The following is a 42,105-nucleotide window of genomic DNA, read 5'->3' as shown; positions in this document are numbered from 1 at the left end:
GTGTTCGCCCGGCGCATCGTGGGCTGGCGGGTCAGCAGCTCGATGCGCACGGACTTCGTGCTCGATGCTTTGGAGCAAGCGCTGTACGACCGTCAGCCCGAGCGTGACGGCAGCTTGATTTGTCACTCCGATCGCGGCTCGCAATACGTCAGCATCCGGTACACGGAACGACTGGGCGAGGCTGGCATTGAGCCATCAGTGGGCAGTAAAGGCGATTCCTACGACAACGCCCTGGCCGAAACGATCAACGGCCTCTACAAGGCCGAGCTGATCCATCGCCGGGCACCGTGGAAGACCAAGGAGGCGGTGGAGTTCGCCACGCTCGAATGGGTGTCCTGGTTCAACCACCAACGCCTGCTCGAACCCATCGGCTACATCCCGCCTGCAGAAGCTGAGGCAAACTATTACTGGCAACTCGCCAGTCAGACCGCCACGATGGCGGCATGACTTAAACCAACCGGCCTCCATGAAAGCCGGGGCGATTCATACTGAGGTGACCATGAAGTTCAACGAAATTCGAAGACAACAGTTCTTGGCAGAAGATCTTGCTAAAGAGCGTGAAGAAGATTTAACAGACCGAATCGCCGATTTCAAGCAGGAAATCGGCAGCATGACCTTGCGCGAAGGAGCTCGCGTAAGCTATGCCTGGAAGGTCGCCAGCGAATCACTCCAACTGCTTATTCTTCGCTATACCGCAGGTCTTCCTATCGCGGATCTGTCGCAGGAGATTTCATCCGTTATCGCAGCGTTCGATGTCTTCGTCCCGCTCGAAAACCCGCGGCCCAACGAAGCCCACTCGCTAACCATCACACAACTCGAGGCCTATGTCTACGTGATGTGGTTGCTGGCGCTGTGCAGATTGCTGGGCCATGCGGAATTGGTTTCCGCAGTGATGCGCTGGCTCGACAAGAACGCTGAGTTCAACAGAGGCCGCGATGGCCTTTTTGAGGCTGTGGTGGAGAAGCTGACGGGTCGCAAGGAGCCCGTGGAGCGCGTATTGCTGCATCCCGCCGCCTATCGCCCACTCGCCAAGGCGACAGCGCCTGACGCCCAGGACCGCCCCACACTGGTGAAGGAATTCCTCGACGGCTGGTACAAGAACATGAAGGACTGCTACTGGCACAACACCCACACCGACAAGGAGGGGTCGTCCTACTTTGGTTACTGGGCCTTCGAGGCGGCATTGGTCACCGTGCTTTGGGACATCGACGACACCAGCTATCGAGACCATCTGGTCTATCCCAAAGACTTGGCCGACTGGGCCAGAGAACACCGAGCCCGGTCATCGCCCAACGATCCATCGAATACGCCTGCCGGCGCAGCCTCGTCGGAGCGGCAATCCTATGTTCCCGGTGGCGATCCGTGCCCACAGGCCGGCTGGTGGTTCACAGTGGCGCAATCGGACAGCCGCCGCTACTTCGAGAAGGGCGAGATCATGCCGATCATCAAGGGCAGCAGGTTTGGTGACACGTACTGGCAGCGGGCTAACGAACAAGATGCTCCAAAACACCCTGGCGGGCAATAGAGACACAGCCAACCGCACTCCCGCCAGCAGCCGGCTAAATCAGTGAAGATTGAACGCGGTCAAATATGTTGCCGCGCGCCACCACCTCATTGGCGGCTGAGATCCGCGCGCGAGAAGCGCAGCTCGCGCTCAACCTTGCCCGCAGTCAGAGCCTCGACCACCAGTTCGTCGCCGCTCGTCCTAAACCTGGTCTGCGAGCCGTCGGCGGCCTCGCCAAACCACCGCGCTCCCGCAATGTTGTCGTCCCAGGTGAGCACTGCGTCACCGCGAAGCTTGCAACGGTAACTCAACTGGCGGCCGTCCGTCGGCCGCTCGTACTTCACCTGCGCGAACCCGTCGACCATCGCGCCCCGCATGCTCGCCGCGTCACGCTGGTATAGCACCGAAAGCGCGGCGCGACAGATCTGCACCGCTTCGAAGTTGCCGACTGCCAGCGTGGGCGACGTCTCAGTTGGTGGAGGCGGCCTTGGCTGCGTCCTGGAGCAGGCCGCCACTGCTGTCGGCTTGCTCGAGCTGTCCTTTAGCGCGCCAAAAGCGATGTCGATGCCTTGCTTTTCCATAAGTTCCATCAACTGGGGGCTGCAGTAGGTCGCTTGCCAGTTGGCGGGGCTGAGTGAAGCGTCGACCACGTTCGAGACTTCAGATGCGAGGATGAACACCGTCGAATACGTGAGGGGGGAATCGTCGGTCTGCTCAGATTCGCCGCGGCGAGCGAGCGAGGAATGCTTGCTCATGAGGGTTGAGGCGTAGGCCTCCAAGCGGCCAGCATTGGAATGCGCCACATGGCCGGTAGGCTCGCGGGGCTCGCCACAGCCTGAGAGGATCCCGCAGATTGCGAGCGAAAGCCCAATGACGCGTCCGATCCTCAACTGCATGATCCGATCTCCCTCTTGTTCGTAGTGCGATCACGCGCTTGAATGCCAGCTTGGCGCGTGGGCGACGCGCATTCTCTCGCATCCAGCGCAAGCACGTCGATGCCGCAACGCAAAACAGGGCATCCCGAAGCGGGATGCCCTGTGAAGAGTAATGGTCGGGGAAGCACGATTCGAACGTGCGACATCGGCGTCCCAAACGCCGCGCTCTGCCAGGCTGAGCTATACCCCGAAAACAAAATTGGTGCGGATGGTCCGACTTGAACGGACGGCCTCTGCTTCGGAGGCCAGCGCTCTAATCCAACTGAGCTACACCCGCGGAACATTTTCGAATACGACGCCTTGAAGGCGCGAAATGGTGGGTGATGACGGACTCAAACCGCCGACCCTCTCCGTGTAAAAGAGACGCTCTATCGCTGAGCTAATCACCCGTGATTTTATTGATCTCGAACAGCGCAAGCTGTTAGGGAAGGTCTGATCAAGAGCACGTTTCTTGCGTGAGGGACTGAACCCTGCGAAGGAGCACGAGCGATGAGCCAGATCAGTTTTGCGGATGCGGAGCAAGCGGGCAAGAGGAAGAAGACCAGGCGCGAAATCTTCCTTGCCGAAATGGAACTGGTGGTGCCGTGGAAGGCGCTGCTCAAAGTCATCGAGCCCCACTATCCAGTGGCAGGCCGAGGCCGTCGTCCCTACCCGCTGCAAGCCATGCTGCGCGTGCACCTGATGCAGAACTGGTTCGCCCTGAGCGACCCGGCGATGGAAGAAGCCTTGTACGAGATCGCCTCGCTGCGCACGTTCGCCGGACTCGGTCTGGAGGCGATCCCCGACGAGACGACCATCCTGAACTTCCGCCACCTGCTGGAAGCCAGCGATCTGGCCGAAGACATCTTCAAGCAGGTCAACGCCCACCTGGCCAGGAAGGGGCTGCTCCTGAAGCGCGGCTCCATCGTGGACGCCACGATCATCGCGGCGCCCAGTTCGACCAAGAACAGTACGGGCGAGCGTGACCCCGAGATGCACCAGACCAAGAAGGGCAACCAATGGCATTTCGGCATGAAGGCGCATATCGCGGTGGATGCCGAGTCGGGACTGGTGCATACCGTGACGGCGACGGCCGCCAACGAAGCGGACGTGGAACAGGTGGCTGACTTGCTGCACGGCAAGGAAGAGCAGGTGTGGGCCGACTCGGGCTACCGAGGAGCACAGAGCCGAGTCAAGCGCAGCGTGCAGTGGCACATTGCGGGCCGGCCCAGCGACATGGCGAAGATGCCGGAGGGGCGAGCCAAGGCCAAGGCGCGCAAGCAGGAATACCAGAAGGCCAGCATCCGGGCGAAGGTGGAGCACCCGTTCCGGGTGATCAAGCGGCAGTTCGGTCTCGCGAAGGTGAGGTTCAAGGGACTGGCCAAGAACACGGCGCATGTGATCACGCTGTTTGCGCTGTCCAACCTGTGGATGGCGCGCAAGAAATTGATGGCGATGATGGGACAGGTGCGTCTGCAAACAGCGTGAGTGCGCTGGATCAGGGGCAGACCTCGCCGATTCGGGGCATCTGGCGGGGCGATCCATTTCCGTGCACGCCATTGACCTTCATCGCGCGCCGATTGATGACCTGTTCAGACCTTCCCAAGACCTTCGCGTGGGTCAAGCGCCAGGTCGACGAGCCCATCGCCAAGCAGATTGCCGCGCTCGGCATCAAGGGCCTGTACCAGCGCCGCGAATGCAAGCGCCAGTACCCCGAAGGCGAAGCCGCCGCGCACGTGGTCGGTTTCACCAACGTGTAAGTCAGCGGGCAGGAAGGCCTCGGGCTCGGGTTCAACAATGACCTGACCGGCAAGGCCGGCTCGCGCGGCGTCATCAAGGACCGCCTGGGCCGCGTGGTCGAGGGCGTGGGCAACACGTGCCGCCGCTGGACGGCAAGGACATCCAGTTGCGCGTGGACAGCAAGGTGCAGTTCTTCGCGTACCAGAAACTGCGCGACGCCGTGACGGCGCGCAAGGCCAAGGCCAAGGCTAAGGCCTGCAGCGTGGTGGTGCTCGACAGCATCACGGGTGAAGTGCTGGCGCTGGCCGATTGCCCGAGCTACGTGCCCGACAAGCGCCAGAACCTCACAGCGATGGGCTCGATCGCATGTTCCGCTGCGCCAAGGCTTTGCTTTTCCGTTCTGCCGAGCCTGTGTTCCTGCCCGATCTGGGAGACGACTTCGTGGACAGCACAGCAGACTATCTCCAGGCGACGGCTGGCCTGGAAGTGGATCGCGATGCATTCAAGCTGCTGCTCCACAGCCTGCTCTATACGCCGCAATTCTTGAGCGAAATCACTCGCGGCAGGTTGATGAGCGGCAGCGCGTGAGTCGATGAGGGACTTCTTCTTTTGTCTGGAGGACTCCCCGAAACCTCGGAGGTCCAGTCGGCCGTCCGCAGGTTGACCAAGCTGCAGATCGTGGAGCCTACTGACGCAACGGAAACTATGAGCTGGTCGATCAGGGGCTGCAGATCGCGGCCAATGAGTTGTTCAAGTGAACTGCTGATCGCGATTCATGACGTTCGACCCGACCCTGCCGGGCGGTGCGACCCATCGATCAGCACATTTTTCCGAGGCGTGCCAACGCCCGCCTTTGCCGCTGATGATGGACTCATCGCAATCTCGACTTGGTTCGTACCACCGGCGGGCGTCGAGCCGGTGATCGCCACCAGATGAGAGAAGCGAAGGGCCGGATGGCGCATGGCGTATTCACCGTCACCAACGGCCTCGTCATCCAGACCGATATCCACATCAAGCGTGTCGACGTGCGCCATGACGTTGTCGACAGGACTACCAACTGCGAGCAGGCCTTTGGCGAATGTATGGCGACTGCCTGACGACCGCTATGGAACAGGCGGGCAGCGCGAATCCACCGCGCTCGTGGTCAGCACCGTCAATTCAACGCATTCGACGCCGCGCGGTCCTTCTGCGTGTAGCGATCGTCGCGCCACCCCGGTCGAGTTCCTTGGAGCGTCGAACGCGGCGGCGAGCTTGGCGGGGGTGGGGTTGGCGCCGGCTATCTCGAGGTCCTCGACCAGGAGCTTGGCGTCGAGGGAGCCTTCCATGGCCGCGTAGCTGAGCGGCGGTTGCGGTCCATGCCTTTGCGGGCGGTGTGGAACTCGTTGACCATCGGGACGCCGACTTTGGTCGGGCGAGGCCCGCCCGAGGTGGCGACGCCGCGGCGTTCGCACGAGAATTTGGAGAAGAACTGCTGCGCGTTGACGTTTGAAACCGCGATGAGCTGGGAGGTGCTGGCCCTTGGCACGCCTGCTGCGCTTTGCCACCATCGCGGTCGAGCCGCGCGGCGGCGCCGCCACTCTCCAGCTTAGGCGGGAGTCCGGCGGCACGGCTGTGCCGCTCGGGCAGGCCGAGTTCGACAGAGTCCTTGTAAAGGGCAGCAAAGCACTGCGAGATGCGGCGAAGCGAGCCGCGCAGTCCGGCGTACCGAAGGCTAAACGCCCGCTGTCGAAAGGCCGGCCGACCATGAAAGATGCAGGCGCACGCAGAAGCGCATGCCCCTCGCACGCGTTTGCTGTGTCGCGCCTCGCCGATGCGAAGATGCTCGATGTCGCGCAAAAGGTGCTCGCCCGATAAGGAGGCGTGCGAAGGCTTCAGCCGGTTGAGAGCCGAGCTGTTCTGTCCTCGCAACTAGCAGTCCACAACCATCGAGCCGTTCATACAGGCCGTGGACTCCTGGATCCGCCGTACGACGAACAGCGGATCAAGATCTACCGGGCACTGTTAAGCCCTATCGAACATCCGGAGAGGTCTTGGACTACGCCGTGAAACGAGTCCAAGTGTTTATCCGCATCCCCTGCTGATGATGATTGCAGTCGCGCCAATACAGCTGGTGCAACGAGCCCTGAACATCCGGAGGCGGACCTCGAGAGATTGCCTCGGCGCGAAAACTCCGGCCTCGCTTCGGTTTCTCACGGCGAGACCGTCGGTCACTTGCTCTTTGTTCGTTCGCGCTGCGGAAGACCAGGCAGCGTCGCATCGACGACTCACGGAGCAATAGCGTCTCTTTGGCACGCTGTAGCCGTGCAGGGCACCCCCGAAATTGAGTATTTCATGCTGCCAGTGGGGCTGCTTTCTTGGCCCCGTCGCATCGGTGTTCGACCTTCAGTGAAGAAATTTCTAGATCGAGCGAAACGCCACTTGCACAATTTCGGACAATAAAATTACACTTAGAAACAAGAAGATTGAGCCGGGTTTGCGCCGAAAGACATCTTCCGCTGACCCGGATGGCTGCTTTCGCCGCCTCGATCGCATCGTCGATTCGATCGGCATCGAGCGCTGCCGGCCCCTTCGTCAGACGAACGATCCCGGCAGCATCTTGAGCGAGGCCAACTCCAAGAGAACCGAAAGCCCAGTCAATGCACAACAGCCAACAACATCGATCTTTTCTCCTTGGTTCCGCTGCTGCGAAAGCAGCCGCGCTCAGCATCACTGCGGTGCTGGGCCTGAGCGGCTGCGCGTCGTTCAACGTGGAGACCGCCCGACTGTCGACGTCCGAGATCCGCGCGACACTGGAGCAAGACAAGGCCGCGCTTCAGCGGGACGTCGAGCCGCTGGCAGGCCCGTTGACATTGGACGGCGCCATCGCCCGCGCCATCAAGTACAACGCCGACCGCCGCTACCGGGCCATGGAAGAAGCGGTTGCCATCGGCACCTTCGAGGTCGGCAAGTTCGACATGCTGCCCAAGCTGATCGCCTCGGCGGGCTACCGCGAGCGCAACAACGACCTCATCACCCGCAGCGTCGATTCCGTCACAGGATTGCCGTCGCTGGCCAATCCGTACATTTCATCCAGCCGCGAGGCGGCCACGGCCGACATCGGCCTGTCATGGAGCCTGCTCGACTTCGGCCAGAGCTACTACGCCGCGCGCCAGAATGCCGACCGCGTGCTCATCGCCGGCGAACGCCGCCGCAAGGCGCTGCACACCTTGGTACTCGACGTGCGCACCGCCTATTGGCGCGTGGCCGCCGCGCAGAAGCTGATGCCTCTGCTGCGCACAACCATCTCCGATTCGGAGCAAGCACTCAAGGACGCCCGCAAGGCCGAAGACGACCGTATCCGCTCGCCGCTGGAGCCGCTACGCTACCAACGCCAGTTGCTGGAGAACCTGCGCCTGCTGGAAACTATCGAGCAGGAACTGTCAACGGCCCGTGTCGAACTGGCGACCCTCACCGCGCTGCCGCTGACCACGTCCTACACCGTGGTGGAACCAGCGAATGACGCGAACACCGTCTGGCTGCAACAGCCTCTGGAAAAGCTGGAAGAGGTGGCGTTGCAGCGCAACCCCGATCTGCGCGAAGGCATGTACAACGCTCGAATCGCCCAGCAGGAAACGCGGCGCGCGCTGCTCAAGCTGTTCCCCGGCCTGTCTTTCAACTATGGTTTCAAGCACAGCAACGACGATTTCCTGATCCATCAGAACTGGAACGAGGTCGGTGCACAGATTTCGTTCAACCTGATGGGCCTGTTGTCGGCGCCCGCGCAGATGCGCCTGGCCGACACCGGTGTCGCGCTGGCAGACCAGCGTCGCATGGCCATGCAGATGGCCGTGCTCACGCAACTGCACATCGCACGCCTGCAATACGCCAATACCGCCCGCCAGTACGAGCGCTCAGACGCGATCGCCCAGGTCGACGGCCGCATCGCGCAGCATGTCGCCAACCAGGCCGATGCGCAGAAGCAGTCGGTGCTGGACCGGATTTCACAGCAGAGCACCTCGGTCCTGTCGCAGTTGCGCCGTTACCAAGCGTTGTCGAACGCGCAGGCGGCGGCTTCGCGGCTGCAAGCCACGCTGGGCATGGAGCCGTCGGTGGACGCTTCATCCACCATCCCACTGGCCGCCCTGACCGACGCGGTCGCCCAATCCCTGCAAACGTGGAACAAGGGCGAGTTGCCGCTTGCTGGAGAAGTCCGATGAGGCCAGCCGTGCTCAGGGTGCGCCGGTACGGCGCGCTGGCGTGCGCGCTGTCAGCCCTGGCTCCGGGGGTGCCCGCGGCGACGTCGCAACCCGCGTCAAGCTCCGCGCTGGAGACACGCGAGGTGCGCGCCCAACTGGCGCCGCGCCGCTACACGACGCTGGCGGCGGAAATCGGCGCCAAGATCAATCGCCTGCCGCTGCCCGAGGGCGCGGCGTTCAAGCAGGGGCAGATGCTCGTGCAGTTCGACTGCGTGCTGCAGCAGGCCCAGCTCGCGAAGGCCGAGGCCGCGCTCATGGCAGCCAATACCGCATGGCACGGCAACCAAAAACTCTCCGACCTGAATTCGGTGGGCAAGGTCGAACTCGACGTCTCGAAAGCCGAAGCGCTCAAGGCGCAGGCCGAGGTCTCGGCCCATCGCGCGCTGATCGGCAAATGCGTGATTGCTGCTCCATTCTCCGGGCGCATCGCCGAGCAGAAGGCGCGCGAGCAGCAGTACGTTCAGCCGGGACAACCGCTCCTCGAAATCCTCGACGACAGCCAGTTGGAGTTGGAATTCATCGTTCCGTCGCGCTGGCTCGCCTGGGTGCGCGCTGGCACAGCGTTCGAAGTCAACATCGACGAAACCGGCAAGACCTACCCGGCCAAGGTGCAACGCATCGCAGCGCGCGTCGATCCGGTGAGTCAATCGGTCAAGCTGAGCGCGGTCATTGATGGCCGCTTCAGCGAATTGGCCGCCGGCATGAGCGGCAAGGTCCTGATGGCACCGCCGTCGCCGCGCTGACCTCTTTTTCATCCGTCCAACGCAACAGCCGCGCCTCTTCAGGGAAGCCTGCCATGAACCCGTCGATTTCTCCCCTGCGCCTGCGCGCCGGCACCATCGGCAGCCGCCGTCCGCTGCGCGCGGCATCGCAGCTGCTTGCGCTGGAGCAGCGCTTCATGTTCGACGGCGCGGTGGCCGATGCCGCCCATGCCGCGCAAGCCGCCCACGACAGCGCGCCACCGCCCGTGCCACCGGCGGTGGAAGTGCGCGCCGCCGAGCCGGCAAAGGACCAGGGCAAGAAGGAGGTGGTGCTGGTCGACACCTCGCTGGCCAATTACAAGAGCCTGGAAGCGGGTGTGCGCGACGGCGTAGGCATCGTCGAGTTCGACGGCAGCCGCGACGGCTTGGCACAGATCGCGCAATGGGCGGCCAAGCAGAGCGGATTGGACGCCATGCACATCCTGTCGCACGGTTCGGCGGGCACGCTCGATCTCGGCACAACGCAACTGACCGAGTCCTCCCTGTCATTGGCCGCCACGCAGGCCGAGCTGGCCGGACTCGGCCGTGCGTTGGCGGCCGACGGCGATCTGCTGTTGTACGGCTGCGACGTGGCCGCGGGCAGCGGCGGCGCAAAGCTGTTGGACGGCATCGCCAAGGCCACGGGCGCCGACGTCGCCGCCTCGACCGACCTGACCGGCGCCGCCCGGCTCGGCGGCAATTGGACGCTGGAAGCCCACGACGGCATCATCGATGCGCGCGAGCTGGCATTGACGCAATACGACGGCGTACTCGCCACCCTCGGCTTCATCTACGGCGTGGACGCCGACGATCTGACACCCAGCACCAGCATCGTCAAACCCATCGGTAGCCAGGCGATCACCTTCTCCAGCGGAGAGATCTACGATTACAACGACGGCCTGGGCATCTATCCGCTGGCTGCCGACCACAACTCGGTGACGCTAACCCTCACCGTCACCTCCGGCTACAGCTTCGACCTGAACTCGTTCATGGCGCAAGGCAACAACAACACGCTGAGCATCTCGGGCACGTTTGCCGATGGCACTCCATTCAGCTTCGGCGTGAACGGTATCAACGTCAACGGCACGCTGGGCACGGTCAGCAGCTTCTCCACGCCGCTGAACGACGTCAAAAGCGTGGTGATCACCTCCACCGACTACGCCACCTTCCAGAATTTCGTCATCAATGACGTCAAGGCCCTTCCACCGGTGGCCAAGGTCAACGCCGCCCAACTGTCGAGCGACAGCGGCGCCAGCGGCACCGACTTCATCACCAACACCGCAGCGCAAACCATCAGCGGCACGCTGTCGGCGAACCTGGGTGTTGGCGAAAAAGTGCAGGTATCCTATGACAACGGCGGCTCGTGGAGCGACGCCACCAGCTACCTGGTGGGCACCAGCACGTGGAGCACCAACACGACGCTTGCCGGCAGCAGCACTTTCCTCGCGCGCGTCACCAACGTCGACGCCGCCAGCACCGCCTACTCGCACACCTACACGCTGGACACGACGGCGCCGACCACCAGCTTCAGCAGCATCGCGCTGTCGGCCGACACGGGCGCCAGCAGCACCGACTTCATCACCAAGACCGCGTCCCAGACCATCAGTGCCACGCTCAGCGGCGCACTGGCCGGCACCGACGTTGTCTGGGGCTCGACCGACGGCGGCAGCAGCTGGACCGACATCACCAGCAAGGTAAGCGGCACCACGCTGAGCTGGAACGGCACGACGCTGGGCGCCGGCAGCAGTTCCATCATGCTCAAGGTCACCGATGCCGCAGGCAACGACAGCTCCCCCGGCTCCCAGATCTATACCCTCGACACCACCGCGCCCACCAAGAGCGGGACCACGGTTGCGTTGTCCAACGACAGCGGCTCCTCGTCGACCGACTTCGTCACTAACGCGGCGTCGCAAACCATCAGCGGCACACTGTCGGCCAACTTGGCCAGCGGCGAAATCGTCTACGTGTCGCTCGACAATGGCAGCACCTGGACTGCAGCCACCGCCGCCGTCGGCCAGAACACCTGGTCGCTGGCTGGTCAAACGCTGACCGGCAGCAGCACGCTCCGGGTCAAGGTCAGCGACACCGCCGGCAACGACGGCGCCGTGCTGTTGCAGGCGTATGAGCTTGACACCACGGCGCCGACCATCAGCTACGGCGGCCTGGCACTGTCGGCCGACACCGGCAGCAGCAGTACGGACTTCATCACCAAGACCGCGGCGCAGACCGTCAGCGCCACGCTGAGCTCGGCGTTGGCCGCCAGCGACATCGTGTACGGCTCGCTGGACAACGGCGTCAGCTGGACCGACATCACCAGCAAGGTGAGCGGCACCGCGCTAAGCTGGAACGGCGTCACACTGGCCGGCAGCAACGCGCTGCAGTTAAAGGTGGTCGATGCCGCCGGCAACCAGGGCAGCGTGCGCAGCCAAGCGTACGTGCTCGATACCAGCGCCCCGGCCACGCCCGGCACACCAGATCTGGCCTCCGCCAGCGACACCGGCGCGTTCAACAACGACAATATCACCACCGACTCCACGCCGACGCTGAGCGGCACGGCCGAGAACGGCAGCACGGTCACGCTGTACGACGGCGTCACAATGCTCGGCACTGTCACTGCCGGCGCAAGCGGCTGGACCTTCACCACCGGCGCGCTGATCCAGGGCAGCCATACCATCACGGCCGTGTCCACCGACACCGCCGGCAATGTCTCGGCCGCCTCCGTCGGGCTGACCATCACCATCGACACCACCGCGCCCACCGTCGGTTCGGTTGCGGTGCCGGCCGACGGCACCTACTACAGCGGTGGCGCGCTGAACTTCACGGTCAACTTCAGCGAGGCCGTCATCGTCGACACCTTCGGCGGCACGCCGCGCATCGCCCTCGTGGTCGGTGCCACCACCCGCTACGCCGACTATGTGTCCGGCTCGGGCACCAGCGCGTTGCTTTTCCGCTACACCGTACCGAGCGGCGACATCGATCCCAACGGCATCACCATCGGCGCGCTGTCGGCCAACGGCGGCAGCCTGCAGGACGGAGCCGGCAACAATGCCGCCACCACCCTCAACAGCGTCGGCAGCACGGCCGGCGTCAATGTCGACGGTACGAACCCCAGCATCACCAGCGTCAGCGCGAGCTCGGCCGACGGCGCCTACGGCAGCGGCCAAACCATCACCATCACGGTCGATTTCTCTACCGCGGTCAACGTCGACACCACCGGCGGCACGCCGACACTGGCACTCGGCGGCGGCGGCAGCGCGACCTACACCAGCGGCTCGGGCACCAGCACGCTCACCTTCACATACACCGTTGGCGCCGGCGAGAACAGCGCCGACCTCGACTACAGCGCGTCCAGCGCGCTGTCGCTCAACGGCGCCACCATCATCGACGCTGGTGGCGCCCACCAACCCGCCGCGGTCACGCTGGCCACACCGGGCACGGCCGGCTCGCTCGGAGCCAACAAGGACATCGTGATCGACACCGCCGCGCCGACCAACTCCGTGGCCGGCGCCGCCTTCTCGGCCGACACCGGCACGTCCGGCAGCGACTTCATCACCAGGACGGCGGTCCAGACCATCAGCGGCACGCTGGCGTCCAACCTGGCCGCTGGCGAGCACGTCTACGTCTCGCTCGACAACGGCGCAAGCTGGGCCCTGGCCGCCGTCACGACCGGCTCCAACACCTGGTCGCTGGCCGGCCAGACGCTGACAGGCAGCGGTACGCTCAAGGTGCGCGTCAGCGACGACGCGGGCAACAACGGCACCGTCTATTCGCAGGGCTATGTGCTCGACACCACGGCGCCGACCATCTCCTTCAGCGGCGTTGCGTTGTCAGCAGACACCGGCAGCTCCAGCACCGACTTCGTCACCAGCACCGCCGCCCAGACGATCACTGCCACGCTCAGCGCAGCGCCAGCCGCCGGCGACATCGTCTACGGCTCGCTGGACAACGGCGCCACCTGGACCGACATCACCAGCAAGGTGAGCGGCACTACACTGAGCTGGAACGGCGTCACGCTGGCCGGCAGCGACACCCTGAAGCTGCGCGTTAGCGATGCTGCCGGCAACAACGGTGCGACCACGGCGCAGGCCTATGTGCTCGACACCACGGCGCCGACTACCAGCGTGGCCAGTGCCGCCTTCTCCAGCGACACCGGCGCCTCCAGTTCGGATTTCATCACCAGGACCGCGGCGCAGACTGTCAGCGGCACCCTTTCCGCCAACCTGGCGGCCGGTGAAACGGTGCTGGTCTCGCTCGACAACGGTGCCACCTGGGTCGCTGCCAGCATCGCCGTCGGTACCGACACCTGGGCGCTAGCCGGCCAGACGCTCACCGCCAGCGATACCCTGCAGGTCAAGGTCGTCGATGTTGCCGGCAACGACGGCGTCGTGCTCTCGCAAGGCTATGTATACGACACGGCGGCCACGGTGCCGAGCGTCGCTCCGCTGTCGACCATGAGCACCTCGCCCGTGCTCACCGGCAGCGCCACGCTGGCGGCCGGCGAGACCCTGACCATCACCGTGGGCGGTGCCACCTATGATGTCACGCCGGTGGCCGGCGCCTGGAGCCTCGACCTGGCGGTTGCGGTGCCAGTCAGGGGCACGCTGACGCTGGCATTGAACCAGCGCTACGAGGTGGTGGCGAGCGTCACCGATCTCGCGGGCAACGTCGCGGGCGACACGACGTCCGGCGAACTGGTGCTGGGCACGGTGCCCACCACCACGGTCACCGGTGCAGTGTTCTCCGCCGACCATGGCGCCAGCGGGTCGGACTTCGTGACCAACGCCGCCGGCCAGACGGTCAGCGGCGCCCTCTCCGCCGCGCTCGCCGCCAGCGAGTCGGTCGAGGTGTCGCTCGATGGTGGCAACACTTGGCGCACCGCCGTCGCCGGCGTCGGCGCGACGCACTGGTCGATCGATGTCACGCTGGCCGGCAGCGGCACCCTGGCGGTGCGTGTCTCCAATGCGCTCGGCGGCGGCACACCCTACCGGCAGGCCTATGTGCTCGACACGACGGCACCCGCCGGCGCGGTCGAAGGCGTCGTGCGGCCCGGTGGCGGCGGCGGCGACGTGCAGGGCAGCCTGTCGGCACCGCTCGGCGAAGGCGATACCCTGTTCGCCTCGCGCGACGGCGGACAGAGTTGGTTCGCCGTGGCGGTGGCCGCCGACCGCACGTCGTGGTCGCTCGCGGGGGCCGGCGACGGCGCCTTGCAATTGCGGGTGTCCGACCTGGCGGGCAACACCGGGGCACTGCGCGAGGTGCCGGCCGCGACGTTGCCGACACCGACCCCGATGCCAACGCCTGTGGTTGTGACGCCCGCCTTCCAGACGCCACCGCCGCCGACGCCGCAACCCTGGCTGCCGACGCAGACCGCGGACATCCCCCCGATGGTCGTGCCTGTGTTCGCGCAAGACACCAGCGCGTTCGGTGGATGGCAGTCGTCCGCGTTGCAGCCCGATGCCGTGCTGCGCGGCGGACTCGCCGAGTTGCTGTCCGTCATGCCAGGGCCCGGAGTGGCCGCGTTCCTGGGTGCCGTCGATCACGCCGGCCGTGACGGCATGCCGTTGTCGGCCGGCGTGGCGATCCAGGACCTCTTCGTGCGCGCCGGCGAACCCATCTCCTTGCAACTCCCCGGCGACACCTTTGCCCAGGGCGAGGAAAAAACGAAGCTCGAACTGCGTGCGTTCATGGTGGACGGCAAGATCTTGCCCGGATGGCTCAAGTTTGATGCGCGCACCGCGCGTTTCGAAGGCACGCCGCCGATTGCCTTCGAAGGCACGTTGACCTTCAAGGTGGTGGCGCGCGACGCACACGGTCGCGAAGCGGTGCAGGTCTTCAAGATCACCGTGACCAAGGACGCAAGCGTCAAGGGTGCGAACGCCGGATGGCAGCTTGACCTTGCGCAAACGGCCGGCCGCGCCAGCTTGAGTGACCAGCTGCGCGCCGCGCGCGGCGGCGCCGCCGATCGTTTAGCGACGCTGTCGCAGAGCGCGGCGGCGGCGAGACTGCGAGCATGAGCCCTGGCGCGCCCGCCAATCCCCTGCTCACGCTAATCGAACTGTCCCGGCGCGCGCGTGCCGCGGCCAGTGACAACGAACTCGCCTTCATGGCGGTCAACGACACCCGTGAGCTGGCACCGTACCGCCAGGCCGCGCTGTGGTTCGGTGTCGGTGGCGTCCACACGCTGTCCGGTGTGGTGGCCATCGAAGCCAATGCACCGTATGCGCAGTGGATCGACAACGCGTGCCGCGCGCTGGCTGCGCAACACGACTCCAGCGGCGCGCTGGCGGTCAATTCCGCGCAACTGCCGCGCGAGGTTGGTGCCGCGTGGAGCGAATGGCTGCCCGCCTTCGCCACATGGGTGCCGCTGCGTGGCCTGCACCGGCGCGGCGACACGCAACCCGACGCAGCAGCAGCAGACCCGGCGGGTCTGCTGCTCGCGGGCGACACTGCGCTGTCGCCTGAAGAGTTGGCGGTGCTCGAAGAATGGATGGACACCTGGCAACACGCCTGGCGCGTCTCGCACCGGCGTTCCGCATGGACCGTTGCCGCGCTGCCGGCACGGCTGCGCGGCTGGTGGAACGCCAGGCCGCAAGGCAAGCGGTGGCGCCGACGGCTCGGCGTGGGACTCGCGCTGCTGGTCGTACTGTGCCTGCCGGTTCGCCTCACGGTGCTGGCGCCCGGCGAGCTGGTGCCGGCCAACCCGGCCACCATCCGCGCTCCGCTGGACGGCGTGATCGCGGACTTTTCGGTCCGTCCCAACCAAATGGTGGCCGCCGGCGCGCCGCTGTTTTCCTTTGATCAGGCGCCGATCGACAGCCGTTTGAGCGTGGCCCGTGAAGCGCTGAGCACCGCCGAGGCTGAATACCGGCAGGCAGCGCAGTTGGTACTCAACGACCCGCGCGCCAAGCCGCAACTCGCGACGCTGCTCGGCAAGATCACTGAGAAGAAGGCCCAGTTGGGCTTTCTCGAAGGCCAGGCCCAGCGCTCGCGCGTGATGGCAACGCAGGCAGGCATAGTGCTGTTCGACGATCCGTCCGAGTGGATCGGCCGTCCCGTGCAGACGGGCGAACGCATCATGCAGGTGGCCTCTCCCACCGATGTCGAGATCGAAGCCTGGGTCCCCATCGGGGATGCCATCCCGCTGGCCGAGAACGCGCCGCTGCACTTGTACCTGGCGGCGTCCCCACTATCGCCGGTGTCAGGCACGCTGCGCTACATGAGCCACCGCGCCACGGCCCGCCCCGACGGCAGCTACGCCTACCGGGTGCGCGCCAGGCTCAGCGCCCCCGTGGACAACCGCATCGGTCTTAAAGGAACGGCGAAGCTGGCCGGTGAGCGGGTCCCGCTGATCTACTGGATGCTGCGGCGCCCGCTGGCCAGCATTCGCCAGTTCTTGGCCTTGTAGAGAGCATGCCGGCGAGCTTTCCCACCCTGCGTCAAGAGCTGGCCATACGCGCCGGTCCGCGGCTGGCCGATGGCCAGCCCAGTTGGACGCTGCACGACCCCGTACGCAACTTGTTCTTCCAGCTGGACTGGCCCAGTTTCGAAATGCTCAGCCGCTGGGACTTGCACGATCCGCAGGCGATGCTCGGCGAGATCAACCGCGACACTGCCTTGCAGCTCGACGTCGATGCGTTCGAGCGGCTTGTGGCGTTCTTGCAAGAGCAGCAATTGCTGCTGCCGGGCAAGGCGTCGGCAGCCGCAATGGCCGCAATGCGCGAAAGGCAGCGCGGCAGCTGGCACCAATGGCTGCTGCACAACTACCTGTTCTTTCGGATTCCGCTGCTGCGACCGGACCGCTGGCTGAGCTGGCTGCAACCACGGCTGGCGTTTTTGTTCAGTCCCACGTTCCGCCGCCTGACCGTCGCCGCCGGCGTGCTGGGGCTTGTGGGTGTCTACCGGGAATGGGACCGCTTCTCGGCCACGCTGATGGACACGCTGAGCTGGAACGCTGCGGTGCTGTACGCCTGCGCCATCGTGTTCGCCAAGACATGTCATGAGATGGGGCATGCGCTCACGGCCAAGCGCTACGGCTGCCGGGTGCCGACCATGGGCCTGGCGTTCCTGGTGATGTGGCCAGTGGCCTACACCGACACCAACGAAGTGTGGAAGCTGGCGCGGCGCGGGCAGCGGCTGGCAGTCGCCAGCGCTGGCATCGTCACCGAACTGTGCATCGCTGTATGGGCGACGCTGGCCTGGACGTGGCTCCCGGAAGGCGGTCCCAAGCAGGTCGCATTCCTGCTTTCGACCACCACCTGGATCACCACGCTCACCATCAACGCAAGCCCCTTCATGCGCTTCGACGGCTACTACATGCTGTCGGACTTTCTCGGGCTGCCCAACCTGCATGCGCGTGCCTTCGGGCTGGCCCGCTGGGACTTGCGCGAACGGCTGTTCGCGCTGGGAGAGTCGGCACCCGAAGCATTTCCACGTCGCCGGCATATTGGCCTGATCCTTTTTGCCTGGGCGGTCTGGATCTACCGGCTCGTGCTGTTCCTCGGCATCGCAGCGCTGGTCTACCACTTCTTCATCAAGGCGGTCGGAATTGTCTTGTTTGCCGTGGAGATGGTCTGGTTTGTCGCGTTGCCCGTGTGGCGCGAGCTGCAGGCGTGGCGCGCGCGCCGCACCGCTTTGCGCCACAGCCGCCGCGTCCGACGCAGCGCCATGCTGGCGGTGCTGTTCGTGCTCGCTTTTTTTCTGCCGTGGCCGGACCGCGTGCATACCTCGGGCTTGCTGCAACCGCAGACCCGGCTGGCACTGTACGCCCCGGTCTACGCCATGCTGGACGCGCTGCCGTTCGGCAACGGACAGGCGGTGCAGGCTGGCCAACCGCTGCTGCGCCTGTCCTCCCCGGAACTGGACCTGCGCGCCAGCGAGGCTGGTGCACGCCACGATCTGCTGGCATGGCAATCAGCGACCTCCGGCCTCGATGCGACCAGCCGCAAGGACTGGCAGGTACTCAACGACCAACTGGCGTTTGCCGGTGCCGAGCAAGCTGCCGTAGGGACAGACTTGCAACGCTACCGTCCGGTCGCCCCCAACGCCGGGGTGATGGTCGACATCGACCCCGACCTGCGGCCCGGTGAATGGCTCAAAGGCCAGGAATACCTCGGCTCGCTGGTGACACCCGGCCGCTGGCAGGTGGTGACTTATGTCGATGAGGATGCGGTGCGCCGCATTACCCGCGGCGACAGGGCGCTGTTCATCTCTGACGGTCTGGGTGGAGCGGCCCTGCGGCTGACAGTGGCCGGCATCGATCGCGATGCCAGCCGCACGCTGGGCGAGCCGGAGCTGGCGTCGCTGTTCGGCGGCGACCTGCTTGTGCGTGAAAAGAACGGCTCGCTGTACCCTGAGCATGCCGTCTACCGCGTGGTGCTGGATGCCGACGAGGCTCTGCCTGCCACCAACCCGTCGTGGCGCGGGCACGTGGCCATCGCCGGGCAATGGGAAGTGCCTGCGATGCGCTTCCTGCGATACGCCGCCTCGGTGGCTTGGCGCGAGGCCGGCTTCTAGGGCTGCTTGCGTCGTTCGCGCGCAACCAGCGAACGCCTGCAAGAGAGTTCCGGTATCACCGAGGTCCTGGTGGCGTGCCGGCTCCGCTGCGGTGATCGCGAGGCTGTACAAACTGAACGCGAGCGTGGTGTACGAGTGGCGCGCTGACGATCGCAAAGCGGCGCGGCCGAAGTCGATTGCTGTTTCGAGCGTGCAGGTGCTCCGGCTTGATCGCGCTCGATGTGCGGCTCGAAGCCGAAATGCCCGTGCGCGACAACGCCAAGTCGATCCATCATTGCATCGATGTCTACGAGTACCCGGATGGGCACGTCGAGCTCGTCCGACGGAGTCAATCTAGCATACGAGCGCCATGACCATTTGGCGCGAATCGATACCGCTGCCATCGGGCGTTCTTGACAACCCACGTGCCCGCGCATGAGCCGCCGTCTTGCCCTGCGGGAGTAGTGCCATCCTGTCTCCCCTCGCGCGTTGGTGAGCGACAAAGATATGGTGATGTCGTGGTGGCCCGGCACCCACGCGACACGGCCCGCACTAAGCCGGCGTGCCGCGCACCCGACGCCGAAGCCGCCGTGCACCAGAAGCTTGACGCGCGTGCCGCGGGCGTTCGCGAACAGTAGCCACGCGCCTGCGCCGCACCGAAGACTTGCACGACGCGCGCCAACAGGTGGTCGGCACCGGCGCGCATGTCGATGGGGTCGGCGGCCAGCCACATCGCGTCGATGCGGATCATCGAAGCAGCTCGCGCATCCAGACCACGCGGTCCCTGGAGGCACCTAACGCCAGGTCACCGTGACCGTCGTCGGTCCAGGCCGCAGCTCGATGCGATTGTCTGGGGCCTGAGCCGGTGGCGCCGGTGTCGGCAAGCGGACCGGCACGAAGACGATCTTAGGCTCTCGTGCGTTGGCTCCAACAGGGACGTCTGCGCGCACGACCTCGCTTCTTGCCTTCATCTCGGCCTCGTGCACCTGACCTGGGATTCTTCTGACTCGCCGCAGCGACTGCATGAATCGCCCCGCATCCGGGCCGATTCAGCAAGCCGACGCCACAGCATCTACAGGCTCTCAGACTTCCGATACCTTCAGATCAGCCTAGCATCACAGCGCAAATGATCAAGTTCGGCTGGTCTCATGTGCAATCTCGCCAGCGAAAACCGACATTCCTGCCGCTCGTCTCGCGCTCAGCATGAGCGCTTGCACGTCGATACCCGGCGGCTACGCAACAGATCCCGTGGACGCCAAGAACTGCCGCTATCGCGTGGAGCCGACCGAGAAGCCGGGCTTCGCACTGGAGGTGTTCTATAGGGAGTACCGGTTTCTCCGATCGCCTGAAAAGCCGATACACACTGCCAAGCCCTGCTTCGTGCATACCGCAGAGCGTCTTGCACAGAAAAAGGCTAAGAAGCTCAAACCGATCTTCCTTGCCGACATCAATGCCGCGCCGACGCGCAATTCCGTTGATGGAACCTACGCTGGCAGGGCGTTCATCTCTTGACCCCGCTGGCTTTTTCGCAGGGGCATCGTCAACAGCCGGTTCTAGCTGACAGCCGAAGGCTCCGCTGAAGCCTCCAGCACGAGCCTGTTTTTCGAGCTTCTAAGGGCTGCCGGCATAGCCAGCAGTCACGGACCTCACAAGCGAGTGGTCTTCAAGCGTTCCGCCTCCGACGTCGCAGAACGCAGAGGGGCGGCGCAGACTCGGCGGCCGCCCTAACGGCTTTTGACCGGCGACAAGACATTCGCGCGGCCCCATGAGCCTAGTGCCACGATACGCAGTGCGACCTGTTCCATTTGCTGGACTTGAAATTCGTCAAACTTTCGACCCGCCGACCGCGCGCAAGAAGCCGGCAGTTTCGAAAACGATTCGGCGGGCAGGACGATGAAATCGAATGGCGCTGGGCTGTTCGACGCGATGCGTGCATAGACGCTGAGGTCGACGTCGCGAGTCGCTCCTGGTCCAAGGCGCCAGCGTTGTTGGCCGCGCGCATCGACATTGCATCTGAGCGCGCTCATGCGAACGCGCAAACCTGCGACCTGGAGGCTTGTGCTTCCGCTCGCTGACACGTGCATGCCCATCGACTGCAGGCATTGGGAGAGGTCGATGGCCAGTTGCCTCGCCAGTGCGCGATGCTGACGGATGCCCTCGATGTAGCCATAGTCGCGGTCAAGGCTCAGGCCTGCTTGGAGGCACGCCTCAGGAAGGCTACCGAAGCGATCCAAGTAGGTGCGTGCGCAAGGCATTTCCGAATCCGAGCGCAAGAGCGCAGCGGACACGCGGCCGTGCCGCGCGAAGACGTCACGCAACGCTTGCAGCAGCATGGCATCACTCCAACCCGCGCGTCGTGCCAGCGCACCTTGCGCCCGCACAAAAAGTCCGGGCTCGATCAGCGGAGCGAAACGTCCCTTGGTGACAACCCAATCGCTGTGTCCATTCAGCACCTGCGGGCGCTTAAGCTTGGCGCTTCGCCGGTTGTAGCTCAAGGTCCCGAGGTAGCGTTCGTTCGAAACAATCCCTCGAATCATGCCGCGCGTCCAGGACCTTCCCGATTCCGATGGGATCGCATCAGCGTCCAGGCCCTTCGCAATCTCGAGGTGCGACCGGCCATTGACGTACTCCATGAAAATCCTGCGCAGCACACTGACTTCAGCGTCAGGACCGGGCACAAGGACCACCCGATCGGACTGAAGGCGCTTGCGCTCGCCTCGCATCAGCAACCCCCTGTCCTCACCTTCTGGCCCGACCAGCCGTCGTCGCAAGCCGTAGCCTGGCGTACCTCCTTGGAAATAACCTAGTCGTGCGAGTCGCATTTGCCCGATGGACACCTTGGCAGAGAGCACCCTGCTGTACTCGCCATCCATCGCTCGCCTGAGATTCTTTAGCAAGACTGAAAACGGGCTGCCATCGTTGTCGAAGCCCTCGGCACAATAGATCACCGGCACGCCGGCGCGGGTGCAAAGGTATTCGTAGTACGCACTCTCATCGCTGTTCTGAAAGCGGCCCCAGCGGCTGACGTCGAGCACCAGAATGGCGCCGAAGTCCACATCGCCCGCAACGACATCTGCGACCAGTTTGCGGAACTGAGCCCGGCCGATCGCATCCAGCCCGCTGCGCCCCTCGTCCATGTAGGTTCGTGTGATGTGCATGGCATGACGCATCGCATACGCTTCGATAGCCGCTGCTTGGTTCTCAATCGAATAGCGCTGATGCTCCGCGGACATGCGCATGTACCGGGCAACGCAAACTGGAGCGGACATGGCGCAGAGAAGCTTCCACGAACAGAATAGGTCCAACGCTCTCGAATTTCAAGGCGAGCAATGCGATGAACGCCCCCGCCAGTAACGGTGGCAACGTACCACGACGTTGATTGACCACCTGAACCGAGAGGCGCGTCCACCGCGAAGCTTACGACCATGGGCAACAACCCGAGCCAAACGCATCAGGAGTGCGGTGCACGACGGCTTCGGCGCATGGCGTGGTGCACAGGTCCCCATCCCGCCAAGCCCGTTCCACATCAATTTGATGATGAAATGCATAAGTCCCGCTGCGCTCGCCCACACACACGGTGCGACTCGTCGCGCAGTTGGTGCCGCATCGTTGGAGTCCGGTGGGTCAGTGGCTGTCGAAGCAGCGCGGTAGCGTTACCGCTGCCTCCACCGAGCACTGTCCTTTTCGCGCATCGTGGTGCAGTAGCGCTGCGCTATAGCATACGGCGCCGTTCGAACCGCCGCCATCAACTGCTCGGCTGTCTCGCTGCCGTGTGTTTTCACGAGCAGGGCCGAGTCACCATCCAGTGCGAGCTGGGTGTAGGCAAAAAGGCAGCATGGAGTGGCGTCGGGTAGAACGCGCCGCCAATGGTTACACGCATGCTCGAGTCAAGACTGAAGCGTTGCATTTGCGCGCTTCCTTGGCTCTGCAAAGCCGGACCTCAGACGCTGCAAACCACTTGGTATGTAGGAGAAGCGCGAAAAGCTGAAGGGTCAGGGACTTGCGGACCCTGATGCGCGCCCCCCCTCGATCGACAGCCACGACTCATTCACTTCCGACCTCTTCCCGTATCTCGCCGCCCGGGACGACGAGGCGCCTTGGTGGTGAGGAACAACAGCCCGGCGTCGCAAGACTGCTCCCCACAAATCTGCCCTCACTGCTGGCGGATGCGTTCCCGGTACTGTTGGGAGGAGAGCCCCCACCGCACACTCCCGAAGTTTGGGAGTTGTGCCGCTTCGCTGCCACGGGACCCGATGCGCCCGCGCAGCTAACCGGGCGCTTCGGTGCTTCCGAAGACGCGCTCGCGCTGCTCCGCAGCGTCATGCCGTGGCGCTCATAGGCATAGGCACGCCGCTCGGGGATGCCACGGGCATCCGGCAGCGGGTTGCGTGCGACCCCAGCGCCTGGATCTGGCTTTTCTTGTCCACGCACACGCACCATCGTCATCAAGGGTGGATCCATGTAGAGGCCGACCTTGTCGCGCTTCTTCTCCGCAAACATCGGATTGCACGACAGCTGATGGTCCGACGGTGGCCGTAATTGACGCCCTCAATCGCTGGCGCTTAGTCGGGTATTGACCTCGTCGATGTCCAGAGCGCGAGGATTGAAGAGTCGACCGACCTACTCCTTCGTCTCGGCGCGCTCGGGATGCTGTGGATCGGCCAGCGCTTCGAGGAGTTCCTCGTGGCCCAGAGACCCGCCCAGGTCCTTGGTGGGCATGCGTTCTCGCCGTCGACGCGCTGTGCATACCCGATCGATGATTCCAGCTTAGCGATTTTCTCAGCCTTGATCTTCTGTCGCCAGCTGTCGCCGAAGTCGCAGAGGGAGTCGAGGGTCGTGCGCGTGCCAACGAGCTCGGTCAACGTCACATCCTCCTTGGGCGTCAGGTCATCGAGGAACTCCCCTCCGGGCTCTGTTGCTCCATGGTGGTCGCGATCGAAGATGAACTCATGCACGTGAACGCCGTCCCTTCCCACGCCCCATAGCAACATCACATGCACGCGGCAGCTCGCTCGTCAGGGGCGCCAGCAACGGTCCCCACACCTTCGGGCGCACGTCCTAGAGTTCAACGCACCACGTCCAAGCGTAGAGGTCTTTCTGTGCGGTTGCCGACAGCAGCCCGTAGGGAGAGCCAAGCCAGAAGCAGCGCGACCACGGCGCTTCCGGTCGTGAAACTCAGCGCTCTAACTTCAGTGTGACACCCAAAACCATATGGCAGCGGCCGTTAGGAGCCACACGGTGACGATCAGAACGGCCCCAAATCTGCTGCGTGGCTTCGACCCTCTGGTCTCAATCCAATCGTCGACTTGGGCTCTGCAATCAACCAAGACATCCGGCGGCAGCAATTTGATGGTTAACCAGATCAGACCGGGAAGTAACAGCACATCGTCAAGGTACCCCAGCACCGGAATGAAATCAGGAACAAGGTCGATAGGACTCAACGCGTAGGCCACTACCAACATGCCTAATGCCTTTGCATGCCAAGGCGTCTTGGGATGCTTACCGGCAACCAGAGCGTCAGTCCGTCCCGTTTCAGTCGTTTGGCCCATGCCTTCAAAGTGCTGCTGATGCTCATGGCGCAGCATGCAGACCCGTATGACTATTGCGGGAGCAGCACACCGATGTCGCGCGCTGGGTGCGTCGGCAGACGTGCCCGCGCATCGCTCAGTTAGGCATACGGGTCGTGCCCGTGGAGCTTGGTCGACTGAATGAGGCTCATGTTCGCCGACCGAGGAAGTACTCGGCCGGGGCCAGCTTTCCGAGGCGGAGCAGCAGGCGATCTTCATGCGTACAGGCATCGATCGCCAGTTCCTCGCTATGGCCGAAGCCTGCAAAAATCGACGCCAGCGAGGCCTTCGAGCCATCAGAGTCGCTTTTCTGCGCGCGGACAAGGTGAATGCGGTGCATCTGCCGGCCTTGGCATGGGCCAGGAAGTCAGCCCCGCCGACGTCGCGTCTCGTAAGACGCGCAAGCAGCGAAGCTTGATCTCGCTGATCGGCTGGAGGGTGCTTCGCGGAGGCGAATTCCTTGGGTGGGGCGAGAATCCATGCAATGGCTCACTGTGTGCGGGCGAGAAGCCCCTGAGCCCTATTTGCAATTCCTAGCTTGACCAGCAAAAACATGATCGACAAGAGCCTCCGAATTTTGGTCGTAGACGACTTCCCAACGATGCGCCGTATCGTGCGTAACCTGCTGAAAGAGCTCGGATTCATGAACGTTGACGAAGCCGAGGACGGTGTGGGAGGGCTGGCGAAACTGCAAAGTGGCGACTACGCCATCGTCGTGTCAGACTGGAATATGCCCAACATGGACGGCCTCACCCTGTTAAAGACGATCCGCGCCGACCCCAAACTGGCGACGCTACCCGTGCTGATGGTCACCGCGGAGGCCAAGAAGGAAAACATCGTTGCTGCGGCGTTGGCAGGGGCCAATGGTTACGTGGTGAAACCGTTTACTGCCGCCATCCTCGAAGAAAAAATTACCCGAATCTTCGAAAAGTGTAACAGGGCCGCCATCTGATACTGGCCAGCTATTCGCTGTAAATTGCTGGGCCGCTCAGCGTGGTTCATCCACCGCAGAGAAGGCCACGGAGTCAGTCCGCGTGAGCGCAGTCGACAACGGCGGCTCCGATCGTTATATCCCTGATCTCTCTGCAGCCGCCGTCGATCAGGCGAACGCTTCTCCGAGTAGTTTTTAACCACGTGACGCCTGGTGCACTGGATCAATCTTGGGTCAAGGTGTGGTTGGCCGCCTCGCCAGGCGCAACACCAGACTAGGGAAAGAGTTGCCCGATCGCATCGGTGAAGGACGGCAGGTCGGTGCCCACGTGCGTGTCGGGATAGGTGCGCTGGGTCAGCGCGAAGGCGGGGTAGGCGCGCGACCGCAGTCGCTCGTACATGTCGTTGACATTGCCGAAGTTGCATTCCTGCGGGTTGTCGCAGCGCGTGAGGATGAGGGTGGCCGGCAAGGGCCGCGTGCCCCGGGCGTCGTACATCTTCTGTTCCAAGTCGTTGTTCTCGTCGGTCTGGGAATCGAACGACCCCTCAAATGACAGGAAGTGCGTGAAGGTCAGCGCGCCGCTGGCGCCCTCTAGGAACAAAGCCACGCCTGTCATGCTCCCGCTGAGGGAGAGCCCTGTGAGCACGCGCGTACTTGCATCGGCGCGAAAGCTCCCTTCGATGTGTGGCACGAGTTCCTGCGTGAGGAACTCGTGGTACGGCTGAGCACCCGGCATCAAATAGTCCCGCTCGCGGCGTGATGTGCCGCCGACGCCCACGAGGATTGCCTGCGTGTTGTGCGCCTCGAGAATGGCTCGGAAGTTCGCGAAGCGGCTACCAGGCGGATTGAAGATGGCGTCGCCATCCATCGCGTAGATTACCGGGTATACCGTCGTGCTCGCGCCGTAGGATGCCGGCAGGTAAATCTCCAGCGTGTACACCGCGCCTGTGTTGGCGGAGGTGATCGAGTCGGCGACCACGCGGCTCGTCGCCGGGACGGGTTGTACAACCGGAGACGCCGCGGCAGGTTGCGGGGGCGCTGCCGCGGCAGGCGGCGCGGCGATGGGGCCGATCCCCCCGCCTTCCCCGCCGCCGCCACCGCCGCCCCCACCACAGGCTGCGATACAAAGGATGAGTGTGCAGCCGAAGGCGGACACGACCCAACAAACCGATCGTCCAACATGCATGTGCGTGACTCCTCGCAGGTAACTGGGCATGAGTTCCTCGGGCGACGTGAGGTGCCGTGGCGCTCGACTAAGGGCGCGACGAGCATGCCACGGTGTCTCCCGCAGGCAGTCCCAAGTGGGCAGTTTCAGAGTTGCAACATCCGTTTCAACGCGCCGTGCGACGAGTTCAACTGCGACTTCGCCTGCAGGATGCCTGCCGTGGCGTTGCGGCCCCATGTCATCCACGCAGACATGGCGCCCAGCGTCGCTTACCTTTCTTGCGTCCCAGAGGCAGCCAGCGCCGGCGTCCCGCTTCGAGCAGTGGTCCCCGTCCTACACACAGGAACGGGGCTTTCGCAAGAATGAAAAAAACTACTAACAAGGCGAGAGGAGTTCATGCAAAACCATCTGCGAGTTGACCCGCTCTTCATGGCAAGGCACTGGGTAGTGCGGTGATGCAGCAGAAGTATGGCGACGCGTCGCGGCCACTGGAATATCTGCTCCAGCTCTTGCGCACGCGCTTACCGGTGGACGTGATTGACGCGAACGAGTTGAAAGTGGTGTCGTTGCTCAAAGCGACAGGTTTGATCGAGGCGCAACTCGCCTCGTCGGGCGCCGCGAAAAATCGCTACTGGGGGAGCAGCGGTGCGACGGTCACACGCATCACCGAACACGGCATGGCCGAGCTCGCTCGAATGAGTCTGGATCTACTCAGGTCGTCGCAGCTCGACAATGGACGGTCGCTGACACCGTTGGCCTACCTGCGCCGCCTCGAAAGCGGCACGTTTCCGGTGCGGGTCGAAGACGGGGCGGCGGTGAGCAACATCGTCCTGTTGAAGGCGGCCGCTTTACTCGATGCGACCATTGGTCCCATCTCGCCCGTCTACCCTGACAATCCTCAGCATGCGCTGGTCCTTCGCATCACGCCCCTTGGCCGCGAGGAGTTAGCGAGGCGCGCGGTCGGCGATGGGGCCTCGATGCACTCCGCCTCGGAGCGAGTCTCGTCGTAACGGCCAGCCCATGACAGTAGTCAAGCTTTCGACACGCGACCTCGAGGTAGACCCTTGCCGCAGCAGCGGTCGTCCGCCCGCGCTGCCCACTGACTTGGCTTGGCACATCGAGGGCATGACGCTGCGCTTGGACCAGCTGGTGCACGAAGTCTTTCAGGACTGCGAGGCTTACCTCGAGAGGACGTTGGGCGAGGCAGTGGAATGCTATGTGGACCGGGGCAACGAGCAAACGCTGGCAGCGCACCCGCACGTAGGATTCCGGTGGGGGGGTCAGGGCGAGCCGCTCAATGCGCTGGTCTTCACGGGAGACACGCTCACGGGGCGCGTACAGGCCACCTGGCGTTGTTGGCGAGGTGGCGCGCCCATCCAGGGCCGTGCCTGCGTCAGCACGACCTGGACATGCACGAACGTGCAGGAATTGCTGGAGGACCTGCTGCTGCACTTTCCTCCTCGCCCGGGGACATCAAGGTAAGCGCGCGAGCCCATCCGCCGCGCAGAAGTAGGTTTCGCGTGCAATTGATTACGAGTGCACCGGCGCTAACTGCTGTGGGCCGCCGCGAACCATGCCGGTGCTTAGCGCACCAGCCGACCTTTGGGGTACCCGGCCACACCCGCGAGAACTTCGACTACCCAGATGGCGGCTGTCGGGTCGTGGAAATCCGTGGGGTATCTGCCCCGCCCAGCATGGGATGCTTCGGTGGTGACGAAGATCCGGCGTGAAGCGATGCCACTGTGTCTCCGAGAGCTTCCCGCGCCGCCGTCAAGCGCGATGAGCCTCCGGTCGAGGCATCATTTTTCAGACGTTCGCCCCTTCGCTTGCTTGGACGACCAGCAATGAACCGCCCGTCAGCCATTGCGAGTGGGGCCGCACTCCACCTCGGCGCGGATCTTGGTCGACCGTCGCTCTCCGACGGAAGGCTGGCGCTCCTCTCATGTCACTCCGACCCGCCGCTGCGACCCTGACAAGACGCTTGGGCTCGTTTACGGTTTGCGCGGCGGCGCATCCTTGCGGGGCGACTCACCGTCATCGTCACGATAGCGAAGTTCATTGCCGACGCGGCTCGGATACCTCAGCGCGTCCATTGATCCTGCTCGCCCCGTGAAGGGGCGCATCTCGCTACCAGTGTATGTTTCGCGGTGCAGGGGCGGCCGAGGTCCAAGTGTGGGACCCGGCGCAACAGCGCGATGCCCGTCTTGCACCCGTAGCGCCTCACTTCCCGCGGGCGTGATCGTATAGAGGTGGCTGGGCGTTCCGTCATGTCGGGGGCTGGAAATTTCCCGGACGTAGCCCCTCTTGCGCAGCGCCGCCACTTCGTCGTTGGCGGGATGGCCCAAGGTTTGGCCGATGGCGACGCCGAGGATCAGGTCCATGCGGGCAACTACACGGAGAACGGCGAGTTCGCCCTGGGTGAGGAGGTCAGAATTTGGGGAAGTCATTTCGTATTCTCGACGACCAGCCAGCCTGGATGGCCACAAATGGAGCAGGGTAGCTAGCTCCGGCCGGTATGCAATGTCTGGTTTTGATCGGGCGCAAGGTCATATATGGGCTCACGCCGCCGACAGTACATCGGCTGCACACAGCCTCGGCCAGTGATTTCGAATTCCGTCCTGGTGAAGTCGGCTCCGAGAGCGACGGCAGCGCGATCCTCCCGGCCAATCGGCGAGTCGGCATACCGTGCCTCCAGTATTGTTCGCCGCTGAGCGAAAGGCCCCGCCGCACATGCCGCTCAGATACCTCGAGAATCGAGCAGTCCGCCCGGCCCTTCACTGTGACCGATTCGGACGCAATCGTTCTGGTGGAATTGCTCCGCGCCGCATTGGTCATCAACGCCACGTTGCACCGGAACACGCCCGAATCACGACCTCATTCGGCAGAAATTCACGACATCAAGCCCGAAGGTTGGCTTCTCCGGAGTCGTGGCGTTGTTTGATGGCTGTCGCATTTGCAGCGAACCCATGCCACAAGTGTGAGAAAGGCGCACGGCCGTTTCTTTTCGGAGCCGCGGCAAACCCTCACGCGTGCTGCGGAGGCACGATTGAAAATCAGAAACGTCCGACATGCGCGATGCGGAAGAGCTCTTAGATTTTGCGTCCGCGGCGAAACCCGCAAGCTTGCTGTAGATCTCACCCCGGCCCGAACGGCCGGGCTCGTCTCTCGAGGGACTGCGAGAATCGGTTGCTGATTTCTCCCTCTTGAAATCTCCCGAAGCAACGCCTAAATTCTTCGCTGTCGGAACTGGTCGACCGAAAAGGAGGTACTGAAATGACCATGAACTTGCTCAGGCAAATCGCGGGCTCTCGACTGCCCGTGTCTTTCTACCGCAACGAGGACATCGACGGTGTCAGGGTGCTACGAGCTGCTGGGCTTGTCGTAGCGCTGGTTCCATCGCCCTCTGACCCGCTCACCTTGTCAGGCTCCCATCCTGCAGCCCAGGTGCTGGCCGTGACTCAGAAGGGGCGCGATGAGCTCGCAAAATTCGACTTTCCAGAGTCACGCCCACCGCGCTGGCGCTTCCGGATGCCGAAGATCAAGACGGCCATCGTCGGCCGCCATGCGAACGCATCCTCGACGCCGAGGGAGCCGGCCCGGCCGCACTGAAGAACCGATTTGAAGACGCATCGGGTCTTGAAAATCCGATTGCAGCATTTAGATCGTTTCTCGGAAGCGCGGGCAATGCACCCGCGCTCCGTTCAACTTTCACGGAGGTTTTCGCCATGTATCGATCATTGTTTCCTCGCGACCTGTTCGCGGAGATGGATCGCCTGCAGCGCGACGTGCAGCAGGCCTTCGATCTATCGCCCACCATCCGCGGCTTTGCCCGCAACGGCTTCCCAGCATTGAATGTCGGAAGCACACCGGAAGCTCTCGAGATTTACGCGTTTGCACCAGGCGTTGACGCATCCACCCTCGAGGTGAATGTGGAGCGTGGCCTGCTGACCATCTCAGGGGAGCGAAAGAGCGCACTGCCGGAAGCAGGTGACAAAACGGCCGTGCACATCAACGAGCGTTTCGAGGGCACATTCCGCCGAGTGATGACACTGCCCGAGGATGCAGACCCCGACGCGGTGGACGCGAAGCTGCGTGACGGGGTATTGCACATCACCGTCAGGCGCCGTGCGTCGGCGCAGCCGCGCCGGATCGCTATCAATTGATTTCAAGGAAGGACTCATTCATCATGAGCAACAGCATCAGGCAAGCGCAAGCGATGGAGTCGGCGGCACCTTCGCAAAACGAGCGTTCTCCGTACAGCGAGGCAGCGCTGACGCCGGCCGTGGACGTGATCGAAGACGCCAACGGCATCACGCTCTTTGCCGATCTGCCCGGCGTGACCCGGGACAAGCTGAATTTGCACGTTGAGGCGGCCACACTGACGATTGAGGCGGAATCCGATCTTTCGGTACCAGACAGCCTCAAGTCGAGCCACACCGAGGTCGGCCTTGGCCGCTTCCGACGTGTCTTCACGCTGAGCAAGGAGCTGGACACCCAGAACGTGGCGGCCGAACTGACGCAGGGCGTGCTTAAACTGAAAATTCCCAAAACCGCGCATGCCCAGCCGCGGCGAATCGATATACACGTCGCGTAGAGAAATGGGCAGCTTCGGCTGCCCACTCAACTCGGGATCGGCCGACCGGATGAAAGCCGACAGTCCCTTCGCCGCGCAAAAGAGAGATGCGAATCGCGACAGGGGCGCACCTGTTGCTGGCGACAGCGGTCCGTCAGGGCTAATGAACCCATGACGACTCCCAAAGACGAGGTATCTCATTCAATGCCCGCAACCGGATGGACGGCATTGACAGCGCCGTCGATACAGCCAGGGCCGCGGTCCTCCTCTGGCAGCAGTCGCCCGACATTGCGTTCGTCTTGCTCGGGTCATGGCGGACCGAACCGATTTGAGAGCGCAGATCGAGACCATCGAGAACCGGCTGCAGCGCGCCTACGAAACGATCCAGGGCCGCGCTGCGTTCCTCAGCCGGCTGGTGCACGGGGTACGCAATGCGCTCAGACCCATGAGCGGCGCCGGTCAAATCATGGCCAGGAAGGGACTGGTGACCGATGAGCTGGCCAAGCCTGTGGCCGCGGTCAGCCACCAGGTCCTTGTCGCTGGAACGAATGATGAAGGACCTCGCGGACGTCGTGCGCTTCGGGCTGGCAAGCTGAGCATGAACAAGACGAGCTTCGACCTGAGCGCGGAAATCCAGGAGATCGCCAGCGTCGTGCAGGCCGAAGCGGACAAGAAGAAGCGCGTCGCCTCGGTGATGGTGCCGCCCGTTCCCATCTCCATCGTGGCGGACCGCCAGCGCATGCACCAGATCGTCTTCGACCTTCTGCACAACGCCATCAAGTACACGCCGGCGGGCGGGACCATCTGGCTGCGCTGCACTGCCGGGGTCGACCATCCGGTCATCAAGGTGGAAGACATCGGGAATGGCATCGCGCCGTCATTGCTGCCGGTGATCTTCGATTTGTTCACACAGGAGAACCCGCAGCAATCGGAAGGCGGTTTCGGGGTTGGGCTTTCGCTGGTCAGAGACCTGGTTCATGCCCATAGCGGCTTCATTGAAGTTCGATGCGACGGCAAAGGCCATGGCTGCGAGTTCAGCGTTCGCCTTCCGCTGTGCCCCGGCACTGACATGGTTTGATCGTCGGTAGTTGCTGGCTGCCGATCGGCGCGGCCAGAGCCCGCACTTCTTTTCCACTGCCGTATGAACGTGACCTGCAGCGCCACGCGATTTCGGAAGCTGCATCTCGCTTGTTCTGAGATGAGCAGACGGATCAGAACCACAACGATTGCTTTTCGTGATGCGGGTGTAAGCGGGCACCCGGTTGGAACAGGCCGTCCGTTGCCGTAACGTGCCAGACGTTGATCCGACAAGCGTGCCGTGTTGCAACGCACCAAGGAGAGTGAGCCCTGCGCCCTTCGCCGCACTCGATCGTGGCTGGCGCAGGCAGCGGCCATGGTGCTGCTTTCTTCCCGGCGTTTCATATGGTCGCGGCGTTACCCATGAAATCCTTTCACCAACGTGCCCACTCCGAACACCATCGCACGCATCGCGTCGGATCGCTGCGCGCCGCCGTGCTGGGCGCGAACGACGGCATCATTTCGACTGCCAGCTTGGTCGCAGGAGTTGCCGCAGCACAGGCCAGCCACACCAGCATCCTGATGACCGCCGTTGCCGGCATGGCCGCAGGTGCCATGTCGATGGCCGCCGGTGAGTTCGTCTCGGTGTACTCACAGGCTGACACCGAAGCGGCCGATCTCGAACGCGAGCGTGCGGAACTTCATGCGGATCCGGATGGCGAGCGGCGCGAACTGGTGGCCATCTACATGCGACGTGGGCTCGATCGCACGCTCTCGCTTCAGGTCGCCACCCAACTCATGGCCCACGATGCGCTCGCCGCGCACGCGCGTGACGAATTGGGTATCACCGAAGCCTTCAGCGCCCGACCGTTGCAGGCGGCTGCGGCGTCGGCTGCCAGCTTCTCCGCGGGGGCGGCGCTTCCACTCCTTGTAGTGCTGGTGGCGCCAACTGCAACGCTGGTGCCATGGACGATGGCGACCTCCATCGCGTTCCTCGCTCTGCTTGGCGCGTGCGCCGCGAGGATCGGCGACACCTCGGTCGTGAAAAGCGTGTGGCGCGTGACTTTCTGGGGCACGCTCGCGATGGGAATCACAGCCGCCATAGGCACGCTGTTCGGCACATCTGGTTGAAGCAATGCACGTGAACAGCGTATGAGCAAGCCCGCAAAAAAGCGCGTACTCCCGTCGAGAACCCTGAAGTCGGGGTCGTGCGCAAAGGCCCTGGTTCGGAGCATCAGTTCATCCAACTTCGCCCGATGCTCCGCGAGCGCGAGATGTTGGTCTTGAACGCCATCTACGCTTCCAGCGGAAGCACGCACGCCAACTGCCGCCGCAGTCGCTCTCGTGTGAAGCGGGATCGAAATTCCCTATTCAACCCTCTGCGCCATACTTCGGGGATCACTCGCATCCACCGGCCAAGCAAGCGCCGCTTGTTGATTGCATTGACCGACTGTGAGCCGCCTGATACTTCCATCATTGCGAGCGTCCTACCCAGCGTCGGGCGCCTCGAGCCCACGGGTACGAACATGCGCTCTGCTTGGGTACTTCCTCGTTGCTGCTGCGCCGACACGCGTGACCACTCCACCACCCAAAGTGCCGTCAGCTCTTCGAATTTGGTGGGCTCAATCGCCTTCATGAAAACATATCCGGGAGGACTCCACTCCGGCATTTATGACAGCGGGCCTTGATGCCTTCAAGTCATTCAACGACACCTAGAGTCTTCGTGTCGGCGAGGACGACAGTTCGACAAACATTTTTGATGAGGATTGCCGACACACGCTGGGCGTGTGCCGCCCGGTCGTCGGTACCAGCACATCGTTGCAACCGCTTCGCCGCGCTACCTAGTTGTCTACACAGCAAGACTCCACGTCGCGCCAGTTGATTTGGGCGCGGAATCATGCTGCTGTGATTCAAATACATCGGTGACCAGCCATCACCCGATCACCGCTCGGCGCTTCACCGTGCGGAAGGCCCGCCTGACCGATGGACCAAAAAAGCACCCAGCGAGAACACGCTATTCGGCACGTTGGGAAGCACGGGGGGCACTCGACCAGACCCCGGCTTGAGCGCTTCATCGTACGCCCTCAGTGCATCCCGTCCAACGGGAAGCAAGAACCACTCGGCCGGCCCCAACCTGTCGCCCGGCTCGACATCCACGAGCTGAAGCGCCTTGGCCGCTCGCAGTTTTCGGCGAACTCGTTCAGCATCGCAATTGAGAATGGCGGCCAACTCCTTCGCTTGCGAACCCAACGGGCGAGTGAGCATCGCTCTCAGCATGGACGCTGTCAAAGGTGTAAGGAATGAGTCGACTGCAACATGGGCTTCAGAAGGAATTTTCGACATGCGTTTAAGTAAAGGAGCTTTAGTCAGAATGCCGGCGAAACTTGCCTGCGGCCCGTGAACACCCAGGAGGACTTGCAGGGGACCACTACATCGGGTTCGACGCGCCCCGTCAATAGGAAAACACGCCGTTCGAACTCTCTCGTCAGTCTTCCTGTATTGCACGCGTCAACTGCAGACGCTAGTGAATGCCGACAACTTTCGAACGAGTTCCTCAAGGCCGCCAAGACCGCCTGTATTCCGGTCTCATTCGGAGGTCGGACCTCCCTCAAAGACGACCCATAAGGGGTGTCGATCCGACGCAAGTCAGACCGGGATGTACATAAGGTCGAGAATCCGACTGACACAGGACGCTTCCATAGGAATCATTCACCGGCAGTCGATGCCGAAGTCGCGCCTTATCCGAGAACGTCTCGCGTGAGCGCTGCCGAAGCTCTTGGCTTCTCTCGGTACGGGGCGATGATGTCTACGTAAAACAACAGTTGTCGATTCCGAAGTAAGACAAATCCGCCTTACAGTGAGCCAAAGGTGTCTTCGATGCGGATCGGCTTTCGCCGGCGATTGCGGAACGCTCGCGCCGATGCACTTCGCTTCGCTCACCAGAATTGCCGCGCCATGGCGCGTGCCGCGCGCGGCGCGTATGGCAGGCGCCGCTCTCAGCGGCAGCATTGCCCTGTGGGTGTTGCTCGGTTACGCGTTGAATGCGCCAGGCATGTGGCGCCCCGTGCCTGACCTGCCTCCCACGCACCCCTACTCGGCGCTTTGCCTGCTGATCCTCTCGGTCGCGCTGTTGCCCGGACGATCCAGCGGACTTCCCCGCGCGGTCGCACGCGTCGCGGTGGTGGCTGCGCTGTGCCTCATTGCAGTCCGCCTGCTTGTTCCCCTGACCGGCGACCACCTGTTCAGCGCACTGACACCCTTTTCCGGCACGCTCGACTCCCAGCAGAAAGCCACCGGCAGAGTCATCTCGATGCCGCTGAACGTGGCGTTGACCTTGTTGCTGTTGTGCCTCGGAGACATCGCGCGACGCATGCGCTATTGGCTGGCGTCGCAGTTGCTGGCCACCGCCTCGCTGGCGATGCTCTTCGTCGCCTTCGCCGGTAACCTCGGCGGCCTGCTCATCTTCAAGGGAGCGATGGCACCCTTCACGATGGCGGGCATCACATCGCTCGCGCTGGCGCTCCTGCTGGCAACCTCGCGCCGATCCTTCATGCGCTCCCTCACCGCAAGGTCGGAACCGGGCCGCCTTGCGCGCCGCCTGCTGGGCAGCACGGCATTGATACTGGCACTGGGGGTCTGGCTCATGGCTCGACGGCTGGACTACCCTGGCATGCAATTACCGCCGGACGGCGTGCTGCTGATTTATCAAAGCGCGTTCATCATCGCGTTGATCTGGGTGGTCGTCACCATCAGCACTGTGCGCGCCGACGGCGTGGATCGCTTGCGAGGCATTGCCGAGCGCCTCACGCAGCGAGCCGCCGATCGAGATGCCCTCACCGGGCTGCTCACGCGCAACAAGATGATGCACTTGCGCCGAAACAAGAGGCCCGCCACGGCGTCGTCCGCCAGCGAATTGCTCATCGACCTGGACGGCTTTCGGGCAATCAACGAAGCCTTCGGCGCCGCAGAAGGCGATCACGTTCTGGTCGAAGTCGCGACGCGCCTGCGAAGCGTCGCCGACGGCCACGTGGTGGGCCGCATCGGCGGCGATGAATTCGCTATCTATTGCGCAGATTTGACAGCCGAAGCGGCCGCCCAGCTGGGCGATGCGGTCATGCAGGCACTTGCGCGACCCTACGCGGTGCGCGGACGCAGCTTTCGCCTGGCGGCGAGCGTCGGCACCGCGCACACGAAAGAGACCCATGGCGCCAACCTGGCGCAAGCCGCCGACCAAGCCATGTATGTCGCCAAGGCGCGGGGCGGCAACCAAGCCGTGACCTTCGAAAGAGCCATGCACGACGTGCGCAAGCAGGAGGTGGAGCTTGAGCAAGACCTGCATCAGGCCTTGATCAACGACGATGAGCTCTGGCTTTCCTTCCAGCCCGTGGTGGGTGTGGCCAACCGCCGACTCGTGGCTGTCGAGTCGCTCGCGCGGTGGCGTCATCCGCGGCTTGGCGCCATACCGCCCGACCGGTTCATTCCCCTGGCGGAACGCAAGGGCTTGATCGCTGCGCTGGGCCGAAAGCTGCTCGGTCTGGCGGTCGATCAGGCCGCGGCATGGGAGCAAGCCTCACCCGGCCAATGGCCGGTGATCAACCTGAACGTGTCGCCCGCGCAGTTCGCCGCCGGCGACGTGGTCGAGGACCTTCTGGCGCTCCTCGTAAAGCGAGGGCTGCCGGCCGAGCGCTTCTGCATCGAAGTGACCGAGGGCGTGTTCGCTGACGGCAACGCAGTGGCCGCGCTGGAGCGAGCGCGCCAGCACGGCTTCAAGGTGGCAATGGACGACTTTGGCGTGGGCTATTCCACGCTCTCCCAACTGCCTCGAATGCCCCTCACCTCCTTGAAGCTGGACCGCAGCTTCATCGTCAACGCCGGCGAGAGCGAAGGTGACGCCGCCGTGTTCCGGTCCATCGTTCAGCTCGCGCACGCGCTCAAGCTTCTGGTGGTTGCCGAGGGGGTGGAGACGCAGGCGCAGTTCGATCTGGCGGCGAGTTGCGATTGCGACGCCATCCAGGGCTACTTCATCGCGCGTCCCATGGCGCCTGAGGACTTCGACCGATGGAGGAGAGACACGCTCGATCGACCCTCCCTCGGAAAGGTAGCAACGCGCCAGGTCGTGCAAGGGCTTGTCACAGGACCATAAGGCGCCGTAGGGTCGACGGTGCTCGTGGTCAATGGGCGCACCCGGAGTTTGCTTAGCATCGCCACCATGCGGCTGAAGGCCGAGAACGCGCTGGCTGCCGCGCCCAAGCGGGAGGGCCAGGCCCTGCAGGCCATCGTCGGGCAGATCGACCGGCTCGACGGGCTGATGCAGAGCCTGCTGGCGCTGGTACAGCCCGTCACGCTGGCGCCGCGGGAGGTGGTGCTGCACCGCTGGCTCGACGAGCGCGTGGCCGCCGTCGCGGGCGTGCAGGTCACCCTGCGGCACGACACGCCCGCCAGCGCCGTGTTCGACCCGATGCACCTGGCGCGCGCGCTGGACAACCCGCTCGACAACGCGGTGCGCCATGCGCCGCGCGGCGGCCACGTGGTGCTCTGCGCATTGCAGCCCGATGCGCGCACGCTGGCGATCCGCGTGGACGACGACGGCCCCGGCGTGCCCGAGTCGCTGCAGGCCTGCCTGTTCGAGCCCTTCGCCACCGGCCGCGCCGACGGCACCGGGCTGGGCCTGGCGCTGGCGCATGGCGGCAAGCTGCATCATCGGCCGCCGGCACCGAGCACCCGCTTCGAACTGAAGCTTCTATGGTGCATCCCCTGATCGTCGACGACGACGACGCCTTTCGCGACGCGCTGGGCGAAACGCTGCAGGGCCTGGGCCATGAGACGGTCACGGTCGCCAACGGCGCCGAGGCGTGGCCGATCCGTTGGGGTGTCCGTGCCAGCGCAATCTTGACCAGTTGGCGTCACGATCGCACCGGCGCAAACAGGCTGTAGTCTGATGCCTGTCACACTGTTCCGCTTTGCCCGGAGAAAACATGTCCAAACTTGCGGTCAAGGCGGCCATCGCCTCGCTCACCAGGAACAGCCGTGATGTGCACCTCGAGGCCGTGGCGGTCACGCTGTACAACGGTGTGATCCTGAAGGGCATCTTCAAACGCCCTTCGGAAGAGGATGTGGGCTGCGTCACAGGATCGTCCAGTGCCTTGGCCGACACGAGCACCCACGTCAGCACGTTCTTCGACCTGGACGACGTGGTGAGCTTCACCTATGCCGAGCAGAACCAGCGCATCGACTATTGACGCGCATACTCCGACGATGCGTCTGAGCCAGTTCATCAAGGAAAACACTGAAGCGATCCTTGTCGAATGGGAGGATTTTGCAAGAACGATGATCCCCCCGGCGGAGACCATGTCCGTCGTCGAACTGCGCGATCACGCGGGCGAGATACTGCTTGCCATTGCCCGAGAGATGGATTCCGTGCAGACCGAGGACGAGCGCGAAGCCAAGTCCAGGGGCCTGGCCCTGCCGCGCGACAGGTCGACTTTCGCGGCGACGCATGGCGGCCTGCGGCAGCGCGTCGGCTTCGATCTGACACAACTCGGCGCGGAGTACCGCGCCTTGCGCGCTTCCGTTCTGCGCCTGTGGATGAAGGTGGCTGGCGAAGTCGATTCGGTGATGCTGGAAGACGTCGTGCGGTTCAATGAGGGCATTGACCAGAGTCTGGCCGAGGCGATGGCCTCATACTCCGAACTCGTTTCGAATTCGAGAGACACCTTCCTGGCGGTGCTCGGGCACGATTTGCGCAATCCGCTCGGCGCGCTCAGTACGTGCCTGCATCTGATTCAGAAGGACGGCGACGCACGCCCGAAGGAGCGCATCTTGCGCATCGCGCGACAAAGCGTCACCTCGATCAGCGCCATGATCACCGATCTGCTTGAGTACACGCGCACGCGGCTCGGGCGCGGCATCGAGGTGGTGCCTCACAAGGGTGATCTGGGTGCGCTGTGCCAGGAGGCGTTCGACGAGGTGTCCACCGCCTACCCCCATCGATTGCTGCGAGCAAGCATCCCCCCACAGATCGACTTGAGCTTCGATGCGGCACGCATGCGCCAGGTGCTGACCAATCTTCTGACCAACGCCGTGCACCATGGGGATACTCAATTCCCGGTCATCCTGAGCGTCGCTGACGAGCCGACGCAAGTGTTGATCGTGGTGACGAACCGTGGCGTTCCGATACCGCCCGATGCCATGCAGGTCATTTTCAATCCGCTGGTGCAGGTGGTCAGCAAGGAATCCGAACCGCATGAGCGGCCCGCGACGAGCCTGGGACTGGGCCTGTTCATCGCACGCGAGATCGTCACGGGCCATGGTGGCACCATCACCGTCACGTCTTCACGCGAAGAGGGCACCGCCTTCAGCGTACATCTGCCCCGCACCTGAGCACGCAGGCTGCCCGGCCACTGGAATCCGAATGACCGAATCCTTGCTCATGACCACCGCGCGGGTCACGACCTTCGACGGCGAGCGACTGCTGACCGGGGCCAGCGGCTTCTTCTTCCAGCGAGCGGAACGGCTCTTTCTCGTCACGAGCCGCCACGTGCTGCATGACGATGCAAGCGAGCACCGCCCGAACCGCATCGAGATCGAAGTGCATGTCGATCCGTTGAACCTCACGCTGTCGCACCACGTGTCGGTATGGCTTTATGAAGAAGGCAAAAGTCAGTGGAGACAGGGCGCAGACTCCGGCGGTGAAATCGATGTGGCGGCGATCGAGATTGATCGCACCCTGCTTCCTGCGGGGGTGCAGCTGTGCTGCTTTTCGGAAGAACATCTGCAGGTGGCACCGGACGAAGTCGAGGTCGGCGCGAGCCTTCTGATCGTCGGTTTCCCGCTGGGATTCCATGACACGATGTATCACTTGCCCGTGGTCCGGCAGGCCGCCGTCGCATCGGCTTTTGGCATCCGTTTTCAAGGGCAAGGCCTTTTCTTGACCGACGCGCGCACACATCGCGGAACCAGCGGCGCGCCCGTTGTCATGCGCGCTCCGGGTACAGGCGCGACACTCCCCTGGGAGCTGCTCGGCATTCATTCGTCTCGCATCGATATGGGAACTCGCGACGTCAATCTCGACGAATTGCTTGGGCTCAACGCGGCCTGGTATGCCACCATCCTTCTCACGCTGACGGCCAATCCGATCCTTGGAAGGAGTTGACCGGTTCAGAGGCAGCAGCTCAAAACCCGGCAATTCCGCGCGAGTCTTGCTGAATGGAAGGGACTTGCCGTCCTGATCTGTCCGCGGAATGCTCCTTGTGCGTGCGGCAAATGGCGTCCGAGTGCCACGATGTGAAGTGCTCTCCAACGATGCCCGACCTCGGTGGGCTGGCCCGACGAGCACATCGCCGCGACCCTCAATCGCATGGGCCTTCACCCGGGGCAGGCGAAGACGTGGACCGCGTATCGCGTGAGCTCCGTGCGCAGAGAGAACGACATCCGCGCGTACCGTTCAGCTCACGAGGATGGGCAGCGGTTGACCATGTCGGAAGCCGCTGCGGAGCTCGGCGTCAACAACCACGGCTGGCAGCAGGGCGGCCGGCATGCAATGTCTCGGCGTGCGCGGCACTGCGTCCCGACGCATAGGCGAACAGCCGCACTGGTGGGCAAGTGCCATTCGTCTGTGCCTTGCGCCCAGGCTCGTTCGGTACCCGGACCGTGGTCTCGTCGCCGTAGAACACACCCGGGCTCATGATCGCAGTCGGCGGCGGCGCAAGGCCTCGCTGCGGTGACCGCGCTGCACGCGCTCCGCCCGGGCTGGCGCGACTCGAGCGTCGCTCGCGATCGAGTACACTCCAGCCACGCTCAATGGTTCTGAGCGCTGTCCTTCGGGGCAAGCTGAACCCGATACCAGCGCGTCGAAGTCACTACGACGAAGAAAACAAAAATGACTTCATGCAAAAGAATTTGCCGTAGCGTGGACCGCGTAAGAGTTCACGACCACATTCTCAAAGCCCGCCTCGTGCGGGCTTTTTCATGGGCGCGCCTTCTGCATCTTGCCGCGAAGCCGGATGCCTCCTCCAGCCCAGTCGATGCACGTAAGCGCGCGGCAAAGTCATCTTGATTCTCTAAGGGCCGCGAGCATGCCTCGAATAGAGGTAAGTATTCCGATGAGCAGACTGTCTTTGCGCTGAACGTCTGCTACCGAGGCACCTTCATCGTCGGGCCGGAGCCGAGAATCCGATGCCACGGCCCGATTTGATGCACGCCGCGGTGATCGAGGCGCCATCTGCACGAACGAGGCTAGGTTCACCGTAATCATGTCGCCCGTCCGCGCCCGATCACGATCGTACGTGCGCCTCTTACGCCACAAGGCTGCCGTTTCTGCGGCGGTCGCGTACAGTTCTGGGGTCATGTCGAGCGTCCGCCTTGGCCTGCATAGCCGACGCTTGCGGCAATTTGTCCGACGTCCAAGCGTGCAGCGCCTCTGCGGCTTGGCTCTTGTTGGTCGTGTGCAGCTCGACGAACTTGCGCCGCGCATGGGCAAGGCAGGCAGCCTCGACAACTACCTTGTGCGTCCGCTCGCGCGCACGGAGGAATCGACGCGGGGTTAAATAGCCACCCTCACACGGCACGCATTGCAAAATAGGCTCCGTCCGTGTCACGAGATCACGGAAGCCCGCCGTCCTCGCCGCATCGAAGGCCTTGATCCAGCGCTTGGCCAGCACGATCTTGTCCATGGTTGAATCGCTTTCGCCCGACTCGCTCGCGCTCTGGTACGCACGCAACCACGTCATGGCCAAGTTGCCGTCGAGTTCGCGCTGGAAGCGTTGTTCGGCCTCCTAGACCGCACCGGCCGCCGGATGTGAATAGTCCGAGTCGCACGAGGTAGGCAACCCGCGGTCCCGGCTCCGCCTCTTTGAACCGGAAGGGCACGTCGTCGCCGGCCTCCAGCGGTGTTGCGTCGATGGGCGGTGCGTGCCACAGGCGTCAGAGCCGGTGCACGCTTTGCGGGCCGCCTGTGGGAAACAAGAATGAGGTGGCACCCAGTACGGTAATCCGTTCGTCGTGCCCCCTGGGCGCATGCGGCAGGCGACGGCAGCCGGACACAAAGATAGCTTTGGTGTCACCAACTTAATGCTCCTAGTCTCGCGCTCAGGCTTCGGCCCCTGAAGTCCCGTTCTCGTGCTTCACGCCTATCAGGCTGCTGAAATACTCCCCCGCCAAGCGAGCCACCCTCTGGGGCGAGAGGTTGGTTTTCACATGGTGCGTCAGGCAGCAATTTCTGAAGCCGTT

30 protein-coding genes, 3 tRNA genes and 7 pseudogenes are annotated in these 42,105 nt (G+C 63.6%); 25 read left to right on the top strand and 15 right to left on the bottom strand.

Going from position 1 to position 42,105, the window contains the following annotated elements; translation table 11 throughout:
* Together BM004_RS39390 and BM004_RS39385 are read left to right on the top strand one after the other, a co-directional pair.
* Window positions 1-447: DDE-type integrase/transposase/recombinase (locus tag BM004_RS39390; protein WP_143120475.1), on the top strand; the 447-nt coding region annotated here is incomplete at its 5' end.
* A gap of 52 nt (window positions 448-499) precedes the next feature.
* On the top strand, window positions 500-1,525 hold the full coding sequence (locus tag BM004_RS39385; protein WP_093222185.1) for a PoNe immunity protein domain-containing protein: 1,026 nt from the start codon (window positions 500-502) through the stop codon (window positions 1,523-1,525).
* An 86-nt stretch (window positions 1,526-1,611) separates the two neighbouring features.
* On the opposite strand, the gene BM004_RS39380 is transcribed toward BM004_RS39385, so the two are convergent.
* The 4 genes from BM004_RS39380 to BM004_RS39365 all read right to left on the bottom strand — a co-directional run bounded on the left by BM004_RS39380 (window position 1,612) and on the right by BM004_RS39365 (window position 2,828).
* Entirely contained in the window at window positions 1,612-2,259 is a 648-nt protein-coding gene (locus tag BM004_RS39380; protein ID WP_143072705.1) for a hypothetical protein, read from the bottom strand.
* Window positions 2,260-2,552: 293 nt separating this feature from the next.
* A tRNA-Pro gene (locus tag BM004_RS39375) sits at window positions 2,553-2,629 on the bottom strand.
* 10 nt (window positions 2,630-2,639) lie between these two features.
* Window positions 2,640-2,716, bottom strand: a tRNA-Arg gene (locus BM004_RS39370).
* A 37-nt stretch (window positions 2,717-2,753) separates the two neighbouring features.
* Window positions 2,754-2,828: transfer RNA gene (locus BM004_RS39365), tRNA-Val, on the bottom strand.
* Window positions 2,829-2,928: 100 nt separating this feature from the next.
* Here BM004_RS39365 and BM004_RS39360 point away from each other — a divergent pair.
* Together BM004_RS39360 and BM004_RS39355 are read left to right on the top strand one after the other, a co-directional pair.
* A complete protein-coding gene (locus BM004_RS39360) occupies window positions 2,929-3,906 on the top strand; it encodes an IS5 family transposase (protein WP_093222181.1) in 978 nt (325 codons plus the stop codon).
* A 107-nt stretch (window positions 3,907-4,013) separates the two neighbouring features.
* A pseudogene (locus BM004_RS39355) lies at window positions 4,014-4,507 on the top strand (penicillin-binding protein 2); the annotation flags it as partial.
* A 424-nt stretch (window positions 4,508-4,931) separates the two neighbouring features.
* On the opposite strand, the gene BM004_RS41150 reads toward BM004_RS39355, so the two are convergent.
* Complete coding sequence (locus BM004_RS41150; RefSeq protein WP_143072668.1) at window positions 4,932-5,192, bottom strand: hypothetical protein; 261 nt, start codon at window positions 5,190-5,192, stop codon at window positions 4,932-4,934.
* Window positions 5,193-5,261: 69 nt separating this feature from the next.
* The gene (locus BM004_RS41145; RefSeq protein WP_143072667.1) at window positions 5,262-5,483 is read right to left on the bottom strand and encodes a hypothetical protein; all 222 of its coding nucleotides are present in this window, start codon (window positions 5,481-5,483) and stop codon (window positions 5,262-5,264) included.
* Window positions 5,484-5,676: 193 nt separating this feature from the next.
* Between BM004_RS41145 and BM004_RS42595 the strand changes: the two genes are divergently transcribed.
* The 8 genes and pseudogenes from BM004_RS42595 to BM004_RS39325 all read left to right on the top strand — a co-directional run bounded on the left by BM004_RS42595 (window position 5,677) and on the right by BM004_RS39325 (window position 20,137).
* Window positions 5,677-6,012 carry a hypothetical protein gene (locus BM004_RS42595; protein ID WP_143072666.1) on the top strand — a complete coding sequence of 112 codons (336 nt, stop codon included), beginning with the start codon at window positions 5,677-5,679 and terminating at the stop codon, window positions 6,010-6,012.
* Window positions 5,981-6,204 (top strand): annotated as a pseudogene (locus tag BM004_RS42310) (IS3 family transposase); the annotation flags it as partial. The gene BM004_RS42595 and the pseudogene BM004_RS42310, both read left to right, overlap by 32 nt.
* 590 nt (window positions 6,205-6,794) lie before the next feature.
* Entirely contained in the window at window positions 6,795-8,354 is a 1,560-nt protein-coding gene (locus tag BM004_RS39350) for a TolC family protein (protein WP_093222178.1), read from the top strand.
* Window positions 8,351-9,136, top strand: coding sequence for an efflux RND transporter periplasmic adaptor subunit (locus BM004_RS39345; protein ID WP_093222177.1), 786 nt, complete (start codon window positions 8,351-8,353; stop codon window positions 9,134-9,136). Before BM004_RS39350 ends, BM004_RS39345 begins: the two co-directional genes overlap by 4 nt.
* 53 nt (window positions 9,137-9,189) lie before the next feature.
* Window positions 9,190-15,147: an Ig-like domain-containing protein gene (locus tag BM004_RS39340; protein ID WP_093222174.1), complete on the top strand. Its 5,958-nt coding sequence runs from the start codon at window positions 9,190-9,192 to the stop codon at window positions 15,145-15,147.
* Window positions 15,144-16,538 (top strand): efflux RND transporter periplasmic adaptor subunit, encoded by a 1,395-nt coding sequence (locus BM004_RS39335; protein ID WP_093222172.1) that lies wholly within the window; start codon window positions 15,144-15,146, stop codon window positions 16,536-16,538. Before BM004_RS39340 ends, BM004_RS39335 begins: the two co-directional genes overlap by 4 nt.
* Window positions 16,539-16,543: 5 nt before the next feature.
* Entirely contained in the window at window positions 16,544-18,646 is a 2,103-nt protein-coding gene (locus BM004_RS39330) for a site-2 protease family protein (RefSeq protein WP_177206776.1), read from the top strand.
* A 1,227-nt stretch (window positions 18,647-19,873) separates the two neighbouring features.
* Window positions 19,874-20,137, top strand: a complete 264-nt coding sequence (locus BM004_RS39325) for a hypothetical protein (RefSeq protein WP_143072665.1) — start codon at window positions 19,874-19,876, stop codon at window positions 20,135-20,137.
* Between the two features lie 212 nt (window positions 20,138-20,349).
* Here BM004_RS39325 and BM004_RS39320 read toward each other — a convergent pair whose 3' ends face one another.
* From BM004_RS39320 to BM004_RS39300, 5 genes and pseudogenes are all read right to left on the bottom strand, one after another.
* Complete coding sequence (locus BM004_RS39320) at window positions 20,350-21,864, bottom strand: recombinase family protein (protein WP_256220297.1); 1,515 nt, start codon at window positions 21,862-21,864, stop codon at window positions 20,350-20,352.
* Between the two features lie 1,078 nt (window positions 21,865-22,942).
* Window positions 22,943-23,134: pseudogene (locus BM004_RS42300) on the bottom strand (IS630 family transposase); the annotation flags it as partial.
* 111 nt (window positions 23,135-23,245) lie between these two features.
* Window positions 23,246-23,616, bottom strand: a pseudogene (locus BM004_RS42590) (hypothetical protein).
* Window positions 23,617-23,814: 198 nt separating this feature from the next.
* Window positions 23,815-24,200 (bottom strand): annotated as a pseudogene (locus BM004_RS39305) (YkvA family protein).
* 140 nt (window positions 24,201-24,340) lie between these two features.
* A complete protein-coding gene (locus tag BM004_RS39300) occupies window positions 24,341-24,532 on the bottom strand; it encodes a hypothetical protein (RefSeq protein ID WP_093222161.1) in 192 nt (63 codons plus the stop codon).
* Between the two features lie 213 nt (window positions 24,533-24,745).
* Here BM004_RS39300 and cheY point away from each other — a divergent pair, with 213 nt between their 5' ends.
* The gene (gene cheY, locus BM004_RS39295) at window positions 24,746-25,144 is read left to right on the top strand and encodes a chemotaxis response regulator CheY (RefSeq protein ID WP_093222158.1); all 399 of its coding nucleotides are present in this window, start codon (window positions 24,746-24,748) and stop codon (window positions 25,142-25,144) included.
* A 253-nt stretch (window positions 25,145-25,397) separates the two neighbouring features.
* Here cheY and BM004_RS39290 read toward each other — a convergent pair whose 3' ends face one another.
* Window positions 25,398-26,102 carry an alpha/beta hydrolase gene (locus BM004_RS39290; protein WP_256220295.1) on the bottom strand — a complete coding sequence of 235 codons (705 nt, stop codon included), beginning with the start codon at window positions 26,100-26,102 and terminating at the stop codon, window positions 25,398-25,400.
* A gap of 641 nt (window positions 26,103-26,743) precedes the next feature.
* Between BM004_RS39290 and BM004_RS39285 the strand changes: the two genes are divergently transcribed.
* Window positions 26,744-27,298 carry a hypothetical protein gene (locus BM004_RS39285; RefSeq protein WP_093222151.1) on the top strand — a complete coding sequence of 185 codons (555 nt, stop codon included), beginning with the start codon at window positions 26,744-26,746 and terminating at the stop codon, window positions 27,296-27,298.
* Between the two features lie 981 nt (window positions 27,299-28,279).
* Here the strand turns inward: BM004_RS39285 and BM004_RS41135 are convergent.
* Window positions 28,280-28,669, bottom strand: coding sequence for a hypothetical protein (locus tag BM004_RS41135; protein ID WP_143072663.1), 390 nt, complete (start codon window positions 28,667-28,669; stop codon window positions 28,280-28,282).
* 892 nt (window positions 28,670-29,561) lie between these two features.
* Between BM004_RS41135 and BM004_RS39275 the strand changes: the two genes are divergently transcribed.
* The 5 genes from BM004_RS39275 (at window position 29,562) to BM004_RS39255 (ending at window position 33,009) form a co-directional block, all read left to right on the top strand.
* On the top strand, window positions 29,562-29,897 hold the full coding sequence (locus BM004_RS39275) for a hypothetical protein (RefSeq protein ID WP_256220294.1): 336 nt from the start codon (window positions 29,562-29,564) through the stop codon (window positions 29,895-29,897).
* Window positions 29,898-30,013: 116 nt separating this feature from the next.
* Window positions 30,014-30,451 (top strand): Hsp20/alpha crystallin family protein, encoded by a 438-nt coding sequence (locus BM004_RS39270; RefSeq protein WP_093222145.1) that lies wholly within the window; start codon window positions 30,014-30,016, stop codon window positions 30,449-30,451.
* A 23-nt stretch (window positions 30,452-30,474) separates the two neighbouring features.
* On the top strand, window positions 30,475-30,882 hold the full coding sequence (locus BM004_RS39265) for an Hsp20/alpha crystallin family protein (protein ID WP_093222143.1): 408 nt from the start codon (window positions 30,475-30,477) through the stop codon (window positions 30,880-30,882).
* Window positions 30,883-31,171: 289 nt separating this feature from the next.
* Window positions 31,172-31,939, top strand: a complete 768-nt coding sequence (locus tag BM004_RS39260; protein ID WP_093222140.1) for a sensor histidine kinase — start codon at window positions 31,172-31,174, stop codon at window positions 31,937-31,939.
* A gap of 362 nt (window positions 31,940-32,301) precedes the next feature.
* Window positions 32,302-33,009 (top strand): VIT1/CCC1 transporter family protein, encoded by a 708-nt coding sequence (locus tag BM004_RS39255; RefSeq protein WP_093222186.1) that lies wholly within the window; start codon window positions 32,302-32,304, stop codon window positions 33,007-33,009.
* Window positions 33,010-33,274: 265 nt separating this feature from the next.
* Here the strand turns inward: BM004_RS39255 and BM004_RS42290 are convergent.
* Window positions 33,275-33,394, bottom strand: a pseudogene (locus BM004_RS42290) (arsenical resistance protein ArsH); the annotation flags it as partial.
* A 1,404-nt stretch (window positions 33,395-34,798) separates the two neighbouring features.
* Between BM004_RS42290 and BM004_RS39250 the strand changes: the two are divergent.
* The 6 genes from BM004_RS39250 to BM004_RS39225 all read left to right on the top strand — a co-directional run bounded on the left by BM004_RS39250 (window position 34,799) and on the right by BM004_RS39225 (window position 40,030).
* Window positions 34,799-37,021 (top strand): putative bifunctional diguanylate cyclase/phosphodiesterase, encoded by a 2,223-nt coding sequence (locus tag BM004_RS39250; protein WP_093222138.1) that lies wholly within the window; start codon window positions 34,799-34,801, stop codon window positions 37,019-37,021.
* A 66-nt stretch (window positions 37,022-37,087) separates the two neighbouring features.
* Window positions 37,088-37,636, top strand: coding sequence for a sensor histidine kinase (locus tag BM004_RS39245; protein WP_256220293.1), 549 nt, complete (start codon window positions 37,088-37,090; stop codon window positions 37,634-37,636).
* Complete coding sequence (locus tag BM004_RS39240; RefSeq protein ID WP_093222136.1) at window positions 37,621-37,812, top strand: response regulator; 192 nt, start codon at window positions 37,621-37,623, stop codon at window positions 37,810-37,812. The genes BM004_RS39245 and BM004_RS39240 overlap by 16 nt, the downstream gene beginning before the upstream one ends.
* A 41-nt stretch (window positions 37,813-37,853) precedes the next feature.
* Complete coding sequence (locus BM004_RS39235; RefSeq protein WP_093222133.1) at window positions 37,854-38,117, top strand: hypothetical protein; 264 nt, start codon at window positions 37,854-37,856, stop codon at window positions 38,115-38,117.
* A 16-nt stretch (window positions 38,118-38,133) separates the two neighbouring features.
* On the top strand, window positions 38,134-39,258 hold the full coding sequence (locus BM004_RS39230; RefSeq protein WP_093222130.1) for a sensor histidine kinase: 1,125 nt from the start codon (window positions 38,134-38,136) through the stop codon (window positions 39,256-39,258).
* Window positions 39,259-39,289: 31 nt separating this feature from the next.
* Window positions 39,290-40,030 carry a trypsin-like peptidase domain-containing protein gene (locus BM004_RS39225; protein ID WP_093222128.1) on the top strand — a complete coding sequence of 247 codons (741 nt, stop codon included), beginning with the start codon at window positions 39,290-39,292 and terminating at the stop codon, window positions 40,028-40,030.
* 1,254 nt (window positions 40,031-41,284) lie between these two features.
* On the opposite strand, the pseudogene BM004_RS42585 reads toward BM004_RS39225, so the two are convergent.
* Window positions 41,285-41,369, bottom strand: a pseudogene (locus BM004_RS42585) (transposase); the annotation flags it as partial.
* Window positions 41,370-42,105 lie beyond the last annotated feature (736 nt).

The organism is Variovorax sp. OK212, assembly GCF_900112425.1.
Taxonomy (GTDB): Bacteria; Pseudomonadota; Gammaproteobacteria; order Burkholderiales; family Burkholderiaceae_C; genus Variovorax.
Note: the sequence above shows the minus strand (reverse complement) of the source record. Positions and strands in the feature narration are given on the sequence as shown.

Excerpts from the sequence above, each read along its gene's own strand:
- BM004_RS39235 (WP_093222133.1), top strand. The coding sequence starts at position 37,854 with ATGTCCAAACTTGCGGTCAAGGCGGCCATCGCCTCGCTCACCAGGAAC.
- BM004_RS39275 (WP_256220294.1), top strand. The coding sequence starts at position 29,562 with ATGACCATGAACTTGCTCAGGCAAATCGCGGGCTCTCGACTGCCCGTG.
- BM004_RS39270 (WP_093222145.1), top strand. The coding sequence starts at position 30,014 with ATGTATCGATCATTGTTTCCTCGCGACCTGTTCGCGGAGATGGATCGC.
- BM004_RS39300 (WP_093222161.1), bottom strand. The coding sequence starts at position 24,532 with ATGCACCGCATTCACCTTGTCCGCGCGCAGAAAAGCGACTCTGATGGC.
- BM004_RS41135 (WP_143072663.1), bottom strand. The coding sequence starts at position 28,669 with ATGGACCTGATCCTCGGCGTCGCCATCGGCCAAACCTTGGGCCATCCC.
- BM004_RS39230 (WP_093222130.1), top strand. The coding sequence starts at position 38,134 with ATGCGTCTGAGCCAGTTCATCAAGGAAAACACTGAAGCGATCCTTGTC.
- BM004_RS39265 (WP_093222143.1), top strand. The coding sequence starts at position 30,475 with ATGAGCAACAGCATCAGGCAAGCGCAAGCGATGGAGTCGGCGGCACCT.
- BM004_RS39345 (WP_093222177.1), top strand. The coding sequence starts at position 8,351 with ATGAGGCCAGCCGTGCTCAGGGTGCGCCGGTACGGCGCGCTGGCGTGC.
- BM004_RS39225 (WP_093222128.1), top strand. The coding sequence starts at position 39,290 with ATGACCGAATCCTTGCTCATGACCACCGCGCGGGTCACGACCTTCGAC.
- cheY (WP_093222158.1), top strand. The coding sequence starts at position 24,746 with ATGATCGACAAGAGCCTCCGAATTTTGGTCGTAGACGACTTCCCAACG.
- BM004_RS39245 (WP_256220293.1), top strand. The coding sequence starts at position 37,088 with ATGCGGCTGAAGGCCGAGAACGCGCTGGCTGCCGCGCCCAAGCGGGAG.
- BM004_RS39360 (WP_093222181.1), top strand. The coding sequence starts at position 2,929 with ATGAGCCAGATCAGTTTTGCGGATGCGGAGCAAGCGGGCAAGAGGAAG.
- BM004_RS39320 (WP_256220297.1), bottom strand. The coding sequence starts at position 21,864 with ATGCGCATGTCCGCGGAGCATCAGCGCTATTCGATTGAGAACCAAGCA.
- BM004_RS39240 (WP_093222136.1), top strand. The coding sequence starts at position 37,621 with ATGGTGCATCCCCTGATCGTCGACGACGACGACGCCTTTCGCGACGCG.
- BM004_RS39285 (WP_093222151.1), top strand. The coding sequence starts at position 26,744 with ATGCAGCAGAAGTATGGCGACGCGTCGCGGCCACTGGAATATCTGCTC.
- BM004_RS39340 (WP_093222174.1), top strand. The coding sequence starts at position 9,190 with ATGAACCCGTCGATTTCTCCCCTGCGCCTGCGCGCCGGCACCATCGGC.
- BM004_RS39255 (WP_093222186.1), top strand. The coding sequence starts at position 32,302 with ATGAAATCCTTTCACCAACGTGCCCACTCCGAACACCATCGCACGCAT.
- BM004_RS39385 (WP_093222185.1), top strand. The coding sequence starts at position 500 with ATGAAGTTCAACGAAATTCGAAGACAACAGTTCTTGGCAGAAGATCTT.
- BM004_RS39335 (WP_093222172.1), top strand. The coding sequence starts at position 15,144 with ATGAGCCCTGGCGCGCCCGCCAATCCCCTGCTCACGCTAATCGAACTG.
- BM004_RS39250 (WP_093222138.1), top strand. The coding sequence starts at position 34,799 with ATGCACTTCGCTTCGCTCACCAGAATTGCCGCGCCATGGCGCGTGCCG.
- BM004_RS39330 (WP_177206776.1), top strand. The coding sequence starts at position 16,544 with ATGCCGGCGAGCTTTCCCACCCTGCGTCAAGAGCTGGCCATACGCGCC.
- BM004_RS39260 (WP_093222140.1), top strand. The coding sequence starts at position 31,172 with ATGGCGGACCGAACCGATTTGAGAGCGCAGATCGAGACCATCGAGAAC.
- BM004_RS41145 (WP_143072667.1), bottom strand. The coding sequence starts at position 5,483 with ATGGAAGGCTCCCTCGACGCCAAGCTCCTGGTCGAGGACCTCGAGATA.
- BM004_RS39380 (WP_143072705.1), bottom strand. The coding sequence starts at position 2,259 with ATGAGCAAGCATTCCTCGCTCGCTCGCCGCGGCGAATCTGAGCAGACC.
- BM004_RS41150 (WP_143072668.1), bottom strand. The coding sequence starts at position 5,192 with ATGGCGCACGTCGACACGCTTGATGTGGATATCGGTCTGGATGACGAG.
- BM004_RS39350 (WP_093222178.1), top strand. The coding sequence starts at position 6,795 with ATGCACAACAGCCAACAACATCGATCTTTTCTCCTTGGTTCCGCTGCT.